At 63.9% G+C, this 55,853-nt stretch carries 52 protein-coding genes (2 of these 52 running past the window's edge); 35 read left to right on the top strand and 17 right to left on the bottom strand.

Features of this window, described 5'->3' with window-relative positions; translation table 11 throughout:
- Together AAHM40_RS12460 and AAHM40_RS12455 are read right to left on the bottom strand one after the other, a co-directional pair.
- Window positions 1–824, bottom strand: partial view of a PhzF family phenazine biosynthesis protein gene (locus AAHM40_RS12460; protein WP_342244914.1) — the 5' portion only. It extends 31 nt beyond the left edge of the window; only the first 824 of its 855 coding nucleotides appear in the window; its start codon is at window positions 822–824; the stop codon falls past the left edge of the window.
- A gap of 61 nt (window positions 825–885) precedes the next feature.
- Window positions 886–1,320, bottom strand: coding sequence for a DUF411 domain-containing protein (locus tag AAHM40_RS12455; RefSeq protein WP_342244913.1), 435 nt, complete (start codon window positions 1,318–1,320; stop codon window positions 886–888).
- Window positions 1,321–1,460: 140 nt separating this feature from the next.
- Between AAHM40_RS12455 and AAHM40_RS12450 the strand changes: the two genes are divergently transcribed.
- Window positions 1,461–1,847, top strand: a complete 387-nt coding sequence (locus tag AAHM40_RS12450) for a DUF4345 domain-containing protein (protein ID WP_137821031.1) — start codon at window positions 1,461–1,463, stop codon at window positions 1,845–1,847.
- A gap of 122 nt (window positions 1,848–1,969) precedes the next feature.
- On the opposite strand, the gene trmA is transcribed toward AAHM40_RS12450, so the two are convergent.
- The gene (gene trmA / locus AAHM40_RS12445) at window positions 1,970–3,064 is read right to left on the bottom strand and encodes a tRNA (uridine(54)-C5)-methyltransferase TrmA (protein ID WP_342244912.1); all 1,095 of its coding nucleotides are present in this window, start codon (window positions 3,062–3,064) and stop codon (window positions 1,970–1,972) included.
- Complete coding sequence (locus AAHM40_RS12440; protein WP_342244911.1) at window positions 3,064–4,356, bottom strand: NCS2 family permease; 1,293 nt, start codon at window positions 4,354–4,356, stop codon at window positions 3,064–3,066. The genes trmA and AAHM40_RS12440 overlap by 1 nt, the downstream gene beginning before the upstream one ends.
- A 195-nt stretch (window positions 4,357–4,551) precedes the next feature.
- Here AAHM40_RS12440 and AAHM40_RS12435 point away from each other — a divergent pair, with 195 nt between their 5' ends.
- Complete coding sequence (locus AAHM40_RS12435) at window positions 4,552–5,118, top strand: DJ-1 family glyoxalase III (protein WP_342244910.1); 567 nt, start codon at window positions 4,552–4,554, stop codon at window positions 5,116–5,118.
- Window positions 5,119–5,277: 159 nt separating this feature from the next.
- Here AAHM40_RS12435 and AAHM40_RS12430 read toward each other — a convergent pair whose 3' ends face one another.
- Window positions 5,278–6,486: an MFS transporter gene (locus tag AAHM40_RS12430; protein ID WP_342244909.1), complete on the bottom strand. Its 1,209-nt coding sequence runs from the start codon at window positions 6,484–6,486 to the stop codon at window positions 5,278–5,280.
- A gap of 290 nt (window positions 6,487–6,776) precedes the next feature.
- Between AAHM40_RS12430 and AAHM40_RS12425 the strand changes: the two genes are divergently transcribed.
- From AAHM40_RS12425 to AAHM40_RS12390, 8 genes are all read left to right on the top strand, one after another.
- Window positions 6,777–9,605 (top strand): xanthine dehydrogenase family protein molybdopterin-binding subunit, encoded by a 2,829-nt coding sequence (locus AAHM40_RS12425; RefSeq protein ID WP_342244908.1) that lies wholly within the window; start codon window positions 6,777–6,779, stop codon window positions 9,603–9,605.
- Window positions 9,598–10,137, top strand: coding sequence for a (2Fe-2S)-binding protein (locus tag AAHM40_RS12420; protein WP_342244907.1), 540 nt, complete (start codon window positions 9,598–9,600; stop codon window positions 10,135–10,137). Before AAHM40_RS12425 ends, AAHM40_RS12420 begins: the two co-directional genes overlap by 8 nt.
- 2 nt (window positions 10,138–10,139) lie before the next feature.
- Window positions 10,140–11,363 (top strand): cytochrome c, encoded by a 1,224-nt coding sequence (locus AAHM40_RS12415; protein ID WP_342244906.1) that lies wholly within the window; start codon window positions 10,140–10,142, stop codon window positions 11,361–11,363.
- Window positions 11,364–11,380: 17 nt separating this feature from the next.
- Window positions 11,381–12,352 (top strand): XdhC family protein, encoded by a 972-nt coding sequence (locus AAHM40_RS12410; RefSeq protein ID WP_342244905.1) that lies wholly within the window; start codon window positions 11,381–11,383, stop codon window positions 12,350–12,352.
- A 150-nt stretch (window positions 12,353–12,502) separates the two neighbouring features.
- Window positions 12,503–13,084 carry a nucleotidyltransferase family protein gene (locus AAHM40_RS12405; RefSeq protein WP_342244904.1) on the top strand — a complete coding sequence of 194 codons (582 nt, stop codon included), beginning with the start codon at window positions 12,503–12,505 and terminating at the stop codon, window positions 13,082–13,084.
- A 395-nt stretch (window positions 13,085–13,479) separates the two neighbouring features.
- The gene (locus AAHM40_RS12400; RefSeq protein WP_342244919.1) at window positions 13,480–14,916 is read left to right on the top strand and encodes a cytochrome ubiquinol oxidase subunit I; all 1,437 of its coding nucleotides are present in this window, start codon (window positions 13,480–13,482) and stop codon (window positions 14,914–14,916) included.
- Window positions 14,917–14,919: 3 nt separating this feature from the next.
- Entirely contained in the window at window positions 14,920–15,927 is a 1,008-nt protein-coding gene (gene cydB, locus AAHM40_RS12395) for a cytochrome d ubiquinol oxidase subunit II (RefSeq protein ID WP_342244903.1), read from the top strand.
- A gap of 9 nt (window positions 15,928–15,936) precedes the next feature.
- Window positions 15,937–16,077, top strand: coding sequence for a DUF2474 domain-containing protein (locus AAHM40_RS12390; protein WP_036997560.1), 141 nt, complete (start codon window positions 15,937–15,939; stop codon window positions 16,075–16,077).
- A 163-nt stretch (window positions 16,078–16,240) separates the two neighbouring features.
- On the opposite strand, the gene AAHM40_RS12385 is transcribed toward AAHM40_RS12390, so the two are convergent.
- Window positions 16,241–17,365 (bottom strand): class I SAM-dependent methyltransferase, encoded by a 1,125-nt coding sequence (locus tag AAHM40_RS12385; RefSeq protein WP_342244902.1) that lies wholly within the window; start codon window positions 17,363–17,365, stop codon window positions 16,241–16,243.
- Window positions 17,366–17,448: 83 nt separating this feature from the next.
- Between AAHM40_RS12385 and AAHM40_RS12380 the strand changes: the two genes are divergently transcribed.
- Entirely contained in the window at window positions 17,449–18,225 is a 777-nt protein-coding gene (locus tag AAHM40_RS12380; protein ID WP_342244901.1) for a ferredoxin--NADP reductase, read from the top strand.
- 136 nt (window positions 18,226–18,361) lie between these two features.
- Here the strand turns inward: AAHM40_RS12380 and AAHM40_RS12375 are convergent, their stop codons facing one another.
- Both AAHM40_RS12375 and ccoN read right to left on the bottom strand, forming a co-directional pair.
- Entirely contained in the window at window positions 18,362–18,607 is a 246-nt protein-coding gene (locus AAHM40_RS12375; protein WP_342244900.1) for a cbb3-type cytochrome c oxidase subunit 3, read from the bottom strand.
- The gene (gene ccoN / locus AAHM40_RS12370) at window positions 18,600–20,036 is read right to left on the bottom strand and encodes a cytochrome-c oxidase, cbb3-type subunit I (RefSeq protein ID WP_342244899.1); all 1,437 of its coding nucleotides are present in this window, start codon (window positions 20,034–20,036) and stop codon (window positions 18,600–18,602) included. Before ccoN ends, AAHM40_RS12375 begins: the two co-directional genes overlap by 8 nt.
- A gap of 281 nt (window positions 20,037–20,317) precedes the next feature.
- Here ccoN and AAHM40_RS12365 point away from each other — a divergent pair, with 281 nt between their 5' ends.
- The 3 genes from AAHM40_RS12365 (at window position 20,318) to AAHM40_RS12355 (ending at window position 24,290) form a co-directional block, all read left to right on the top strand.
- Window positions 20,318–21,988 carry a nitrite/sulfite reductase gene (locus AAHM40_RS12365; RefSeq protein WP_342244898.1) on the top strand — a complete coding sequence of 557 codons (1,671 nt, stop codon included), beginning with the start codon at window positions 20,318–20,320 and terminating at the stop codon, window positions 21,986–21,988.
- The gene (locus tag AAHM40_RS12360) at window positions 21,985–22,461 is read left to right on the top strand and encodes a DUF934 domain-containing protein (protein ID WP_342244897.1); all 477 of its coding nucleotides are present in this window, start codon (window positions 21,985–21,987) and stop codon (window positions 22,459–22,461) included. The genes AAHM40_RS12365 and AAHM40_RS12360 overlap by 4 nt, the downstream gene beginning before the upstream one ends.
- Window positions 22,462–22,736: 275 nt before the next feature.
- On the top strand, window positions 22,737–24,290 hold the full coding sequence (locus AAHM40_RS12355) for a TerC family protein (RefSeq protein ID WP_342244896.1): 1,554 nt from the start codon (window positions 22,737–22,739) through the stop codon (window positions 24,288–24,290).
- Window positions 24,291–24,405: 115 nt separating this feature from the next.
- Here AAHM40_RS12355 and mscL read toward each other — a convergent pair whose 3' ends face one another.
- Entirely contained in the window at window positions 24,406–24,822 is a 417-nt protein-coding gene (mscL, locus tag AAHM40_RS12350) for a large-conductance mechanosensitive channel protein MscL (RefSeq protein WP_342244895.1), read from the bottom strand.
- A gap of 210 nt (window positions 24,823–25,032) precedes the next feature.
- On the opposite strand from mscL, the gene AAHM40_RS12345 reads away from it, so the two are divergent.
- From AAHM40_RS12345 to radA, 3 genes are all read left to right on the top strand, one after another.
- Entirely contained in the window at window positions 25,033–25,278 is a 246-nt protein-coding gene (locus AAHM40_RS12345; RefSeq protein WP_342244894.1) for a YdcH family protein, read from the top strand.
- Between the two features lie 79 nt (window positions 25,279–25,357).
- Window positions 25,358–25,636 carry a hypothetical protein gene (locus AAHM40_RS12340; RefSeq protein ID WP_342244893.1) on the top strand — a complete coding sequence of 93 codons (279 nt, stop codon included), beginning with the start codon at window positions 25,358–25,360 and terminating at the stop codon, window positions 25,634–25,636.
- A gap of 43 nt (window positions 25,637–25,679) precedes the next feature.
- Window positions 25,680–27,044: a DNA repair protein RadA gene (gene radA, locus AAHM40_RS12335; protein WP_342244892.1), complete on the top strand. Its 1,365-nt coding sequence runs from the start codon at window positions 25,680–25,682 to the stop codon at window positions 27,042–27,044.
- A 179-nt stretch (window positions 27,045–27,223) separates the two neighbouring features.
- On the opposite strand, the gene AAHM40_RS12330 is transcribed toward radA, so the two are convergent.
- On the bottom strand, window positions 27,224–27,592 hold the full coding sequence (locus AAHM40_RS12330) for a PilZ domain-containing protein (protein ID WP_342244891.1): 369 nt from the start codon (window positions 27,590–27,592) through the stop codon (window positions 27,224–27,226).
- Between the two features lie 199 nt (window positions 27,593–27,791).
- Here AAHM40_RS12330 and AAHM40_RS12325 point away from each other — a divergent pair, with 199 nt between their 5' ends.
- The 3 genes from AAHM40_RS12325 (at window position 27,792) to AAHM40_RS12315 (ending at window position 30,736) form a co-directional block, all read left to right on the top strand.
- The gene (locus AAHM40_RS12325; RefSeq protein WP_028629649.1) at window positions 27,792–28,298 is read left to right on the top strand and encodes a DUF3015 domain-containing protein; all 507 of its coding nucleotides are present in this window, start codon (window positions 27,792–27,794) and stop codon (window positions 28,296–28,298) included.
- 154 nt (window positions 28,299–28,452) lie between these two features.
- On the top strand, window positions 28,453–30,519 hold the full coding sequence (locus tag AAHM40_RS12320) for a carbon starvation CstA family protein (RefSeq protein ID WP_342244890.1): 2,067 nt from the start codon (window positions 28,453–28,455) through the stop codon (window positions 30,517–30,519).
- A 13-nt stretch (window positions 30,520–30,532) separates the two neighbouring features.
- A complete protein-coding gene (locus AAHM40_RS12315; protein ID WP_342244889.1) occupies window positions 30,533–30,736 on the top strand; it encodes a YbdD/YjiX family protein in 204 nt (67 codons plus the stop codon).
- Between the two features lie 162 nt (window positions 30,737–30,898).
- On the opposite strand, the gene glyA is transcribed toward AAHM40_RS12315, so the two are convergent.
- Window positions 30,899–32,152, bottom strand: a complete 1,254-nt coding sequence (glyA, locus tag AAHM40_RS12310) for a serine hydroxymethyltransferase (protein WP_342244888.1) — start codon at window positions 32,150–32,152, stop codon at window positions 30,899–30,901.
- 124 nt (window positions 32,153–32,276) lie between these two features.
- Window positions 32,277–36,296, bottom strand: a complete 4,020-nt coding sequence (locus AAHM40_RS12305) for an EAL domain-containing protein (RefSeq protein ID WP_446731566.1) — start codon at window positions 36,294–36,296, stop codon at window positions 32,277–32,279.
- Window positions 36,297–36,756: 460 nt separating this feature from the next.
- On the opposite strand from AAHM40_RS12305, the gene ettA reads away from it, so the two are divergent.
- The 3 genes from ettA to gdhA all read left to right on the top strand — a co-directional run bounded on the left by ettA (window position 36,757) and on the right by gdhA (window position 40,597).
- Entirely contained in the window at window positions 36,757–38,424 is a 1,668-nt protein-coding gene (gene ettA / locus AAHM40_RS12300; RefSeq protein ID WP_280284801.1) for an energy-dependent translational throttle protein EttA, read from the top strand.
- Window positions 38,425–38,477: 53 nt separating this feature from the next.
- Window positions 38,478–39,008, top strand: a complete 531-nt coding sequence (locus AAHM40_RS12295) for a hypothetical protein (RefSeq protein WP_342244887.1) — start codon at window positions 38,478–38,480, stop codon at window positions 39,006–39,008.
- A 254-nt stretch (window positions 39,009–39,262) separates the two neighbouring features.
- A complete protein-coding gene (gene gdhA, locus AAHM40_RS12290; RefSeq protein WP_028629642.1) occupies window positions 39,263–40,597 on the top strand; it encodes an NADP-specific glutamate dehydrogenase in 1,335 nt (444 codons plus the stop codon).
- A gap of 102 nt (window positions 40,598–40,699) precedes the next feature.
- On the opposite strand, the gene AAHM40_RS12285 is transcribed toward gdhA, so the two are convergent.
- A complete protein-coding gene (locus AAHM40_RS12285) occupies window positions 40,700–41,920 on the bottom strand; it encodes an RtcB family protein (RefSeq protein WP_342244886.1) in 1,221 nt (406 codons plus the stop codon).
- Between the two features lie 183 nt (window positions 41,921–42,103).
- Window positions 42,104–43,957: an Lnb N-terminal periplasmic domain-containing protein gene (locus AAHM40_RS12280; RefSeq protein WP_342244885.1), complete on the bottom strand. Its 1,854-nt coding sequence runs from the start codon at window positions 43,955–43,957 to the stop codon at window positions 42,104–42,106.
- A 164-nt stretch (window positions 43,958–44,121) separates the two neighbouring features.
- On the opposite strand from AAHM40_RS12280, the gene AAHM40_RS12275 reads away from it, so the two are divergent.
- The 6 genes from AAHM40_RS12275 (at window position 44,122) to AAHM40_RS12250 (ending at window position 49,418) form a co-directional block, all read left to right on the top strand.
- The gene (locus tag AAHM40_RS12275; RefSeq protein WP_028629639.1) at window positions 44,122–44,445 is read left to right on the top strand and encodes a TraR/DksA family transcriptional regulator; all 324 of its coding nucleotides are present in this window, start codon (window positions 44,122–44,124) and stop codon (window positions 44,443–44,445) included.
- A gap of 88 nt (window positions 44,446–44,533) precedes the next feature.
- The gene (locus AAHM40_RS12270) at window positions 44,534–47,044 is read left to right on the top strand and encodes a Lon protease family protein (protein WP_342244884.1); all 2,511 of its coding nucleotides are present in this window, start codon (window positions 44,534–44,536) and stop codon (window positions 47,042–47,044) included.
- A 211-nt stretch (window positions 47,045–47,255) separates the two neighbouring features.
- Window positions 47,256–47,597: a PA4575 family protein gene (locus AAHM40_RS12265; protein WP_342244883.1), complete on the top strand. Its 342-nt coding sequence runs from the start codon at window positions 47,256–47,258 to the stop codon at window positions 47,595–47,597.
- A gap of 194 nt (window positions 47,598–47,791) precedes the next feature.
- Window positions 47,792–48,286 carry a TIGR00645 family protein gene (locus tag AAHM40_RS12260; protein ID WP_137821049.1) on the top strand — a complete coding sequence of 165 codons (495 nt, stop codon included), beginning with the start codon at window positions 47,792–47,794 and terminating at the stop codon, window positions 48,284–48,286.
- 123 nt (window positions 48,287–48,409) lie between these two features.
- Complete coding sequence (locus tag AAHM40_RS12255; protein WP_280284806.1) at window positions 48,410–48,715, top strand: DUF6482 family protein; 306 nt, start codon at window positions 48,410–48,412, stop codon at window positions 48,713–48,715.
- 85 nt (window positions 48,716–48,800) lie between these two features.
- Window positions 48,801–49,418: an FKBP-type peptidyl-prolyl cis-trans isomerase gene (locus AAHM40_RS12250; RefSeq protein WP_342244882.1), complete on the top strand. Its 618-nt coding sequence runs from the start codon at window positions 48,801–48,803 to the stop codon at window positions 49,416–49,418.
- Window positions 49,419–49,555: 137 nt separating this feature from the next.
- Here the strand turns inward: AAHM40_RS12250 and AAHM40_RS12245 are convergent, their stop codons facing one another.
- Together AAHM40_RS12245 and AAHM40_RS12240 are read right to left on the bottom strand one after the other, a co-directional pair.
- Entirely contained in the window at window positions 49,556–49,798 is a 243-nt protein-coding gene (locus AAHM40_RS12245; RefSeq protein ID WP_028629633.1) for a PA4570 family protein, read from the bottom strand.
- 128 nt (window positions 49,799–49,926) lie between these two features.
- Window positions 49,927–50,895 (bottom strand): polyprenyl synthetase family protein, encoded by a 969-nt coding sequence (locus AAHM40_RS12240; protein ID WP_028629632.1) that lies wholly within the window; start codon window positions 50,893–50,895, stop codon window positions 49,927–49,929.
- 244 nt (window positions 50,896–51,139) lie between these two features.
- Between AAHM40_RS12240 and rplU the strand changes: the two genes are divergently transcribed.
- The 5 genes from rplU to AAHM40_RS12215 all read left to right on the top strand — a co-directional run bounded on the left by rplU (window position 51,140) and on the right by AAHM40_RS12215 (window position 54,806).
- Window positions 51,140–51,451 (top strand): 50S ribosomal protein L21, encoded by a 312-nt coding sequence (gene rplU / locus AAHM40_RS12235; RefSeq protein WP_016490856.1) that lies wholly within the window; start codon window positions 51,140–51,142, stop codon window positions 51,449–51,451.
- A 24-nt stretch (window positions 51,452–51,475) separates the two neighbouring features.
- Window positions 51,476–51,733: a 50S ribosomal protein L27 gene (gene rpmA, locus AAHM40_RS12230; protein ID WP_342244881.1), complete on the top strand. Its 258-nt coding sequence runs from the start codon at window positions 51,476–51,478 to the stop codon at window positions 51,731–51,733.
- Between the two features lie 140 nt (window positions 51,734–51,873).
- Window positions 51,874–53,091, top strand: coding sequence for an Obg family GTPase CgtA (cgtA, locus tag AAHM40_RS12225; protein ID WP_028629630.1), 1,218 nt, complete (start codon window positions 51,874–51,876; stop codon window positions 53,089–53,091).
- Between the two features lie 120 nt (window positions 53,092–53,211).
- Window positions 53,212–54,330: a glutamate 5-kinase gene (proB, locus tag AAHM40_RS12220; RefSeq protein WP_028629629.1), complete on the top strand. Its 1,119-nt coding sequence runs from the start codon at window positions 53,212–53,214 to the stop codon at window positions 54,328–54,330.
- Between the two features lie 11 nt (window positions 54,331–54,341).
- Window positions 54,342–54,806, top strand: coding sequence for a CreA family protein (locus AAHM40_RS12215; RefSeq protein WP_342244880.1), 465 nt, complete (start codon window positions 54,342–54,344; stop codon window positions 54,804–54,806).
- A 115-nt stretch (window positions 54,807–54,921) separates the two neighbouring features.
- Here the strand turns inward: AAHM40_RS12215 and rpsT are convergent, their stop codons facing one another.
- Entirely contained in the window at window positions 54,922–55,197 is a 276-nt protein-coding gene (gene rpsT / locus AAHM40_RS12210) for a 30S ribosomal protein S20 (RefSeq protein WP_028629627.1), read from the bottom strand.
- Between the two features lie 214 nt (window positions 55,198–55,411).
- On the opposite strand from rpsT, the gene murJ reads away from it, so the two are divergent.
- Window positions 55,412–55,853, top strand: the beginning of a protein-coding gene (murJ, locus tag AAHM40_RS12205) for a murein biosynthesis integral membrane protein MurJ (protein ID WP_342244879.1). The gene runs 1,094 nt beyond the window's last position; 442 of the gene's 1,536 nt are visible here — the first part of the coding sequence; the start codon lies at window positions 55,412–55,414; its stop codon lies off the right edge, out of view.

Here is a 55,853-nt window from a genome sequence, read left to right as displayed (position 1 = left end):
CGGGCATGGGCCAGCAGTTGAACCTCACCGCCCACCAGCACATTTCCGTCTGTGGTAACGCATACATCAAGCCGGCTTGGGCGGCCGAGGAAGCGGCCCTGGGCCAGGGTGAACGGCTGGTTGGCGCGCTCCAACCCCTGCGCCACACGCCAGGCGGCCACCGGGCCTGCGGCGCTGCCGGTGGCAATGTCCTCGACCACGCCGAGCGGGTCCCAGGTGCGACCTTCGCGGGCGTCCACGTCCATCAGGAAGACGAAGGCGGCGCCTATACCGGCCAGGGCGTCTTCCAGCAATTCTCGCTGTTTCGCCGCAGCAAGGCCGGCAGCCGTCACTGGCAACAGCAGGTAGGGCAGGCCGGTGCTGACCACCTGGGCCGGGTAGCGGCCGTCACGCTCGCTGCCAAAGGCGGCGGCGAAGGCATCGGCGGCGGAATCGTCCAAAATCTGGCCGAACGCGGCGATGCCCTGGTCCATTTCTGCGTAAAAGCCCTTGCCCTGGCGGCGGGTGGCAATGCGCACCTGCTTCTCCGATAGCTGGAGCAGCCAGTTGGCGTCTGACTTGCCGCCATGCAGGTGATGCAGCAGGGCCGCGGCACCCAGGATCGGATGGCCGGCGAAGGGTAGTTCCTCTTCCACCGTGAACACGCGGGCGGAGAAGGCGTTCGGGGCCTCCAGCGGCGCCAGGAAGATCGACTCGAACTGCCGCAGCTCGCGGGTCAGTGCCTGCATGGCGGTGGGGGAGAGTCCGCTGCAGTCGGGGAAGACCGCCAGGCCGTTGCCGGCCAGGACCCGTTCAGCGAACACATCGACTTGCCAGTATTCCATTTCAGGCTCCAGGGAAAAGAAAACGGCCGCTTCAAGCGGCCGTCTGAGGGGATGCTCGGGTTCAGCGGGCAGGATACTCGCTGAGCACGCTCAGCTTGCCACCCTGGGCAACGCCGATCACCTGGTAGGCGTCCTGCCGGTCGCCCATTTCCATGCCGGGGGAACCCACCGGCATGCCCGGTACGGCAGCGCCCAACAGGTCGGGGCGCTCGCGCAGCTTGAGCACATCGCTGACCGGCACATGGCCTTCGACGAACTTACCGTCTACCACGCCGGTGTGGCAGGAGCCGAGCTGGTAGGGCACGCCGACGCGCATTTTCACTGCCGCCATATCGCTTTCCTCGTGGTCGCGGACCTGGATGCCGTTGTCCCGCAGGTGGCTGATCCAGGCCTTGCAGCAGCCACAGTTCGGGTCACGGTAGACGTCCATGGTGATGGGCTCGGCAGCCTGGGCGATGCCGGCCAGCAGGGTGGTGAGCAGGAGGAGGGAACGCATGGGGACTCCTTGCGGCCAGACAGGCCGGGGACAAAGACATGCAGGATAGCGCTGCACCTTTCCAGGCCCAAGCAAAGCTCTGTATCAGACTGTTCCGGAGCGGCCTATGCTTTTTCCTGACCTTGTTGCGAGACCAGACGATGCTCTTCACCCGCATCCTGCTGGGCCTGCAGGCCCTCATTCTTGCTGGCTTCGGGCTGGCGTATTTCATCCGCCCGGAAGAAATGGCCAGCCTCAGCGGCATGCTGCTGATGGACCCTTCGGCGGTGACCGATGTGCGCGCTTATTACGGCTGTCTGCAGCTGGGCATCGCTGCCTTCCTGCTGCTGGCCCAACTGCGCCTGCAATTGGCGCGGGCAGCACTGGATCTGCTGGTGCTCATCTATGTCGCCCTCGCCTTGGGGCGGATCAGCGGCCTCTGGTTGGACGGCAGCCTGGGGCAGACCTTCAACCTCTACGCGCTGCTGTTCGAGGTCGTGTCGGCGGGGCTGGCCTTTGCCGCGCTACGCAAGCTGGATGGGGCCTAGGCTTCCCAGCTCCTCTTCCTGAATTCCGGGTGGATCACGCTTTATCGATCCACCCTTCGTGCCCACCCCGGATCTACGGTTCTGTAGTCAGGGGGGTAAGTTTCATCGAGCCACCACCGAACTCAGCGCCGCTCCAGCAGCACGCCCGATTCCATGTGGTGCGTGTAGGGGAACTGATCGAACAGGGCGCAGCGCACCACCTTGTGGGTGTCGCTGAGCTGCTGGATGTTCGCCGTCAGGGTCTCCGGATTGCAGGAGATATAGAGGATACGGTCGAAGCGGCGGGTCAGTTCGCAGGTGTCCGGGTCCATACCGGCGCGGGGCGGGTCCACGAAGACGCTGCCGAACTCATAGCTCTTGAGGTCGATACCCGCCAGGCGGCGGAACGGGCGCACTTCGTTCAGCGCTTCGGTCAGTTCCTCGGCGGACAGGCGCACCAGAGTCACGTTATCCACAGCGTTCTCGGCCAAGTTGGCGAGGGCGGCGTTCACCGAGGTCTTGCTGATCTCGGTGGCCAGCACTTTGCGCACGCGGGTAGCCAGCGGCAGGGTAAAGTTGCCATTGCCGCAATAGAGCTCCAGCAGGTCGTCCTGGCGATCGCCCAGCACGTCGAAGGCCCAGCCCAGCATCTTCTGGTTCACCTCGCCGTTGGGCTGGGTGAAGGCCCCCTCCGGCTGACGATAGCGGAACACCCGGCCAGAAACGGTCAGTGCTTCCTCGACATAGTCGCGGCCGATGACGATGCGCTTGCCCTTGGAACGACCTACCAGGCTCACACCCAGTTCGGCGGCCAGCGTCTCGGCTTCGGCCTGCCAGGCGTCGTCCAACGGGCGGTGGTAGCAGAGCGTGATCAGCGCATCGCCGGCCAGGGTGGTCAGGAACTCCACCTGGAACAGCTTGAAGGACAGCACCTTGCTCGCTTGCCAGCCGGCTTTCAGGCGCGGCATCAGTTCGTTGATGCGGCGGCTGGCGATGGGGAAGTCGTCGATCATTACCGGGGTGAACTTGTCGCCGGCTTCGAACATCGCGTAGTGGCGGTTTTCGCTGCCGGTCTCGCGCCACAGGCGGAATTCGGCGCGCAGGCGATAGTGCTCGCGGGGGGATTCGAAGACGTCTGGTTCCGGGGCATCGAAGGGCGCCAGCAGCGCCTTCAGGCGCTGCGTCTTCTCGGCAAGCTGGGCGGTGTAGGCCGCCGGGTCGAACTGGGGACGACTCATCAGTGGAAGAAACCCATCTTGATAACAAAGAGCACCGCGAGGATCACCAGCGCCGGGCTCAGCTCTTTATAGCGGCCGGCGAGGGTCTTGATCGCGGCCCAGGCGATGAAACCGAAGGCGATGCCATCGGCAATGGAATAGGTGAACGGCATGGCCAGGGTGGTGATCAGCACGGGGGCGGCAGTGGTCAGGTCGCTCCAGTCGATCTCGGCCAGGCCCGAGGCCATCAGCACGGCGACGAAGAACAGTGCCGGGGCGGTGGCGAAGGCCGGCACGCTACCCGCCAGCGGCGAGAGGAACAGCGCCAGCAGGAACAACACGGCCACGGTGAGCGCGGTCAGGCCCGTGCGGCCGCCAGCGCTGACGCCCGCAGCGGACTCGATGTAGCTGGTGGTGGTGGAGGTACCCAGCAGGGAACCGCCCATCGCAGCGGTGGAGTCGGCGATCAGGGCTCGGCCCATCTTCGGCATGTAGCCATCGGCGCGCATCAGGCCGGCCTTCTTCGCCACGGCGATGAGGGTACCGGAGTTGTCGAACAGGTCGACGAAGAGGAAGGCGAAGATCACGCTCACCAGGCCGATTTCCAGCGCCCCCTTGATGTCCAGCTGGAGGAAGGTGGGGGCCAGCGACGGCGGCATGGAGAAGATGCCCCCGAACTGGGAGACGCCCAGCGCGATGCCGGCGATGGTCACCAGGAGGATGCCGATCAGCACGGCGCCGGTCACCTTGCGGGCTTCCAGGGCGACGATCAGGAAAAAGCCGAGCACGGCCAGGATCGGCTCGGGCTTGGTCAGGTCACCGACGGTCAGCATGGTCACCGGGTGGGCGGCGACGATGCCGGCCTTCTGCAGGGCGATCAGCCCGAGGAACAGGCCGATGCCGGCGGCGATGGCCGAGCGCAGCTCCAGTGGGATGCTGTTGATGATCCACTCGCGGATCTTGAATACCGAGAGCACGAAGAACATGCAGGCGGAGAGGAACACGGCGCCCAGGGCTACCTGCCAGGTGTGACCCATTTGCAGGACTACGGTGTAGGTGAAGAAGGCGTTCAGGCCCATGCCGGGCGCCAGGGCGATGGGGTAGTTGGCGATCAGCGCCATGGTGGCCGAGCCGATAGCGGCTGCAAGGCAGGTGGCGACGAAGATCGCACCCTTGTCCATGCCGGTCTCGCCGAGGATGGCCGGGTTGACGAAGAGGATGTAGGCCATCGTCAGGAAGGTCGTCAGACCGGCCAGGACCTCGGTGCGCACATTGGTGTCGTGCGCCTTGAGTTGGAACAGCTTTTCCAGCATGTGTGGGCTCCCCGTGACGCACTGCGTCGTTGTCACTCAGCTGGCGAAAAGCAAAGCACAAATGCACGGCGCACGCGGGCGCCATGGACTTTTCTCTGCCAGTCTGAAAAAAGGCGCGCATCATACCAGCTCGCCCCGGAGCGGTGAATTTGTGACCGGACGGACAGCTTCGGTTTCCTGGAAAAGGAGAACACCATGCATACCCAACCTCATCTCCAGGCCCTGATCGCCGTTGCCGAAGGCGTTGAAGACCTGGAAACCGTGACCCTGATCGACGTGCTGCGGCGCGCCGACATCAAGACGGTGGTGGCCAGCATCGAAACCCGCCGGATGATCACCCTGGCCCGCGGCACTCGTTTGACAGCCGACACCATGCTGCTGGACGTGCTGGCCCAGGATTACGACCTGATCGTCCTGCCCGGCGGCATGCCCGGCGCCCAGCGCCTGGGCGAGCACGAGCCGCTGGCCGAGAAGGTCCGCCAGCAGGCCAAGGCCGGCCGTTTCTTCGCGGCCATCTGCGCCTCCCCGGCCATGGCCCTGCAGCCCTACGGCGTGCTGCGCCAGCGCCGCATGACCTGCTACCCGGCCTTCAGTGACCGGCTGTCCGGTTGCGCCTTCGTCGACCAGCCGGTGGTGGTCGACGGCAACTGCATCACCGCCCAGGGACCGGGCTCTGCCCTGGCCTTCGCGCTGACCCTGGTAGAGCAACTGTGTGGCAAGGCCAAGCGCAACGAGGTGGCGAAGGCGATGCTGGTGGAGTGATTGGGACGAATCGCCATCTGTAGGGGCGAATTCATTTGCTGTAGGGGCGATTTCAATCGCCAAGCAGCCCGAAGGGCTGCCCTGCGGACATTCCGGGGTCAGCTGCGCCGCCCTTGGCGAATGCATTCGACCCTACAAGAGCCCTCGCCCAGGCTCAGCTCAGTGCAGCTTGTCCCGCTTGGCCAGGCTCGGGAACAGCTTCATCCACAGGCCGGTCACGATCAGCGTACCGACACCCCCCATCACCACCGCGGGCACGGTGCCGAACCAGGCCGCGGTGACGCCGGACTCGAACTCACCCAACTGGTTGGACGCGCCGATGAACAGCCCGTTCACCGCGCTGACGCGGCCGCGCATCTCGTCCGGGGTGTGCAGCTGCACGAAGGCGCCGCGGATCACCATGCTGATCATGTCCGCTGCGCCGAGCACCGCCAGCACCGCCAGGGAGAACCAGAAGGAGGTGGACAGGCCGAAGGCGATGGTCGCCACGCCAAAGATCCCGACCGAGGTGAACATGATCCGGCCCACATTGCGCTCGATGGGGAAGCGTGCCAGCCAGAAGGACATCAGCAAGGCGCCGACGGCCGGGGCCGAGCGCAACAGGCCCAGGCCCCAGGGGCCGGTGAGCAGGATGTCCTTGGCGAACACCGGGAGCAGGGCGGTGGCGCCACCCAGCAATACGGCGAAGAGGTCCAGGGAGATCGCGCCTAGGATGTCTGGCCGGCTGCGGATGAAGCGGATGCCCGCCAGCAGGTTCTCCAGGTTGGCCGGCGCCTTGTTGGCTTGCTGCTGGCTGCTCGAAAGCCCCAGCATCAGGACGCAGGCGGCGATGTATAGAACCGCCGTCGGGCCGTAGACCCACAGGCTGCCGAAGGCATAGAGCAGGCCGCCGAGGGCCGGTGCGACGATGGTCGCCGCCTGCATCGCCGAGGCCGAGGCGGCCACCGCACGGGGGAACAGCTCCTTGGGCACCACGTTGGGCAACAGTGCCTGGGTAGCCGGCATCTCGAAGGCGCGCGCGGCGCCCAGGATGAAGGCCATGAGGAAGATCAGCTCGCGGCTGGCGTTGTCGGTGGCGCTGGCGAACACCAGCGCCCCAGCCACCAGGGCCTGCAATACCTGGCAGAGGGCGGCGACGCGGCGGCGGTCGAAGCGATCAGCCACGTGCCCGGTATGCAGCATGAACAGCACGCGCGGCAGGAACTCCACCAGGCCTACCAGGCCCAGGTCGAGCACGTTGCCGGTGAGTTCGTAGATGTGCCAGCCGATGGCGACTGTGATCATCTGGAAGCCGCTTGCCGTACAGACGCGAGCGAACCAGAAGGCCAGGAAGGGACGATGGTGGCGTAGGAGAAGGGGCTGAAACATATCCGAAAAAGCTTAGGCTGCTAACGGTAGCGCAGCCTAGCACGATGGCTGAAACATGCGGTTGCATTTGCCGAACAGAGCGTTCGATCAGCGCCTGCTTCTCGGAAATTTCTGACCAAAGAGACAGATTTTTCCTTTGTGTCTGTCAGTGATTTCGATAGAATTTGACTTTCAAGTCAGGTTCATCCCTCCGACTACGCTCATATCGACGACCCTTCTCCCCGGGGGGCCGACAACCGTGTTTTGCACAAAGAAAAGGGCCGGCCAACGCCGGTCGATGAGGAACGGGCATGTCCACTCCCGAGTTATCCCGCCGCGCCTTCCTGCAAGGCAGCGTCGTCGCCGGTATCGGCATCACTCTTGCTCCCTTGGGCAGCAAGGCCTTCGCCGCGCTGTTCGAAGAGCAGGTCACGCGCACACCCGAGCCCTGGTACACGGCGGGTGGCCAGGCCCGTGGCCGGATCGACGGCGTCAGCAAGGTCTGCGGCGGCAAGGTGTTCTCCCGTGATATCCGCGCCAAGGACATGCCGGGCTGGCCGCAGCAGCAGGGCCATGCGCTGCTGCTCAAGGCCACCCGTGCTGACGAGCTCTATCAAGGTTTCGATCTGTCGATGCTGGGCGAAGCGCTGAAACCGGATCGCGTGGTGACGGCCGCCGATCTGGCGCGCGACGGTATCGCCTTCCCCGAAGGCCACAGCCCCGATCCCTTCCTACCGGAAGGCCAGGTGCCGATGTTCATCGGCCACCCGGTCGCGCTGCTGATCTGGAAGGATTTCGACCGCTTCCGCCGGGCGAAGAACATCCTCAAGTTCAACGAGAAGGTGATCCGCTACGGCGCCAAGGCCCCGCTCTACCAGCGCGACCCCTATGGCAGCTTCCGTTTCGTCCGCGTTGGCGGCGCCACGCCCTTTGAGGCGGATACCTTCTCCAGCCTGAAGGACAGCATGCTGTTCCCGCTGATCCGCGAGCGCAAACCGACCTGGGGCGCTGGCAACCCGGCTGGCGATCTCACCGCCCAGGGCATCTACCACGCCGAGCAGATGCAATCGAAGCTGGCCAATCCGCCGGAAGGCTGGATGGTCTTTGACGAACGCTTCAAGACTCAGTCCATTGAGCCGGCTGCCTTGGAAGCGGACAACGGCAACGGCTGGTACGACCCGGCCACCGGCACCCTGCATTTCGTCGTGGCCACCCAGTGCCCCTTCGAGGTGGCCGAGCAGACCGCGCACATGCTGGCGCCGTCGCGCTTCAAGGTCGCGACGCTGAACATGCACCCCGGTTACACCGTGGGCTACGGCTCCAAGGACAACAACATCTTCGTGTTCTACGCCGCCCTGGCGGCAATTTACGGCGACGGCGTGCCGGTGCGTCTGGCCAATGACCGCTACGAGCAGTTCCAGAGCGGTATCAAGCGTCACCCCTTCGACATGCATTACCAACTGGCGGTGAAGAAGGACGACCTGTCGTTCCAGATCTTCCGCGCCCATATGGATGTCGACGGTGGCGGACGCATCAACTACAGCCCGTCGGTCGCGGCGGTGGGCGCCACCGCCGCGCAGTCCATCTACTACCTGCCGCAGAGCGACCTGGCTGCCACTGCCTATCACTCCCGTGGCGTCGAAGCTGGCTCCATGCGCGGCTACGGCACCCTGCAGACCATGGCCGCCACCGAAATGATGGTGGACGAAGTCGCCGAGCGCCTGGGCGTGGACCCCATCGAACTGCGTCGCAAGAACGTCTTCAAGTCCGGCATGAAGAACACTCAGGGTGCGATTCCGGCTGGTGCCCTGCGCCTTGAGGAAATCCTCGACAAGGCCGCGCAGCACGAGGTCTGGAAGAACCGCGACACCCGCAAGCGCGAGGAAGAGGCGAAGGACCCGGACAACTACTACGGCGTCGGCTTCGCCATCTGCCAGAAGGACTTCGGCACCGGCTCCGAGGCACCCATGGCGAGCCTGGAGTTCACCGCCGACGGCCGCGTGATGCTGCGCCAGATCGCCATCGATATGGGCACCGGCATGGCCACCTCCCAGGCTCTGCTGGTGGCCGACTACCTGGGTCGCCCGGCGCATGAAATCCGCACCGGCGTCACCGAGTGGGCCGAGCTGGACCTGACCACCAGCGGCAACCCCTACCTGATCAGCCAGACCGAGCAGGATGCCGCGCTGAAGAACCCGCGCTGGGTCGGCAAGCTGGCTTCGCCGTCGTCGGCGACCAACTCCGCTTACTACTCCGGCCATGGCACCCGCGAGGCCGCGCGCATCCTCTTCAATCACGGCCTGTGGCCGGCGGCGCTGGCCATCTGGGGGCGCGGGGAGTTCGGCGGCCTGGCCAACCCCTACGTGGTACGCCGCGAGGACGCCCATTGGGTGGAAGGCAAGCTGACCGCCAACGGTCTGCCGCCGATCCCCTTCGAGCTGCTGGCGCACAAGGCCCACGAGCTGGGCCTGGTCACGGGCGTCAGCGTCCACGGTTTCAACCGCTGGGCCTGGGCCGAGGGCGAGTTCGACATTGACGGCAAGCGCGACACCTTCCCGCTGGACGCCGTGGCCGTCAAGTACGGTGACGGTGCTACCAAGGAGAAGAAGGCGAAGATGACCAGCCACGGCTACCACCTGCTGGACCGTACCGCCATCAGCTATCCGCCGACCCAGCTGAACAACGCCATGGTCACCTACTACAGCCCGGTGGCGACGCTGGTGGAAGTGAAGGTGAACAAGGGCAGTGGTGAGGCGCGGGTGATCAACCACCATTCCTGGCTGGAGTGCGGCCGGGTGATCGTGCCCGAACTGGTGCTCGGCCAGCTCGAAGGCGGCATCGCCATGGGCATCGGCCACGCACTGCTGGAAGACATGCCGCTGTATGAGGGCGGCCCCGGCGAAGGCACCTGGAACTTCAACCGTTACCAGCTGCCCCGCGCCAAGGACTGCGCAGTGTGGAAACAGACCGCTGAAATTCTCCCGCCGCTGTCGCCCAGCGACCCGGCCAAGGGGATTGCCGAAGTGGTGATGATCCCCGTCGTCGGCGCCATCGTGAACGCCGTGGCCCACGCCACCGGCAAGCGCCTGCGCGACCTTCCCTTGACTCCGGCCCGCATCAAGGAGGCCCTCCATGGCTAAGCGCGCCCTCAGCATGACCCTCAACGGCCAGGCCGTCGGTCCCTTCACCGTGGACGACGACCTGATGATGATCGAGTTCCTCCACGAACACCTGAACCTCACCGGCTCGCGTCTGGGTTGCGGTCAGGGCATCTGCCACGCCTGCGTGGCGATCCTCGACAAACCGGATGGCACCAGCGAGGAGATCCGCACCTGCATCACCGGCGCGCACTTCTTCGACGGCAAGAAGGTGCGCACCATCGAAGGCCACGCCAAGCGGGATGCCAAGGGCGAAGTGACCGAACTGAATCCGATCCAGCAGAAGTTCATCGACCAGTTCGCCTTCCAGTGCAGCTACTGCACCCCCGGCTACGTCAACGCCGCCACTGTGCTGGTGGAAAAGCTCCAGCGCCAGCCGGTCAAGCGCAGCGAACTGGACGGGGAGATCGAACACGCCCTGGGCAACCACATCTGCCGCTGCACCGGTTATGTCCGCTACTACAAGGCTGCGCGCGAAGTGGTAGAAGGCCTCGGCCTGGTCAAGGAGGGTTGAGGATGCGCTCGTTTCTCCTCGCAGCCCTGCTGCTGCCCCTGGCCGCCCAAGCCGCTGAACAGCCGGTGGCCAAGGCGCTGATCGAGCGCGGCAAGTACCTTTCCCGAGCCGCCGACTGCGTGGCCTGCCACAGCATCGAAGGCGGTGCCGAGTACGCTGGCGGCCTGCCGCTGGTGTCACCGTTCGGCACCATCTACGGCACCAACATCACTCCGGACAAGGAGCATGGCATCGGTGACTACAGCGCCGAAGAGTTCTACAAGGCCGTGACCCAGGGCGAGCGCAAGGACGGTGGCAAGCTGTACCCGGCCATGCCCTACACCTCCTATCACCTGCTCAAGCGTGAAGACTCCGACGCCATCTACGCCTACCTGATGAGCCTGGAGCCCATCGCCAAGCCGAGCCCGAAGACCGACCTGGCCTTCCCCTTCAACGTGCGCTTCGGCATGACCTTCTGGAACATGCTCTACAAGAACCGCGTGCAGCTCGAACCGGCCGACGGCAAGGGCGAGGAGTGGCAGCGCGGCCAGTACCTGGTGGAAGTGCTCGGCCACTGCGGCGAGTGCCATACCCCGCGTAACGCGCTGGGTGCCCTGCAGCAGGACCTGCGCATGACCGGCGGCGTGATCCTCGGCTACGAGGCCCCGAGCCTGCTGGCCAAGGACCTGGCCGAGCGTGGCTGGACCACGGATGACCTGGCCACCTTCCTCAGGCACGGTATCAGCGACCAGGGCTCGGTGTTCAACGAGATGTACCCGGTGCTGCACCACAGCACCCAGTACCTGCCGCAGGACGACCATCGCGCTATGGCCACCTACCTGTTGGGCGAGGAGCCGCCGGCGCCGCGCAAGATCGCTGCCGTGGCCGAGGCTGAACTGGGCGAAAGCGCCGCTCGCGGGCGCCAGGACTACCTCAACGTCTGTGCCGGTTGCCACGGCGCGGCGGGAGAGGGCGTGCCACACGTGGCGGTTGCCATGAACGGCAACACGACCCTGCGCCTGGCGGATTCCCGCAACCTGCTGCGGGTGATCGACGACGGAATCCGCGAGCAGCAGTTCACCGGCTTCGAACGGATGCAGCCAATGCCCGGCTTCAGGGATAAACTCGACGACGGCCAGATGCGCGACCTGCTCAATTACCTGCGTCAGACCTGGGGCGGCCTTGAGGGTGAGGTGAGCCCGGAGCGGGTGACGGAGCTGCGCGGCGAGGTCCTGTCGTCTCACTGATTAGGGTATTTCCCACGATGCAACACCTCGATCTGCTGGTGGTGCGCAAGGCGCTGGAGTGGTCCGCTTCTGGCCAGCGCGTGTGGCTCTGCACCGTCCTCGCGACCTATGGCTCGGCGCCCCGCGCGCCGGGTTCCCTGCTGGCGGCCACCGCCGACGGGCACTGGATCGGTTCGCTGTCCGGTGGCTGCGTGGAAGATGACTTTCTCGAACGCCTGGTCGCCGGTGCCTTCGCCGAGCCGGTTCAACTGGTGCGCTATGGCGACGGCAGCGATACCCACTCGTCGATCCGTCTGCCTTGCGGCGGTATTCTCGACGTGCTGGTGGAAAACCTGCCTTCCGATTGCGATGTCCAGGCCCACCTGCGCGAGCTGGAAACGGCCTTGGCCGGCCAGCGCCGGCTGATCCGCGAAGTTTCCCTGCCTGAGGGCGCGCGGCGCCTGTTGCCGGACCGCGAGCATGGCCCGCGGGTGGAGCGCCTGGGCGACCTGCTGCACCTGCGCGTCGGTGCCGCCCAGCGCTTGCTGTTGGCGGGTTATTCCACTGTGGCCCAGGTATGCGCCGAGTTTGGCCAGAGCCTGGGCTTCGAGGTGGTGCTCTGCGACCCGCGTGAAGAGGCGCTGCAGGGCGTCGAGTTGCCCGGCGTGGAAATTCGCCGCGAGCTGCCTTCGGAATACATCCGCCAGGGCGGCTGCCACGCCGACACCGCCGTGGTCGCCCTGACCCACGATCCGAAGATCGACGACCTGGCGATGATCGAGGCGGTGCGCACCGAGGCGTTCTACATCGGTGTGATGGGCTCGATGGCCACCAGCGCCAAGCGCATGGAGCGCCTGCGCCGGGTCGGCGGCCTGAATGAGGCGGAGCTTGCGCGCATCATCGCCCCGATCGGCCTCAACCTTGGCAGCAAGACCCCGTCCGAAATCGCCCTGGCGGTGCTCGCGGACATCCTGCGGGTGCGCAATGGGATTGCGCGGGAAAGGGTTTGATCGGACGAGTCCAGTCGCACGAGTCCCTGTAGGGTCGAACTCATTCGCCAAGGGCAGCTATGCTGCCCCCTTCGGTCTTGCAGAGCAGACCTTCGGCCTGCTTGGCGATTGAAATCGGCCCTACAGTTTCATCGCCCCGGGAGTTGATGCATGCCCAATGTCCCCGCCCTGATCCTCGCCGCCGGCTTCGGCACCCGCTTCGGCAGCGACAAGCGCCGCGCCACCCTGGCTGACGGTCGCACCCTGCTGGCGGCGAGCCTGGAGCGCGCCCGGACGGTGTTCGACGAGGTGCATGTGGTGCTGCGCCCGGAGGACGACCCGGCGGCGCTGGGGTTGCCGGACGGCTGCAGCATCATCCTCTGCGAAGACGCCGGGCAGGGCATGGGCCATAGCCTCGCGGCTGGTGCGCGGGCCTTGGCGGGTGGGAAAGGGGAGGCCATTGCGGTGCTGCTGGGCGACATGCCCTGGATCGCCGAATCCACCCTGCGCGTGCTGATGGCCAAGGCGGCTGTCGGGCGCATTGTCTTCCCCGTGCATCACGACGAACGGGGTCATCCCGTGCTCTTCGGCCGGGATTTCTGGTCGGAGCTCCAGGCGCTCACGGGCGACGAAGGCGCACGGCGGGTGCTGCGCGCCCATGCTTCCGCCTGGGTGGCGGTGGGGGTGGACGATCCGGGTGTGCTGCGTGATGTGGACAGCCCCGAGGCCCTCTATCCCAGTTCCGCTTCCTGAAACGCTGTAGCCCGGATGCAATCCGGGAACGGTGGTGTTGGCATTCCCGGATTTCATCCGGGCGACGAGCTGTTGGGTTTCGCTGCCGCGCTAGCGGTAAGCCGCCCGCACCAACCTAAAAGGGCTCCATACCCCCGTATATTCCATGCGGCGGTCGGCCGCGCGGCAACCTGTCGCGCGGCAACGAACCACAGCTTCCAGAAAGCCTTGAACGGCTACTCTTTATGCATTGCTTGATCCGCGTCAAAACCTCTGGGGCGGGTTTGTGAAGGGCCAACATGGCCCGCGTCCAGTCCCAGCAGACCCCACAAGAACAATTCGGTCCGGCCTGGCTCCTCTATCCGGTGGAGTCGCGCGGGGCCTGTACCCGTATCAACCTGATTAGAGGATTCGCCATGTTCGGATTGGAGGCTCTCGATCTCGCCCGAATGCAGTTCGCCTTCACCGTGTCGTTCCACATCATCTTCCCGGCCATCACCATTGGCCTGGCGAGCTACCTCGCCGTCCTGGAAGGCCTGTGGCTGAAGACCCGGCAGGAGGTCTACCGCGACCTCTATCACTTCTGGTCGAAGATATTCGCAGTGAACTTCGGCATGGGCGTGGTCTCCGGCCTGGTCATGGCGTACCAGTTCGGCACCAACTGGAGTGCCTTCTCCGACTTCGCCGGTGCGGTCACCGGGCCGTTGCTGACCTACGAGGTGCTCACCGCCTTCTTCCTGGAGGCCGGCTTCCTCGGCGTCATGCTGTTCGGATGGAATCGCGTGGGTCCGAGCCTGCACTTCTTCTCCACGGTGATGGTGGCCATCGGCACCATCATTTCCACCTTCTGGATCCTCGCCTCCAATAGCTGGATGCAGACCCCGCAGGGCTTCGAGATCATCGACGGCCGCGTGGTACCGGTGGACTGGCTCGCGGTGATCTTCAACCCGTCCTTCCCCTACCGCCTGCTGCACATGGCCACTGCCGCCTTCCTCGCCACCGCCTTCTTCGTCGGCGCCTCGGCGGCCTGGCACCTGCTGCGCGGCCGCGACAACCCGGCGATTCGCAAGATGCTCTCAATGGCCATGTGGATGGCGCTGATCGTGGCCCCGGTACAGGCGTTCATCGGTGACCTGCACGGCCTCAATACCCTCAAGCACCAGCCGGCGAAGATCGCCGCGATGGAAGGCCACTGGGACAACAGCAGTGGTGAAGCCACCCCGCTGATCCTCTTCGGCTGGCCAGACATGGAGCGCGAGGAAACCCGCTTCAAGGTGGAGGTTCCCTACCTCGGCAGCCTGATCCTGACCCACAGCCTGGACAAGCAGGTGCCGGCGCTGAAGGACTTCCCGAAGGAAGACCGACCCAACTCCACCGTGGTGTTCTGGTCGTTCCGCATCATGGCGGGCCTGGGCATGCTGATGATCCTGGTCGGTGTCTGGAGCCTGTGGCTGCGCTGGCGCGGCGGGCTGTTCCAGTCCCGGCCGTTCCTCTACCTGTGCCTGTGGATGGGCCCGTCCGGGTTGATCGCGATCCTCGCCGGCTGGTTCACCACTGAGATGGGCCGCCAGCCTTGGGTGGTCTACGGGCTGATGCGCACGGCCGATGCGGTGTCCAACCACAGCGTGACGCAGATGAGCCTGACTCTGGTGAGTTTCGTGGTGGTGTACTTCGTGCTCTTCGGCGCGGGCTTGGGCTACATGATGCGCCTGGTGCGCAAGGGCCCGGTCACCCACGAAGGCAAGGAACAGGGTATTGGCGGCCCCGGCCAGCACCGCACCCCTGCGCGCCCGCTCTCGGCGACCGAAGAGGGTATGGACGATGACGACAACGCTACCGAGGTAAGGAGCTGAACCATGGGCGTCGACCTTTCACTGATCTGGGCGATCATCATCATCTTCGGCGTGATGATGTACGTGGTGATGGACGGTTTCGACCTCGGAATCGGCATCCTCTTCCCCTTCGTCAAGGATGACGGCGAGCGCGACGTGATGATGAACACCGTCGCGCCGGTCTGGGACGGCAACGAGACCTGGCTGATCCTCGGGGGCGCCGGCCTGTTCGGCGCTTTCCCGCTGGCCTACTCGGTGGTGCTGTCCGCGCTCTACCTGCCGCTGATCCTGATGCTGCTGGGGCTGATCTTCCGTGGCGTGGCCTTCGAGTTCCGCTTTAAGGCCCGGCCGGCCAAGCGTCACCTGTGGGACAAGGCCTTCATCGGTGGCTCCATCGCCGCCACCTTCTTCCAGGGTGTGGCGCTCGGCGCCTATATCGAAGGCATCCCGGTGGTGGACCGCACCTTCGCCGGCGGCTCGCTGGACTGGCTGGCACCCTTCCCGATGTTCTGTGGCCTCGGCCTGATCGCGGCCTACGCATTGCTGGGCTGCACCTGGCTGATCATGAAGACCGAAGGCCGCCTGCAGCAGCAGATGCACGACCTGGCGCGGCCGCTGGTGCTGGTGCTGCTGGGTATCACCGGCATTGTCAGTATCTGGACCCCGTTGGCCCACGAGGACATTGCTGCGCGCTGGTTCAGCCTGCCCAACCTGTTCTGGTTCATGCCGGTGCCGATCCTGGTGCTGGTGTGCACCTGGGCGTTGTTGCGCGCGGTGGCCAACAACGCCCACCACGCGCCCTTCGTGCTGACCCTGGTACTGATCTTCCTTGGCTATAGCGGCCTGGGTATCAGCCTCTGGCCGAACGTGATCCCACCGTCCATCTCCATCTGGGACGCCGCGGCTCCTCCGCAGAGCCAGGGCTTCATGCTGGTGGGGGCGCTGTTCATCATCCCCTTCATCCTGATGTACACCGCGTGGAGCTACTACGTGTTCCGCGGCAAGGTGACCCAGGAAGACGGTTACCACTAGGAGCGGCCTGTGGATAAGTCAGAGAAGAAACCGCTGTGGCAGCGCCTCGGCTGGCTGGTGGGCATCTGGGCCCTCAGCGTGCTGGCCCTCGGCGCCGTGGCCTACCTGCTGCGGATGTTCATGACGGCGGCGGGGTTGAGTACACACTGACTGGAGTCCGAGCAGCGTTCAACAGCCCTCACCCTAACCCTCTCCCAGAGGGAGAGGGGACTGTCCGTGCCTGGGGCTGGCCGGCGTGAGTCACCCCTCTCCCCTTGGGAGAGGGGCCGGGGCGGGCCGCGTTCGGATGAGGGTAGTCAGGCCCAGCGCAGAGTCATTTGCTCGCCTTGAGCACCACGAACTTCGGCGTTGCCGCCACCTGTTCCACGCCCCTGAACAAGCGCTTGAGCTTGGCGTGATAACCCAGGTGGCGGTTGCCCACGATCCATAGCTCGCCCCCCGCCACCAGTGCATTGCGCGCCTGCACGAACATGCGCCAGGCGAGGAAGTCGCCTACCACCTGCTGCTGGTGGAAGGGTGGATTGCACAGCACCAGGTCCAGCGAGTCCGCAGGCTGTTCGGCCAGGCCGTCGCCCGCGCGGATATCCACAGGGCGTTCGCCGAGTGCCGCTTGCCAGTTTTCCCGAGCCGATTGCACCGCCATGTAGGACTCATCCACCAAAGTCATCTGCGCCTGCGGGTTGGCCAGGGCGTAGGCGATGCCAAGCACGCCGTTGCCGCAACCCAGGTCCGCCGCACGGACGTCCGCCAGGCTGCGTGGCAGGTGCGGGAGGAAGGCGCGGGTGCCGATATCCAGGCCTTCGCGGCAGAACACGTTGGCATGGTTGATCAGGGTCAGGCGCGGCTGGTCCAGTTGGTAGCGGGTGGGGTAGGGCGACGTGACGGTCGGTTTCTGTTCGGGCGTGGCGATCAGCAGGCGAGCCTTTTTCACCGCCAATGACGGTTGCATCGGGCCGATGTACCGGGTCAGCAGGTCACCCGCAGCGTGAGGCAGGTGCTTGACCATGCCGGCGGCGACCACCGTGGCACCGGGAGCGAGCTGGCCGTGCAGACGGATCAGTTGCTCTTCCAGCAGCGCCAGGGTCTTGGGCACGCGGATCAGCACGCGGTCGAAGGGACCGATGGCCACTTCACTGGCGGGTACGAAGCGCACGGCGGGGGTATCGAGGCCATTGCGCGCCAGGTTGCGTTGCAGGGCGATATGGCCCAGATGCGAGTCGCCGCTGCTGGTGACCCGCGCGTGAGGGGCAAGGCTGGCGGCCAGGGCGCCGAAGCTGTCGTTCAGCACCAGAATGCGCGTCTCGGCGGTCAGCCCCTGCTCATGCAGGTGACTGAGCAAGTACTCGTCGGCGGCGTCGAAGGCCTGCAGCGGGTCGTCTTGCTGTTCGGGCTGACGAACGAGATCGAGCTGGGCAAAAGGCGTAGCGAATATAGGCATAAGAACCGGCGGTGTTTCTGAAGGCCGCTTTGCGAGACACTGGGGCGGCCTTCGAACGAATCGGAAAAGAGTGGGAGCGGAGTATGACCGCCAGCGAAGAGAAGTTCACCCGTCAGACCCTGCTGGATGTGCAGACCCTGACGCCCAACCTGTTCACCCTGCGCACCACCCGCGACGCGGGTTTCCGCTTCCGCGCCGGTCAGTTCGCCCGCCTGGGGGTGACCAAGGCCGATGGCAGCACCGTCTGGCGCGCCTATTCCATGGTGTCGGCGCCTCACGACGAGCATCTGGAGTTCTTCTCGATCGTCGTACCGGAGGGCGAGTTCACCAGCGAGCTGTCGCGGTTGAAGGAAGGCGACACCCTGATGGTGGACAAGACGGCCTTCGGCTTCCTCACCCTCGACCGCTTCGTCGATGGCCGGGACCTCTGGTTGCTGGCCACCGGCACGGGCCTTGCGCCCTTCCTGTCGATCCTCCAGGACCTGGAAGTCTGGCAGCGCTTCGAGCGCATCATCCTGGTCTACAGCGTGCGCCAGGCGGCCGAGCTGGCTTATCAGCCGCTGATCGACGACCTGAAGACCCGCGATTACCTGGAAGGCGTGGCCGACAAGCTGCTGTACATCCCCGTAGTGACCCGCGAGGACGTTTCCGGCGCGCTGCACGGGCGCATCACCACCCTGATCGAGAACGGTGAGTTGGAACGCGCCGCCGGCCTGGACCTGACCCCGGAACACTCGCGCGTGATGCTCTGCGGCAACCCGCAAATGATCGAGGACACCCGCGCCGTGCTGAAGGCGCGCGACATGAACCTCAGCCTGACCCGTCGGCCGGGGCAGGTGGCGGTGGAGAATTATTGGTAGGCGTGTGTGGTGGATGAATGGGTTGTAGGGGCGATTTCAATCGCCAAGGGCAGCGCAGCTGCCTCCGTTGTGGCCCGGTGTGGCAGACCTTTGGCCTGCTTGGCGATTGAAATCGCCCCTACAGGTGTTCTTCGCCTCAGGCATCCAGTTCAATCCGGCTCGCACAACTCCCATCACACCGCCCCGGACAGCTGCACCCCGTGCTGCTGCGACCGGTGGCACGCTCCATGCGCCGGGCCACGGGCTCGTCGTCGGCAAAGGGCAGCATGGTGGCTTCGTCCAGCTGGCGCTGGCTCCTGCCACCCAGGCAGGCCTGGGTGGCGAGGTAGAAGAAGGTCAGCGCGGCGAGGCTGAGCAGGGCATAGGTGCTGTTGCTATCCATGAGCCACCGCCTGCGCTACCGCTTCGGTGCTGCGGGCTTCTCTAACTCGAATCGTGCGCCAGGTGTTCCAGGCCATCAGCAGCATGCCGGTGACGAAGAAGATGCCGCCCACCATGCGCACCACGAAGCCGGGATGGCTGGCTTCCAGCGCTTCGACGAAGGAATAGGTGAGGGTGCCGTCCTCGTTCACCGCACGCCACATCAGGCCCTGGGTGATGCCGTTGACCCACATGGAGGCGATGTAGAGCACGGTGCCGATGGTGGCCAACCAGAAATGGGCGTTGATCAGGCCGATGCTGTGCATATGCGCGCGGCCGTACAACCGGGGGATCAGGTGGTAGAGCGAGCCGATGGTGATCATCGCCACCCAGCCCAGCGCCCCGGCGTGTACGTGGCCGATGGTCCAGTCGGTGTAGTGGGAGAGGGCGTTGACGGTCTTGATCGCCATCATCGGGCCTTCGAAGGTACTCATGCCATAGAAGGCCAGGGACACCACCAAAAAGCGCAGGATCGGGTCGTCGCGTAACTTATGCCAGGCCCCGGAGAGGGTCATCATGCCGTTGATCATGCCGCCCCAGCTGGGTGCCAGGAGAATGATCGACATCACCATGCCGAGGGACTGTGCCCAGTCGGGCAGGGCGGTGTAGTGCAGGTGGTGCGGACCGGCCCAGATGTACAGGGTGATCAGTGCCCAGAAGTGCACGATGGACAGACGGTAGGAGTACACCGGGCGCCCGGCCTGCTTGGGAATGAAGTAGTACATCATCCCGAGGAAACCGGTGGTGAGGAAGAAGCCCACGGCGTTGTGCCCGTACCACCATTGCACCATGGCGTCGGTGGCGCCGGAATAGACCGAGTACGACTTGAACCAGCTCACCGGAATGGCCATGTGGTTGACGATGTGCAGCATCGCGGTGACGAGGATGAAGGCGCCGAAGAACCAGTTGCCCACGTAGATGTGTTTGGTCTTGCGCTTCATCACCGTGCCGAAGAACACCACCGCGTAGGCGATCCAGACGATGCCCATCCACACCGCGCCGGTGAACTCCACCTCGGCGTATTCCTTGGTGGTGGTCAGGCCTTGGGGCAGGGTGACCAGCAGGATCACCACCAGCGCCTGCCAACCCCAGAAGGTGAAGGCGGCCAGCGCGCCGCCGAAAAGCCGCGCCTGGCAGGTGCGCTGCACCGTGTAGTAACCGGTGGCGAACAGCGCGCTGCCGCCGAAGGCGAAGATCACCAGGTTGGTGTGCAGCGGGCGCAGGCGGCCGAAGCTGGTCCAGGGCAGGTCTAGGTTCAGCGCCGGCCAGACGAGCTGGGCGGCAATGAACACACCCATGCCCATGCCGACGATGCCCCAGACGATGGTCATGAGGGCGAACTGGCGAACCACCTTGTAGTCGTAGGTCGGTTCCGGGATTGCGGTGTTCATGTGCGGGCCTTTCGGTTGGGAAGACTGAGCGGCCGCCACTCTAGAAAGCTCGCCGAAAAGGAAACAGACTCAGATCGCGGCACTTTTTGGTGCTCAGATAGGGGCGGTCCCATTTAGGCTTTCCGTAGAAGCGAACTTGCTCGCGAAGCGCAACAGTTCGCGAGCAAGCTCGCTCCTACAGTCCAATCTGATATGGTTTTTATCGAAGTATCTGGCGCTGTTTATCCTCAGCCTCGCTGGCGATAGTTAAGGCTCTGCCCGCCTTGCTGGAGCCCGCTTGCATGTACCACTACGACGACTACGACCGCGCCCTGGTGCAGGAGCGCGTGGCGCAATTCCGCGACCAGGTGGCGCGGCGCATCAGTGGCGAGCTGACCGAGGAAGAGTTCCTGCCCCTGCGCCTGCAGAACGGCCTTTACCTGCAGAAGCACGCCTACATGCTGCGGGTCGCCATTCCCTATGGGACGCTGTCGTCCAGCCAGATGCGCTGCCTCGCACGCATCGCCCGCGAGCACGATCGCGGCTACGGCCACTTCACCACCCGGCAGAACATCCAGTTCAACTGGATCGACCTCGCCGAAGTGCCGGACATCCTCCAGCAACTGGCCGAGGTGGACATGCACGCCATCCAGACGTCCGGCAACTGCGTGCGGAACATCACCACCGAGGCCTTCGCCGGGGTGGCTGCCGATGAGGTGCTCGACCCGCGTCCGCTGGCGGAAATCCTGCGTCAGTGGTCCACAATCAATCCGGAATTTCTGTTCCTGCCGCGCAAGTTCAAGATTGCCCTATGCGCCGCTGAGCAGGACCGCGCCGCCGTGCAGATGCACGACATCGGCCTCTACCTGTACCGCGACGACGCGGGCGAAATGCGCCTGCGGGTGCTGGTGGGCGGTGGCCTTGGCCGTACACCGATCCTCGGCCAGCAAATTCGCGACGGCCTGCACTGGCGCCATCTGCTGTCCTACGTCGAAGCCATCCTGCGCGTCTACAACCGGCACGGGCGGCGCGACAACAAGTACAAGGCGCGGATCAAGATCCTGGTCAAGGCACTGGGTATCGAGGCATTCGCCCGCGAGGTGGAAGCCGAATGGCAGCACCTGAAGGACGGCCCAGCCGAGCTGACCGAGGCCGAGTACCAGCGGGTTGCGGCTAGCTTCGACACACCGGCTTACGCCCGCCTCGACGATACCGATCTTGGCCACGGCAGCCATCTGGCACGGGACCCGGCGTTCGCCCGCTGGTGCGCGCGCAACCTCCAGCCGCACAAGGTGCCGGGCTATGCCGCGGTGGTGCTGTCCACCAAACCCGGCCCTGACGCGCCGCCCGGCGATGTGACGGCGGCCCAGATGGAGGCAGTCGCCGACTGGGCCGAGCGCTTCGGTTTCGGTGAAATCCGTATCGCCCACGAGCAGAACCTGGTGTTGCCGGATGTACGCAAGGCCGATCTTCACGCACTTTGGCAACTGGCCCGTGAGCAGGGCCTGGCGACAGCGAACGTTGGCTTGCTCACCGACATCATCGCCTGTCCGGGAGGTGACTACTGCTCCTTGGCCAACGCCAAGTCCATCCCCATTGCCCAGGCCATCCAGGCGCGCTTCGTCGACCCGGCGGCGCTGCAGGCGCTGGGTGACCTCAGCCTGAACATCTCCGGCTGCATGAACGCCTGTGGCCACCACCACATCGGCAATATCGGCATCCTCGGCGTGGATAAGGGCGGCAGCGAGTGGTACCAGATCACCCTCGGCGGCGCGCAGGGCATGGACAGCGAGCTGGGCAAGGTGATTGGCCCATCCTTCAGCGCTGATGAGGTGCCGGATGTGATCGAGCGGGTGGTGGAGACCTTCCGCGACTACCGCGAGCCGGAAGAGCGCTTCGTCGACACGGTGCGGCGCATCGGCCTGGAGCCCTTCAAGGTAAGGGTCTACGCCAAGGCGGAGGTGTCGGCATGAACAACCTGATCAAGCTTGTAGATGGCCAGGCACGCCTGGTCGACGATCCCTGGACGCTGGTGCGCGAGGTGCAGGAATCATTGCCCGCCGGGCCGCTGATCCTGCCGCTGCCCCTCTGGCAAGGGCGCGAGGGGCGCGATGGCTTGTTCTTGCAGCCTGACGACGAGGTGGAGCCGCTGGCCTCGCTGCTCGATGGGCTGTCGCTGATCGCCATCGACTTTCCCAGCTTCCGCGACGGCCGCGGCTACAGCCAGGCGTACCTGCTGCGCACCCGCCTGGGGTGGCGCGGCGAGCTGCGTGCGGTGGGTGATGTGCTGCGCGACCAGCTCAGCCATATGCGCCAGTGCGGCTTCGATGCCTTTGCCGTGCGTGAGGACAAATCCGCCGAAGATGCGCTCAAGGGACTGGCCGGAGTGAGTGTGCTCTATGGACGTTCGGTGATCGAGCCGAGGCCGCTGTTCCGTAGGCGCTGAGAAAGTTCGTACACGATTGGTAAAAATTCCCGGATTAAGCCTGGCTATTTTCTAATCTAGGATGTCCGATCCGTTTTCCCAACTCGGAAGCCAATGAACAGCGATTGTTGCAAGCCGCCCCCTGCGCCCCAGGGGGCGGCACCCCATCCCTCCGGCGCCACGGCGCGCCGATCCGAATCGCAGCGCCCCGCTGCATGTTCCCCGCACAGGTCGAAGCAACGCCAACCGGCGTGGCTCGCGCGTGCCCGTAACCTTCTCCCGAGAGCCTGACCCCTATGGAATGGATAGTTGACCCTACGGCCTGGTTGGGCCTCTTGACGCTGATCGTTCTCGAAATCGTCCTCGGCATCGACAACCTGGTGTTCATTGCCATCCTGGCCGACAAATTGCCGCCAGAGCAGCGCGACCGCGCGCGATTGATCGGCCTGTCTCTGGCCCTGGTGATGCGCCTGGGCCTGCTGGCCAGCATTTCCTGGCTGGTCACTCTCACCACGCCGTTGTTCGAGGTGTTCGACAAGAGCTTCTCCGGCCGTGACCTGATCATGCTGTTCGGTGGTGTGTTCCTGTTGTTCAAAGCCACCATGGAACTGCACGAGCGCCTGGAAGGCCGCGTCCATAGCCAGAGTGGCAGCCGTGCCTACGCGCTGTTCTGGCCGGTTGTCGCGCAAATCGTGTTGCTGGATGCCGTGTTCTCCCTGGACGCGGTGATCACCGCCGTGGGCATGGTCGAGCACCTGGAAGTGATGATGATCGCGGTGGTGGTGTCCATCGGCCTGATGATCATCGCCAGCAAGCCGCTGACCGCCTTCGTCAATGCCCACCCGACGGTGATCATGCTGTGCCTGGGCTTTTTGATGATGATCGGTTTCAGCCTGACCGCCGAAGGTCTGGGCTTCCACATTCCGAAAGGCTACCTGTATGCCGCCATCGGCTTCTCGCTGCTGATCGAGGCCGCCAACCAACTGGTGCGCTGGCGCCGCAAGCGCCAGCTGCACGGCGGCCGCGAGCTGCGCGAACGCACCGCCCACGCCGTGCTGCGCCTGCTCGGTGGGCGCGGCGTGGAGGCCGACGAAGTGGGTGACGACATCGCCGACCTGCTGGACGGCGGCGACGCCGGCAAAGTGCCCTTCGATCGCCGTGAGCGAATCATGATCAGTGGCGTTCTGGGGTTGGCTGAGCGTCCGATTCGTACCCTGATGACTAACCGCAGCGAGGTGGAACGCATTGACTTGCACGAGCCGCGCGAAAGCATTCGCGACGCCCTGCTGCGTTCGCCGCACTCGCGTTTGTTGGTGATCCGTGACGGTGATGTGGATGAGCCACTGGGCTACGTGCACAAGAAGGAGCTACTGCGCGAACTGCTCCAGGGCCAGCAGCCGGACTTCGAGCAGGTACTTAGAGTCCCGCCGAACCTGCCGGAAAGTGCCTCGGTGCTGAGTGCCCTCGAGGAAATGCGCAAGGCGTCGACCCACGTGGCCTTTGTGGTCAACGAGTTCGGTGGCTTCGAAGGCCTGCTGACCATGACCGACATCCTTGAGTCCATCGCTGGCGAACTGCCTGATGCCAGCGAGGTGGACGGCCTGGACATCGAGCCCTGCGAGGGCGGTTGGAATGTCAGCGGTGCGGTGAACCTGAGCCTGCTGGGTGAGCGCCTGGGCTTTTCCGCCAAGCCTGGCGAGGACTACCAGACCCTGGCCGGCCTGGCGATGAGCCTGCTGGACCGACTGCCGGTGACCGGCGACGCTCTGGAAGTGGAGGGTTGGCAACTGGAGGTGATCGAGGTGAAGGAGCGACGGGTGAACCGGTTGTTGCTCAAGCCCATCTCATAGAGGGCCAGGGCGTTGTAGGGGCCATTTCATTCGCCAAGCGGACCGCGGGTCCGCCCTGCAACCCTACAAATGACAACGGCGCCTGATGGCGCCGTTGTCATTCATGCGGTTTCCGTCACGACTGCTTGTCCTGCTGCGCTTTGAGCAGGTCGCGAATCTCGGTCAGCAGTTCCTGCTCCTTGGTTGGTGCCGGCGGGGCTTCCGGTGCGGCGGCTTCTTCGCGCTTGAGCCTGTTGATCGCTTTCACCCCCATGAAGATCGCAAAAGCCACGATCACGAAGTCCAGAATGGTCTGGATGAACTTGCCATAGCTCAGTACCACGGCCGGGATGTCGCCCTCGGCCGCCTTCAGGGTGACGGCCAGGTCGGAGAAGTCCACACCGCCGATCAACAGACCAATGGGCGGCATGATCACATCGCCCACGAAGGACGAGACGATCTTGCCGAAGGCGGCGCCGATGATGATCCCCACGGCCATGTCGACCACGTTGCCCTTGACGGCGAAGGATTTGAATTCACTGATCAGACTCATGTTTCACTCCCTGAGGTTCTGGTTTTAACGCTGAAGTGTAATTCAGCAAGTCGAGGCTGCCAGGGACGGCCACCTCCTTGTGCGGGCGCACATGCTAGGGCCCGGGGACCGGTCGTGCCAAGCTCGGGAGGAGATTCCGTCAGGTGGCGCTTTCCTGCGGCGGTGCCTGGTCTAGCCTGAGAGGGAGGCTGCAAGAGGAGGGTCGCTGCCATGCCACTAGAACATCATCCGCTCAACCGTGAATTCCCGGAGTTCAAGGACACCATGCGCTCGTTGCTGCAGAGCGACGCGCACTTTGCCCGGTTGGCGGGGGAGTACCAGGATCTGGATTCGCGTATCTACGAAGTCGAGGACGGTAACCAGGCCCTCGACGACAACGCACTGCACGGCCTTAAGGTCCAGCGCGTTGCGCTCAAGGACGAAATCGCCCGGATGCTCAAGAGCGCCAAGGGCTGACGCCCTGCCTTGATCGGGGTCAACAGGGCCGGGGAGGCGGCCGGATAGGCTGGGGCATCCACTATCCGGAGTCTCTTCCATGCCTGCCACTACTCAATTGCCCGGCGCGGATTTTTCGTCTGTGTCGTCCGTTTCGCCTGAACGTCAGGAAGCTGTCGAGCGCCTGGAACGCCTGCAACAGCAGTACGAGCTGCTGCAACGGCGCATCGCGCGCGTCGAAGAGGGCAGCGAGCCGCTCGATGGCTCCAGCCTGACAGCCCTGCACATGCGCCTGGATGGCCTGCGCGAGGATCTGGAACGCCAGCGTCGGCGAGCCAGCGGCCAGTGCTGCAACTGTGGGGGCGGCTGCCGAGGCTGATCCGCTATCATGCGGGCTTTCGTGTTTCTGACGGAGTCCGCTGATGGCCAAGGCCAAGCGCATGTACGGCTGCACCGAGTGCGGCGCCACCTTCCCCAAATGGGCCGGCCAGTGTGCCGACTGTGGGGCCTGGAACACCCTGGTGGAAACCGTGCTGGAGGGCACTGCTGCCAGCTCGAACGGGCGTACCGGCTGGACCGGCCAGCAGGCGCAGATCAAGACCCTGGCCGAGGTCAGCGTCGAGGAGATGCCGCGCTTCTCCACGGCCTCCACCGAGCTGGATCGCGTCCTTGGCGGCGGCCTGGTGGACGGTTCTGTGGTGTTGATCGGCGGCGATCCCGGCATCGGCAAGTCCACGATCCTCCTGCAGACTCTCTGCAACATCGCCGCGCGCTTCCCCGCGCTCTACGTCACGGGTGAAGAGTCCCAGCAGCAGGTTGCCATGCGCGCCCGTCGCCTGGGTTTGCCGGAAGACGAGCTCAAGGTGATGACCGAAACCTGCATCGAAAGCATCATCGCCACGGCGCGGCTAGAGAAGCCGAAGGTGATGGTGATCGACTCCATCCAGACCATCTTCACTGAACAATTGCAGTCGGCGCCCGGCGGCGTCTCCCAGGTCCGCGAGAGTGCGGCCCTGCTGGTGCGCTTCGCCAAACAGAGCGGCACGGCAATCTTCCTGGTCGGTCACGTGACCAAGGAAGGTGCCCTGGCCGGTCCCCGTGTACTGGAGCATATGGTGGACACGGTGCTGTATTTCGAGGGCGGGTCAGACGGCCGTCTGCGCCTGTTGCGGGCGGTGAAGAACCGCTTCGGCGCAGTCAACGAACTGGGCGTGTTCGGCATGACCGACAAGGGTCTGAAGGAAGTGTCCAATCCTTCGGCGATTTTCCTCACCCGGGCTCAGGAATCCGTGCCCGGCAGTGTGGTGATGGCCACGTGGGAAGGCTCCCGGCCCATGCTGGTGGAGGTCCAGGCCCTGGTGGACACCAGTCACCTGGCCAACCCCCGCCGCGTGACCCTGGGCCTGGACCAGAACCGCCTGGCCATGCTGCTCGCGGTGCTGCATCGCCATGGAGGCATTCCCACTTATGACCAGGACGTATTCCTCAACGTGGTGGGCGGTGTGAAGGTTCTGGAAACCGCGTCCGACCTGGCGCTGATCGCCGCGATCATCTCCAGCCTGCGCAATCGTCCGCTGGCCCATGACGTGCTGGTGTTCGGTGAGGTGGGCCTGTCCGGCGAGGTTCGTCCGGTACCAAGCGGCCAGGAGCGCTTGAAAGAAGCTGCCAAGCATGGCTTCAAGCGCGCCATCGTGCCCAGGGGCAATGCACCCAAGGAAGACCCGCCCGGCCTGAGCGTGGTGGCGGTGACGCGTCTGGAACAGGCACTGGATGCGTTGTTCGAGTAGCGGGAAGCTGGGATCGAGGTGAGAGGTTTTGGCAGGTCTTCGGTCTACTTCGCGAATGAATTGGCTATGTCTGCATTACGTGTTGCAGGCAGCTGCATTGCCCGTAGGAGCTGGCTTGCCAGCGAATGGCGGCGTTTCGCTGGCAAGCCAACTTCTACAAGAAGCGTCTGCCCGAAGGGCTATTCTTCGCCCAGCGCATGCAGCTCGCGCTCCAGCAGTTCCTCGCTGCCCAGGTTGAGCTCCACCAGGCGGCGCAGGTGACTGATGGAGTCCAGGTCGATATGGCAGCAGATGAAACCGAGCTGGTCGTCCTGGGCGCGGGTCAGCTCCACCTCCATCGCGACCTGGACATCGGCGCCCAGGTCAATGCACACATCGAACGGTTTCGCCGGGTCGCCACCCCAATCCGCCGGACGAATCACAAGCAGGCCCTTGAGGGAAATATCGTGCAGCTCCGCCGTCCAGCGCTTTTCGCCCTGGGATATTTTGGTGGCGGCGTCGAAGTTGATGCGCTGGAAGCGCCGACGTTCGCTGGCGGTTTCACTCATGTCCGTGCTCCTGCGAGATTTCAACCACTATAGCCAAGGCTGGTGGTGGGGGACTCCGAGTTTCAGGTCAACAGGTGGTGCCTGTCGCGCCGGACAGCGTTGGAACCCGGCAAGTCGTGTCGGGGCAGTTTGACAGTTCCCAGTCTGTCGCCAAAGCTGCTTAGGCGGTTTTTCTATAAATCCATGCGGAGCGCAAATAATGGATAAGCGACTGCTTAGCAAGGGGTTGATCGTGGGGCTGCTGGGCGCAGCCAGCTTGGCGGCGCAGGCCGATCAGGCCGGTGGCGGCGGCTGCGGTTGGGGCAACATGCTTTTCGAAGGGCAGCGCGGTCTGGTTCCGCACCTGCTGGCAACCACCACCAACGGTACTTCCGGCAACGCCACCTTCGGCCTCACATCGGGCACCAACGGTTGCGATTCCAGTGTTCGACTCGGTTACGGCGGTCGCTCGCTCCTGGCGATGAACGGCATGCTGGACAATATCGCTGAGGATATGGCCCAGGGCCAAGGCGAGGCGCTGGATGCCTATGCCACCCTGCTGGGCATCGAACAGGCCGACCGTGCTCACTTCGCACAGGTTACCCAGGCCAACTTCTCCACCATCTTCTCTTCGCCCGACGCGACCGGTGAGCAAGTACTGGCAGCTACCCTTGACGTGATGAGCCGCGATCAGCAGTTGGCTCGCTACGCGAAGCTGCCTAGCTAAATTCTGCAAGGCATAAGGAAGCCGGGCAATGCCCGGCTTTTTTCTAGCCCCCGGTCGTTGAAACGACCATTCCAGGGCCTGCACGGGTAACGGTTGCATCAAGGGGAACTAAGCTTGTGCGGCAGCCTGTCTGTTCACCCATTCGGAGCTCCCTATGAACAACAACAACAGCGTCCTGCGCCACCTGCCCTGGGCAGTGCTGGCTGTGGTCGGCGCCTGTGCCCTGGGTGTCGTCGCATTGCGCCGTGGCGAAGCGATCAACGCCCTGTGGATAGTGGTCGCCGCCGTTGCCCTCTACCTGGTTGCCTATCGCTACTACAGCCTGTTCATCGCAACCCGCGTGATGCAGCTGGACCCCGCTCGCGCCACCCCCGCGATCATCCACAACGACGGTCTCGACTACGTCCCGACCAATAAGCACGTGCTCTTCGGGCACCACTTCGCCGCCATCGCCGGCGCCGGTCCTCTGGTGGGGCCGGTACTCGCCGCACAGATGGGCTACCTGCCCGGCACGCTCTGGCTGATCGCCGGCGTGGTCCTGGCGGGTGCGGTGCAGGACTTCATGGTGCTGTTCATTTCCAGCCGCCGTGACGGCCGTTCCCTGGGCGAACTGGTGCGCGAGGAAATGGGCCAGGTGCCCGGCACCATCGCACTGTTCGGCGCCTTCCTGATCATGGTCATCATCCTTGCGGTGCTTTCGCTGATTGTGGTGAAGGCCCTGGCTGAAAGCCCCTGGGGCATGTTCACGGTGATGGCGACCATCCCCATCGCGATGTTGATGGGGATCTACATGCGCTATATCCGCCCCGGCCGCATCGGTGAAATCTCGGTGGTGGGCGTGGCGCTGCTGCTGGCCTCCATCTGGCTCGGTGGCCAGGTGTCCGCCGACCCGGTCTGGGGGCCGGCCTTCACCTTCACCGGCGTGCAGATCACCTGGATGCTGATCGGCTACGGCTTCGTCGCCGCCGTGCTGCCGGTGTGGCTGGTACTGGCACCGCGCGACTACCTGTCGACCTTCCTCAAGATCGGCACCATCGTGGCGCTGGCCATCGGCATCCTGATCACCATGCCAGACCTGAAGATGCCGGCCCTGACCCAGTTCGTCGACGGCACCGGTCCGGTATGGAAGGGCGCCCTGTTCCCCTTCCTGTTCATCACCATCGCCTGTGGTGCCGTGTCTGGCTTCCATGCGCTGATCTCCTCGGGCACCACGCCCAAGCTGCTGGCCAGCGAGTCTCATGCCCGCTACATCGGCTACGGCGGCATGCTGATGGAGTCGTTCGTCGCCATCATGGCCATGGTTGCTGCTTCGGTGATCGAGCCGGGCGTGTACTTCGCCATGAACAGCCCGCCGGCCGTGGTGGGGGCGGATGTCGCCAGTGTCGCTGCGACTGTCAGCAGCTGGGGCTTCGCCATCACGCCCGAGCAGTTGGAGGCCACCGCCAAGGACATTGGTGAGCACACTATCCTGGCGCGCGCCGGTGGTGCGCCGACTTTGGCCGTGGGTATTGCGCAGATCCTCCACCAGTTGCTGCCGGGTGAGAACACCATGGCCTTCTGGTACCACTTCGCGATTCTCTTCGAGGCGCTGTTCATCCTCACCGCCGTGGACGCCGGGACCCGTGCCGGTCGCTTCATGCTGCAGGACCTGCTGGGTGAGTTCGTTCCGGCCCTCAGCAACACCGAGTCCTGGACCGCCAACGTCATTGCCACCGCCGGTTGCGTGGCCCTTTGGGGCTGGTTGCTGTACCAGGGCGTGATCGACCCGTTGGGGGGCATCAACACCCTGTGGCCGCTGTTCGGTATCTCCAACCAGATGCTCGCTGGTATCGCCCTGATGTTGGGCTGTGTGGTGCTGATCAAGATGAAGCGTCAGCGTTATGTGTGGGTGACGCTGATTCCGGCCACCTGGCTGTTGATCTGCACTACAACGGCAGGTGTGATCAAGTTGGTGGACCCGAACCCGGCCGTCGGGTTCCTGGCCCTGGCCCAGAAGTACAGCGATGCCGCCGCCGCCGGCCAGATCCTGGCTCCGGCCAAGGACATGGGCCAGATGCAGCACGTGATCTTCAATGCCTACACGAATGCCGGGCTGACCGTGCTGTTTCTCTTCGTGGTGCTGAGCATCCTGTTCTACGCCATCAAGGTAGGGCGCGGCGCTTGGATGAAGCCGGAGCGCACGGACAAGGAATCGCCCTTCCAGTCGATTCCGGAAGCATGAGGAGGACCCGAGCATGTTCAATGACCTGAACCGCATGGGGAAGTACCTGGGCCAGGCCGCGCGTATGCTGGTCGGCATGCCCGACTACGACAACTACGTCGAGCACACGCGCAGCAAGCACCCGGACAAACCGGTGATGAGCTACGAGGAGTTCTTCCGCGAGCGACAGGAAGCCCGCTACGGCGGCGGCAAGGGGCGGCCGGTGCGATGCTGCTGAGCTGACAGGCTGCTAGTTGAAGCGCCACGCATTGTCGTGGCGCTTCATTTTGGGCGCGGCTGTTTCGCCGGCTACGCGATATCCAGGTTTGCCTGCCCAACCAATCCACCGCCCATGAAAAAGCCCGGCACGTGCCGGGCTCCTTCGTCGCGGGTCTGTCGCTTACTTGCCGTAAACCGGCAGCTTGGCGCAGATGGCCTTGACCTGTTCGCGAACGCGGTCGATCACGGACTCGTCGCCCATGTTTTCCAGGATGTCGCAGATCCAGGTGGCCAACTCGCGGCACTCGACTTCCTTGAAGCCACGAGTGGTCACGGCCGGGGTACCGATGCGCAGGCCGGAGGTAACGAAGGGCGAGCGCGGGTCGTTCGGTACGGAGTTCTTGTTCACGGTGATGAAGGCGCGACCCAGGGCGGCATCGGCGTCCTTACCGGTGATGTCCTGCTTGATCAGGCTGAGCAGGAACAGGTGGTTCTGGGTACCGCCGGACACCACGTCGAAGCCACGGTCGATGAACACTTGGGCCATGGCTTGGGCGTTCTTCACCACTTGCTGCTGGTACGCCTTGAACTCGGGCTGCAGGGCTTCCTTGAAGCACACGGCCTTGGCGGCGATGACGTGCTCCAGCGGGCCACCCTGGGCGCCCGGGAACACGGCGGAGTTCAGCTTCTTCTCGATCTCTTCGTTCTTGCGAGCGAGGATCAGGCCGCCGCGCGGGCCGCGCAGGGTCTTGTGGGTGGTGGTGGTGACCACGTCGGCGAACGGTACCGGGTTCGGGTACACGCCAGCGGCAACCAGGCCGGCCACGTGGGCCATGTCGACGAACAGGTAGGCGCCTACCTTGTCGGCGATGGCGCGGAAGCGCGGGAAGTCGAGGATCTGCGAGTAGGCGGAGAAGCCGGCGACGATCATCTTCGGCTTGTGTTCGACAGCCAGGCGCTCGACTTCGTCGTAGTCGATCAGGCCATTGGCGTCGATGCCGTACTGCACGGCGTTGTAGAGCTTGCCGGAGGAGGAGACGCTGGCGCCGTGGGTCAGGTGCCCACCGTGGGCCAGGCTCATGCCGAGGATGGTGTCACCGGCCGACAGCAGGGCCAGGTACACGGCCGAGTTGGCCTGGGAGCCGGCGTGGGGCTGGACGTTGGCGTAGTCGGCGCCGAACAGCTCTTTGGCGCGATCGATGGCCAGTTGCTCGACGACGTCGACGTACTCGCAACCACCGTAGTAGCGCTTGCCCGGGTAGCCTTCGGCGTACTTGTTGGTCAGCACCGAGCCCTGGGCTTCCATCACCGCCGGGCTGGTGTAGTTCTCGGAGGCGATCAGCTCGATGTGCTCTTCCTGGCGCTGGGCTTCTTGCTCCATGGCGGCAAACAGGTCGGCATCGTAGCGGGCGAGGGTCAAATCACGGCTGAACATGGCGGTCCTCTTAGGGATCGGTGCAGGGGAAAGGCGCGCATTCTAACCGATCGGTCGCTGGCTGGCATATGAAGGTCGGTCATGTGACAGACAAGTGGCCTTCATCTGGCCTGTGGCGCGCGATTCAGCTGAGGATGAAGTTGGCGCTGGTGCCGAACAGGCGCTCGAACTGGGCGGCCGGCACGGGGTGACCGAACAGATAGCCTTGAACTTCGTCGCAGCCGTGTTCGCGGAGGAAGTTGAGCTGGGCATGGGTTTCCACGCCTTCGGCGATGACCGCCAGGTTCAGGCTGTGCGCCATGGCGATGATCGCGCGGGCAATCTGCGCGTCGCGCTCGCCGTCGGGCAGGCCGTCAACGAAGCTGCGGTCGATCTTCAGTACGTCGATAGGGAACTGCTTGAGGTAGTTGAGCGAGGAGTAACCCGTGCCGAAGTCGTCTACCGCGATGCACAGGCCTAGGCGCTTGAGGTTTTCCAGGATGGCCATGGCCTGTCCCACGTCGCGCATCAGGATGCTCTCGGTCAGTTCCAGCTCCAGACAAGCCGGCGGCAGGCCACTGTCTTCGATGATGGCGGCGATGCGTTCGGCCAGTTGGCCATCGGCGAACTGGCGGGCGGAAATGTTCACCGAGATCTTCGGTAGGCGCATCTTGGTGCGGTGCCAGGCCTTGAGCTGGCGGCAGGCCTCGTTCAGTACCCATTCGCCCACCTGCACCACCAGGCCGAGTTCTTCCAGTACCGGGACAAACTCCCCCGGCGGCACCAGGCCGCGCGTGGGATGGCGCCAGCGCAGCAGGGCCTCTACGCCGGTCAGGCGCTTGCCGTCGCCGGAGAACTGCGGTTGGTAGTACAGCAGGAACTCGCCCTGTTCCAGCGCGTGGCGCAGGTCGCTTTCCAGTTCCAGGCGCTCCAGGGCGCGGGCGTTCATGTCCGCCTGGTAGAACTGGAAGTTGTTCTTGCCGCGTTCCTTGGCGTGATACATGGCGGTGTCGGCGTTCTTCATCAGCTGGCTCAGCTCGCGGCCATCCTGGGGCGAAAGGGCAATGCCAATACTGGCGGTGACGAAGAACTCGCGACCTTCGAGGACGAAAGGACGGGCCAGGCTGTCGAGGATCTGCTCGGCGACGTGGATGGCCCGGTTCAGTGCGCCTTCGCGGGTGGCGCGGGGTTGCAGCAGCAGGGTGAACTCGTCGCCACCCATGCGCGCCACGGTGTCGTCTTCGTGGACGCACGCCGACAGGCGCACGGCCACGTCCTTGAGCATGCGGTCGCCTGCGGCATGGCCGAGGGAGTCGTTGATCGGTTTGAAACGGTCCAGGTCGAGGAACATCAGCACCACCCATTCCTGGTGCCGTTCGGCGTACTGCAGGGCGGTATGGAGACGGTCCTGGAACAGGGTGCGGTTGGGCAGGTGGGTCAGACCGTCGTAGTAGGCGAGGCGATGGATGCGCTGTTCGCTGGCCTTGCGCTCGCTGATGTCGCTGAAGAAGCAGACGTAGCTGACCAGGTCGCCGTCTTCATCATGCACGGCGGTGATGCCGACCCAGGCCGGGTAGTTGTCGCCCGTGTGTCGCTTGAGCCAGATCTCGCCTTCCCAGCTGCCGCGCAGGTTGAGTTGGCCAATGATGTAGTTGAGCTGCTCGGCCTGCTGGCGGTCGGCGGTGAGCATCGCGGGCAACTGGTCCAGCACTTCGCGGGCGGAGTAACCGGTGATTCGGCTGAAGGCTTCGTTGACCTGGACGATGTAGCCGGCCGGATCGGTCACGAGGATGGCCGAGGTGGAATGCTCGAACACCGTGGCGGCCATGCGCATCTCTTTCTCGGCGCGGCGCTGCTGGCTGATGTCGCGGCCGACGCCGAGCATGCCCTCGAAGCGCCCGTACTCGTCCCACATCAGCATGGTGCGCAGTTCCACCGGGATCTTCTGCCCGTCGGCGCGCATGCAGTCGAAGAGGAACAGCCGCGCGGGCATTTGGCTGCGCAGCTCGCTCAGGCGCTGCGGATTGCCCAGGGCGTTGCGGATCTGTTCCAGCTGCTCGGCCAGATTCATCATCTGTCGCGGGTCGGCGGCCAGGCCGTTGAAGCCGTTGGCCAGGGTCCAGTCAACGCTGTAGCCGAGTACCGGCATCACCGAGGGGCTGACGTAGTTGAGCCGCAGTTCGCTATCGGTGGTGAAGATCACGTCGCTGATGCTTTCGGCCAGCATGCGGTAGCGGCGTCCGCTCTCGCGCATGGATTCGGTGGCCTCGATCTGTTCGGTGATGTCCTTGGCCACGCCGATCAGGCGGCTGACCCGACCTTTCTCGTCACGGGCCAGGGCCTGCTCACGCACGTCGAACCAGTGCCAGCTGCCATCCTTGTGGCGCCAGCGCAACTGGCATTGCAGCAGCATGCCATCGCCTACCACCTGTTGCAGGCTGCGCACGCGCCAGTACTGCTCGGTATCGTCCGGATGCAGCAGCTCCTCCCAGAAGCGTTCGCCCATCTTGCGGACATCGTCACGGCCATAGCCCAACTGCTGGGCGAGACGGTTGTTGGTGAGCATCACCCGCTTGCTGATGATGTCGTGGACGTAAAGGGTGTCCGGCACCGCCAGCACCACGTCGGACCAGAAACGCTCGCGCTCGATCAGCGATAGCTCCACCTGCTTGCGGCTGGTGATGTCGTTGATGCTGAGGGTGACGGCTTCCAGGTCCTGGATCATGTTCGGCAGGTGCAGCACCAGCCAGATGTGCCGCATCTGGCCCTGGGCAGTAACGATCTGGCTCTCCATCTCCAGGTGCTTGTTGCCGCCCAGCAGGGCCGCCATCAGTTGGAAGCGGATGCCACCTTCGTGCAGGGGATGGGAGCCGATCAGTTGTTGCCAGGCCTGCTCGCTGCTGCTGACTTCCAGCAGGTGCATGGCGACCTGGTTGATTTCGGTGATGCGCAGCAGGCGCAGCAACTCTGCGTGGCGCGGCGGATTGTCCTTGATCCACGTGGCCAGGCTGGTGCGGTCACGCATGCCGTTCTGGATGAGGTACTTGCGCAGGTCGGCAAGGTCGAGCACGCAGAGGGCGATACCGCCACCCTCGAAGATGTCCTGGTAGCGCCGCCGGGTTTCCTGCAGGACACCCAGGGCGCGTTGCTCTTCGGTGACGTCGCGCAACACCCAGACATAGCCAAGCAGTTGAGCGCCGTCGTTGAGGTCGTTGCGGGTGACGGCCAGCAGGCGCTGTTCGCCGCTTCGCTGGAACTGCACCAGGTCCGAGCCCAGATCGTGGTCCAGGCCGGGGGCGTTGAGCAGCAGCGGGTCCAGGCCCGGCAGCAGCGCCAGCAGGTGATGCTCCTGGGCGGCGTCTGCGCTGATGCCGAACAGGGCTTCGGCCTGCGGGTTGAGGTAGCTCAGGCGGCCATCCACCTGGGTCACCAGTACGCGCTCCTCGATCACGCCGAGGGCGCTCGCGGCCTGGCGAAGGGAGCGTCGCGAGGCGTCGTTGAGTTCACGCAGGCCACGTTGCTCGCGCTGCAGGTAGTAGAGGGCGATCAATGCCAGGCTGGCGCTGATGAGGAACAGCAGCAGCTTGCTGAGCAGTTCTGGCAGCAGGCTGGCGCGTACCTGGCGCTCGTCGTGCAAGGCGCGGAGCTGCCAGTCGCTGCGGCCGAGTGGCGAGACGAGAATCGTCTGTACTTCCTGCTCGGCGGTTACCGGCATCACGATGGAGGTGGCGCGTCGCGGTTTGCCGCTCTGCGCCAGGACCCGCTGGAGGACGCGATCCTCCAGCAGCCAACGATAGTCGCGGTCCTCATGCTTGAGCAGCCAGGTACGGATGGCATCGGCGTCGAGACGCAGCGCCCAGTAGCCGCTGGGCTCGGGCAGGGGCGATTGGCGCAGGATCAGATAAACCTCGCCACGGCCCTGGGGACTGAAGGCATAGTGGTAGATCTCGCCTTCGCCTCGCTGGACCAGGCTGGTCAGGAACAGGGCGTCGTCGTTGCCGGCCTGGGTATCAGCCAGCACACCGCCGTTGGGGTTGAGCCACGCCAGGCTGTTGATCGACGGCAGGATGGGGCGCAGCAGGTCCAGTTCGACCAGTTCCTGGTCTTCGTTCCGGGGATTTGGGGGCTGCTGGCGAAGCAGGGCGAGAACGGCGTCCGCTTTCATCTGCATGACCAGTTCAAGGTGACTGGCCAGCTCGCGGGTCAGGGTGTAATTGCGGTCCCGCGCACCGTCCTGCAACTGTCGGTATTCCTGGTGCAACTGCCAGAGCAGCAGGGCCAGCATCAGCAGCACAAGGCCCATCAGCAGGCCCTTGACCGAACCGCGCGCGGGGACGCTGGCCGGAGGGAGTCCTGGCTCGTGCTGGGCTGGCGGGCGTGGGGTGGCTGGCACGGATGGCGTTCCTGCTACTGCTCGATTGGCAGGTGACGGGGTATCCCGGACCTTGGGGCCCGCGGGCCGGCTAGCATGCCTTGAAGGCCTTCAAAGTGCCAGTACGAACGACGAGCGTCGTTTGCCCTCCCCGGTGCATTCCGGTAGCTTTGCCGCACGCGCGCGGGAGCGCCTGTTCCCAAATTGTCGCTCCCCGCCTTATCCACTATTTGTCACAGCACCAAGGTCAGCCATGGCTCAATACGTCTACACCATGCACCGGGTCGGCAAGGTCGTGCCCCCGAAGCGTGAGATTCTCAAAGACATTTCCCTGTCCTTCTTCCCGGGCGCCAAGATCGGCGTGCTCGGCCTGAACGGCGCAGGTAAGTCGACCCTCCTGCGCATCATGGCCGGGGTGGATACCGAGATCGATGGTGAAGCCCGCCCGATGCCTGGCATCAAGGTCGGCTATCTGCCCCAGGAACCCAAGCTGGACCCGACCAAGAGCGTGCGTGACATCGTCGAAGAGGCCGTGGGCGAGATCAAGCAGGCCCAGGCCCGCCTGGACGAGGTCTACGCCGCCTATGCCGAGCCGGACGCCGATTTCGACGCCCTGGCCGCCGAGCAGGCCAAGCTGGAAGCCATTCTCCAGGCTTCCGACGGCCACAACCTGGAGCGCCAGTTGGAAGTCGCCGCAGACGCCCTGCGCCTGCCAGCCTGGGACGCGAAGATCGAACACCTCTCCGGCGGTGAGAAGCGCCGCGTGGCCCTGTGCCGCCTGCTGCTGTCGGCCCCCGACATGCTGCTGCTGGACGAACCGACCAACCACCTGGACGCCGACTCCGTGGCCTGGCTGGAGCACTTCCTCCACGACTTCCCCGGCACCGTGGTAGCCATTACCCACGACCGTTATTTCCTCGACAACGTCGCGGGCTGGATCCTCGAGCTGGACCGTGGCCACGGCATCCCCTTCGAGGGCAACTACTCAGGCTGGCTGGAATCCAAGGCCAACCGCCTGGCCCAGGAAGCCAAGCAGGAAGCCTCCCACGCTAAGGCCATGAAGGCCGAACTGGAGTGGGTGCGCCAGGGCGCCAAGGCACGCCAGTCCAAGTCCAAGGCCCGTTTGCAACGCTTCGAGGAAATGCAATCGCAGGAATTCCAGAAGCGCAGCGAAACCAACGAGATCTACATCCCGGCTGGTCCGCGCCTGGGCGACAAAGTCATCGAACTGCACAACGTCTCCAAGGGCTATGGCGATCGCGTACTGATCGAGAACCTGTCCCTGAGCATTCCGAAAGGCGCCATCGTTGGCGTGATCGGCGGCAACGGTGCAGGCAAGTCCACCCTGTTCCGCATGCTGACCGGCAAGGAGCAGCCGGATTCCGGCACCATCGAGATCGGTGAAACCGTTCAGATCGCCAGCGTCGACCAGAGCCGCGACAGCCTGGAAGGCACCAAAACCGTGTGGGAGCAAGTGTCCGACGGTTTCGAGCAGATCAAGATCGGCAGCTACGAAGTCCCGTCGCGCAGCTACGTCGGCCGCTTCAACTTCAAGGGCGCCGACCAGCAGAAGTTCGTCAAGGACCTCTCCGGTGGTGAGCGTGGCCGCCTGCACCTGGCCCTGACCCTGAAGCAGGGCGGCAACGTGCTGCTGCTCGACGAACCGTCCAACGACCTCGACGTGGAAACCCTGCGTGCGCTGGAAGAAGCGCTGCTGGACTTCCCCGGCGCCGCCATCGTGATTTCCCACGATCGCTGGTTCCTGGACCGTATCGCCACCCACATCCTCTCCTACGAGGACGACGGTAAGGTGAGCTTCTTCGAGGGCAACTACACCGAGTTCGAAGCGGACCGCAAGAAGCGCCTGGGCGACGCGGCATCCCAGCCGCACCGGGTGCGCTACAAGAAGCTGGCGCAGTAAGCGCCAACGCGACAACGGAGCCGCAAGGCTCCGTTTTCGTTTCTGGAGGTTCGATGAAAGGATTCAACCACTATCTGTTCTGGCTCTCGACCCTGGCGCTGTTCGGAGTCTGCGGCCTGTACTTCTCCTTCTATCCCTCTCCGGCCTGGCAGCTGGGCGCCGTGCCCTGTTCCCTGGTGCTGGGGGGCGGGCTCTACGCCTGGCTCGCGAGGCGCGAGCGCTTCAGCACCCTGTTCGGCTTGGAAACCGATGCCGCCCGCTGGTCATTGCACCTGATGCTGGGGTCGCTACTGGTGCTGGTGGTCTGGGGCGCTTTGCAGGTACCGGCAGCCGCGCTCTATACCCAGTGGCTGGGGCGGGACGCCGAGTTCGCCGCGCGGGTGCTGGACAAGGACGATGGCGGCCTGGGCTGCCAGTTCCGCGTTGAGCTGGTGCTGGACGATACGGCCGTTGGCGTCGGCGTTTGCGTGCCGGAGGATGTCTGGTACTCCCTGCCGGATCGCGGAGCGGTGGTGATGCGTGGCAAGCGCAGCGGGCTGGGCATCAATCCCCGTCAGGTGTTGCGGCAGTCTGCGGGGCGCTGATTCTCCCGGCTGTCTTGTGATTCGGCATGGTGCGCCGATCGCACGTCGCTGGTGCGAATTTTCGTTGGCGTAACCGGACGCTGTAACCCTCTGATAGCGGTAATTCTCAGGAGTTTCCGCTTTTCAGGTTGCGGATTTATAGGTATTGCACCAAAAAGATTCATATATGCGTCATTTTGCCCTATCGAGGTGCTGGTCAGATTGATAGAGTCTCGCGCCATAAATTGTTCATAAAAGAAAAATTGGTGAGAGTCATGACGCAATCTGTCGACGCCTTCCTGCTGCGCCTGAAGCAGCGCGACCCCGACCAGCCTGAGTTCCATCAGGCTGTGGAGGAGGTGCTGCGCAGCCTGTGGCCATTCCTTGAAGCAAATCCGCAGTACCTGGAGGCCGGCATCATCGAACGGATCGTCGAGCCGGAGCGTGCGGTGCTGTTCCGGGTGCCCTGGGTCGACGATCAGGGCCGGGTCCGGGTCAACCGCGGATTCCGTGTGCAGATGAGCAGTGCCATCGGCCCCTACAAGGGCGGCCTGCGCTTCCATCCGTCGGTGAACCTCGGCGTCCTGAAGTTTCTCGCCTTCGAACAGGTATTCAAGAATTCCCTGACTTCGCTGCCCATGGGCGGTGGCAAGGGTGGCTCGGACTTCGACCCCAAGGGCAAGAGCGACGCCGAAGTCATGCGCTTCTGCCAGTCCTTCATGAGCGAGCTGTACCGCCACATCGGTGCCGATCTCGACGTGCCGGCCGGCGATATTGGCGTTGGCGCCCGTGAGATCGGCTTCCTGTTCGGCCAGTACAAGCGTCTCTCCAACGAATTCACTTCGGTGTTCACCGGCAAGGGGCTGGCCTACGGCGGTAGCCTGATTCGCCCGGAGGCCACCGGTTACGGCTGTGTCTACTTCGCTCAGGAAATGCTCAAGGGCATCGGTCGCGACGTCGATGGTCAGCGTGTGGCCATTTCCGGCTCCGGCAATGTGGCCCAGTACGCAGCGCAGAAGGTGATGGAGCTAGGCGGCAAGGTGATTTCCCTCTCCGACTCGGAAGGCACCCTGTTTGCCGAGGCCGGCCTGACCCAGGAACAGTGGTCGGCGCTGATGGAGCTGAAGAATGTTCGCCGTGGTCGACTCAGCGAGCTGAGCGGCACAGGCTTGCGTTTCCTGCCGGGCCAGCGTCCCTGGGCACTGCCCTGCGACATCGCGCTGCCCTGCGCGACCCAGAACGAGCTGGATGCCGAAGACGCCCGGGCGCTGTTGGCCAATGGCTGCGTCTGCGTTGCCGAGGGCGCCAACATGCCGTCCACCCTGCAGGCTGTGGATATCTTCACCGAGGCGGGGATTCTCTTCGCGCCTGGCAAGGCTTCCAACGCTGGCGGCGTGGCCACCAGCGGCCTGGAGATGAGCCAGAACGCCATGCGTCTGCACTGGACCGCCGGCGAAGTGGACCAGCGCCTGCACGGCATCATGCAGAACATCCACCACGCCTGCGTGAGCTACGGTGAGGAAAACGGGCGGGTGAACTACGTCAAGGGCGCCAACATTGCCGGCTTCGTGAAAGTGGCCGACGCCATGCTGGCGCAGGGCGTGGTGTAACTACCGCGCTCTGCCGGGCGCAGCGAAGTCCTTTGTTGGGCTTCGCTGCGCTCTGCCACAACCTGCACGTGCAATCGCGAGAGGCCTTGCGCCCGCGCCGCGTCAGCCCTTGACGCAGACCACCTGGCGCAGGGTATGCACCACTTCCACCAGGTCGCGCTGAGCCGCCATCACGGCATCGATGTCCTTGTAGGCCATGGGGATCTCGTCGATCACATCCTTGTCCTTGCGGCACTCCACGTGGGCGGTGGCGCGGACCTGGTCTTCCACGGTGAACAGCTTCTTCGCCCGCCCTCGGCTCATCGTGCGACCGGCACCGTGGCTGCAGGAGCAGAAGGCGTCCTCGTTACCCAGTCCGCGGACGATGAAGCTCTTGGCGCCCATGGAGCCGGGGATGATACCCAGCTCGCCTTTCTGCGCCGACACCGCGCCCTTGCGCGTCACCAGCACTTCACGGCCGAAGTGCTGTTCCTTCTGCACGTAGTTGTGGTGGCAGTTCACCGCTTCCAGGCTGGCCTCGAAGGGTTTGCCGATGGCCTTGCGCGCGGCAGCAATCACCGCTTGCATCATCAAGGCGCGGTTCTGCCGAGCGAAGTCCTGGGCCCAGCCCACCGCTTCCACGTAGTCGTCGAAGTGCTTGCTGCCTTCTTCGAAGTACGCGAGGTCGCGATCCGGCAGGTTGGCCAGGTGCTGGCGCATATCGGCCTGCGCCAGCTCGATGAACAGGGTGCCAATGGCATTGCCCACCCCGCGCGAGCCGCTGTGCAACATGAACCAGACCCGGTCGGCCTCGTCCAGGCAGACCTCAATGAAGTGGTTGCCGGTCCCCAGGGTGCCAAGGTGATGGCGGTTGTTGGTCTTTTCCAGTCGCGGGTATTTGGCGGTGATCGCCTTGAAACGCCTGGAGAGCGAGCGCCAGGCCTGGTCGGTGGTATCCGGTACGTCGTCCCAGGCGCCCTGGTCGCGTTTGCCGAAAGTCTTGCCGTGGGGGACCGCACGTTCGATGGCGCTGCGCAGGCCGCGGAGGTTGTCCGGCAGGTCGGCGGCGCGCAGGGAGGTAAGGGCGGCAATCATCCCGCAGCCGATGTCCACGCCGACGGCGGCAGGAATGATGGCGCCTACGGTGGGGATCACGCTGCCGATGGTCGACCCCTTGCCCAGGTGCACGTCAGGCATCACCGCGAGGTGTTTGAAGATGAAAGGCATCTTCGCGGTATTGATCAGTTGCTGGCGGGCTTCCTCTTCCACCGGAACGCCTTGGGTCCAGAGCTTGATCGGCTTGCCGTTGGATACTTCCAGCAATTGGGGGCCGTTGGTGTTCATCTGCGTCGCCTGACGAGGGGGTGGATAACCATTCTGGGCCCGTTGTGATGGGGCGCGCGCGCATCTTACCGGCGGAGCTCGGGCAGGGGGATGGGTTTAGTACCTCAACCCATCCTGCAGGTCAGGCCAGACCTGCTACGCAGGATGGCGTAGAGCGAAGCGAAACCCATCAATCAGCGCCAATCAGTAGTGATACCACTTCAGCTCCAGCATCACCTCGTTGACCGGCGCGGCGAGCTGGCTGAACTCCCGTTGTGCAGACAGGCGCAGCCCGAGGTTGCGGGAAATGTCCCACTGCTGATTGAGGGACAGGTGGCGGCGGACTTCGCCATTGTGGAAGTAGTCGCCGGAGGCTTCCAGGCTGAGGCTGCCCAGTGGGTTGTGCCAGAGCAGGCCGGTATTGAAGCCTGCGGCGGTGGCGATGAAGGGTGCAAAGTCTTCGTTGTGCTCGATGCGTGCGGTGGCCAGGGCGAAACCCAATGCATCTTCGGCAAGCTGCCAAGTGCCACCGACGCCGCCGTTGAGGTGGCTGACCAGACGCTCGTCGCCGTCTTCTCCCAGCACGCGTTCCAGCCCCCCGGCCACCTGCCAAGACCAGGGTTTGAGCAGCTCGCCGCGCGGCGTCAGGGAGCGGATGGTCGCCAGGTCCAGGCGTTGCAACTGCCAGTGGTTGTCCTCGTACTGGCGCAGCTTGAGCTGGAGGATTTCGATCTGCGCGCCCAGCGGGAAGCCGGAGAGGTTGTCGTTGAGGTCGTGGTAGGCCATGCGCAGACCGTACTCGGCGAAGGCGCGGTCTTCACGTGTGCCGGCCCCTAGCTGCCAGGTTCGCGACTCGTGACCTTCCTCGGGCAGGCTGGGGCGCTCGATGTCCAGTTCCGGTGGTGGGTTGCGGTTGATGCCTTGCAGCAATGTGTAGCTGCGCGTGGCGTTCTCGCGGGTGCGCGCCTCACCGGTGGAGTGGTAGCGCACCAGACGGAAAGCCGCGTCCTGGATCAGCGCGCGCCGCGGGGCGGGGAGGGCGAGGAAGGCCGGGTCGTCCAGCAGCTTCTCATCGTCGGCCAGACGCAGCACCCACTGCTGTTCGGCGTCATCCAGGGGCGCGGCGCGGGCCAGCAGTTCCTTCTCCCGCGAGGGTCGGTAGTCGATGGACTCCACCAGGCCGGCCTGCTTCACCGCGCGTACGGTGTCGGTAGGGATGGCGGTGATCGGGAAATGGTCGGTGAGTTCGATACCGGGGCGGGCGATTTCCAGCAGTTCCAGCAGGCGATAAGAGCAGTTCTCATCGAAGAAGTAGTAATCGAAGCGGATCTGCTTCAACTCCCAGACATGCTCAACCATGCGCCCTGTTTCCTCAGCAGTGAGGTTCAGGCGGTATTCCCAGAGATCACGGTTCTCCAGGCGGCTGTATTCCTTGAGCTTGTCGCGGTAGGGCACCAGGGCGAACAGTCCGGGGTAGCCACCCATCAGGCCTTTCCAGGCGTAGAGGATGCTGTTGTCGGCCCCCTCGATGAAGGCACCGAAGTTCAGCGCATAGCTGAGCATTACGGTGTTGTTTTCGTGGATGTCCGGCTGGTCGATGCGCAGCAGGGTGTGACCGAACATGGACGAAGGGCTGTTCAGGTACGCGGCGGGAAACACCAGGACCGTGCTGTGTGGATTGACGTCGGCGTACCACGCCCTGAACTCGCTGCAGGCCGGCTGCGGCAGGTCTGTGAGCTGGAGTTGCTCGCGCAGCCAGCGGGTGCGCGCCGGGTAGGTGCATTGCGGATGCTTGTCGCCAAGATCGGCCGGGGCGTAGAGCGCGTACAGGGTGGCGCGCAGTTCGTCGGCCGGATTGTTCGGCCCACTCTCGGCGAGGAAGAAATCGGCGTCATCCACATAGCTGCGCCAGCCGCCCAGTTTGCCGGTCTCGTAATGACCCAGGGCGATCCAGTAAGGATCGTCCGCCAATGTCTGGAGGCGTTCGGCGGGGACTTCGGGAGCAGCGTGGGCGGTGATCCAGGTGCACAAGGCGAGGTACGGGAAAATCCGTTTCAAGGGCGCAGCTCTTCTTGGTGAGAGGTTCTTCGGCCGGAGCTTTGGGTAAGGCCGGGGCGGGTGTCAAGCAAGGCGATGGCCGGCATTTGCGCAAGTTTGCCGGAGTGGGATGCAGGCTGCGTTACAGCGTCCACACTTAGGGGGTGAACTGGGGAGATTCCAACATGACCGCTACTGACCCTATGGCCACACTCGATGCCCTGATTGCGGAGTACACCGCTCGCGCCAACGCCATTCGCGAGGACCTGGCTCGCAGCCACTCGCCGGATTTCGCCGAGCAGGCGATCCAGCGGGAGAACGACGAAGTGCTCGAGGCCATCCTTGCCGAGACTCAGGCGGCCCTGCGCCGTGTGGGTATGGCCAAGCTGCGTCTGGCCGACGGCAGCTACGGTTATTGCCAGCGTTGCGGCGAGCTCATAGAGCCGGCGCGCCTGGCTGTGCTGCCGGCGGCCGAGTACTGCCTGGGCTGCGCTGACCTGGCCCATTGATCAGCTCTGGCGCAATGCCTTGCCAGTGATGTCAGGGCGGCGCCAGAATGCGGCCATTGCTTTCTTGCCGAGCCATTAAGGACACTCGATGCCTGACTCCTTCGCTGCCAGCCTGCGACTGACGCCCGATGCGCTCACTCGTCCCTTCGAGCCAGACCAGTTCAGCTTCAAGACCACCGACGACCTGGAGCCCTTCCGGGGCGTGCTCGGCCAGGAACGTGCGGTAGAGGCCCTTCAGTTCGGTGTGGCCATGCCTCGCCCTGGGTACAACGTCTATGTCATGGGCGAGCCGGGCACTGGCCGCTTTTCCTTCGTCCAGCGTTATCTCAAGGCCGAGGGCAAGCGCCTGGACACTCCGGCGGACTGGGTTTATGTCAACCACTTCGACGAGCCGCGCGAACCCCGTGCCTTGCAGTTGCCAGCAGGCGAGGCGCAGGACTTCATCTGCGACATCGAACAGCTTGTGGATAACCTCCTGTCCACCTTCCCGGCGGTGTTCGAGACGCCCACCTTCCAGCAGAAGAAGAGCGCCATCGACCGCGCCTTCAACCAGCGTTATGACCGCGCCCTGGACGTGATCGAGCGCCTGGCCCTGGAGAAGGACGTCGCCCTCTATCGCGATAGCGCGAACATCGCCTTCACCCCGATGAAGGACGGCAAGGCCCTGGACGAGGCGGACTTCGCCCAGTTGGAAGAGGCCGAGCGCGAGCGTTTTCACGACGACATCGCCATCCTTGAAGAGCGCCTGAACGAGGAGCTGTCCAGCCTGCCGCAGTGGAAGCGCGAGTCCAGCAACCAGTTGCGCCAGCTGAACGAGGAAACCATTACCCAGGCTCTGCAGCCGCTGCTTTCTCCCCTGTCGGAAAAGTATGCGGAGAACGCCGGTGTGGTGGCTTACCTGCAGGCCATGCAGGTCAACCTGCTGAAGACGGTGGTCGACCAACTGCTGGACGAAAAGCCGGATGCCCAGCGTCGAGAGCTGCTGGAAGAGCAGTACTGTCCCAGTCTGGTGGTGGGGCACCATGCCAACGGCGGTGCTCCCGTGGTGTTCGAGTCCCATCCCACTTACGACAACCTGTTCGGCCGTATCGAATACGGCACCGACCAGGGGGCCCTCTACACCAGCTACCGCCAACTGCGTCCGGGTGCGATACACCGCGCCAACGGCGGCTTCCTGGTGCTGGAGGCTGAGAAGCTGCTGGGCGAACCCTTCGTCTGGGATGCGTTGAAGCGTGCGCTGCATTCGCGTCAGCTGAAGATGGAATCCCCTCTCGCGGAGCTGGGCCGCCTGGCCACCGTAACCCTCACGCCGCAGGTGATTCCGCTTCAGGTGAAGGTAGTTATCATCGGCTCGCGCCAGCTCTACTACACGCTGCAGGACCTGGACCCGGACTTCCAGGAGATGTTCCGTGTGCTGGTGGACTTCGATGAAGAGATCGCCCTGTCCGACGACAGCCTGGAACAGTTCGCCCAGTTGCTGAAAACCCGCACTTCGGAAGAGGGTATGGCGCCGCTCAGCGCGGCTGCCGTCGCCCGTCTGGCAACCTACAGCGCTCGTCTGGCTGAGCATCAGGGACGCTTGTCAGCGCGTATCGGCGACCTGTTCCAACTGGTCAGCGAGGCTGACTTCATCCGCCAACTGGCCGGCGCACCGGTGACCGGTGCCGACCATATCGATCGCGCGCTCAAGGCCAAGGCCACCCGCACCGGTCGGGTTTCCGCGCGCATCCTCGATGACATGCTGGCAGGCGTCATCCTGATCGATACCGCCGGTGCGGCCGTAGGCAAGTGCAATGGCCTGACGGTGCTGGAAGTGGGCGATTCGGCCTTCGGTGTACCGGCGCGGATTTCCGCCACCGTCTACCCGGGCAGTTCGGGAATTGTCGACATCGAACGTGAGGTCAATCTCGGCCAGCCGATCCACTCCAAGGGTGTGATGATCCTCACGGGCTACCTCGGCAGTCGTTATGCCCAGGAGTTTCCGCTGGAGATTTCCGCGAGCATCGCCCTGGAGCAGTCCTACGGCTACGTGGACGGCGACAGCGCTTCCCTGGGTGAAGCCTGCACGCTGATCTCCGCGTTGTCGCGCACGCCGCTCAAGCAGTGCTTCGCCATCACCGGCTCGATCAACCAGTTCGGTGAAGTACAGGCGGTGGGTGGGGTCAACGAGAAGATTGAAGGTTTCTTCCGTCTCTGCGAGGCCCGTGGCCTGACGGGCGAGCAGGGAGTGATCATCCCCCACGCCAACGTCACCACCCTGATGCTCGACGAGCGCGTACTGGACGCGGTGCGCAAGGGCCGCTTCCACGTCTATGCGGTTCGCCAGGCCGACGAGGCCCTCAGCCTGCTGGTAGGCGAACCGGCCGGTGTGCCGGACGACAAGGGCCAGTTCCCGGAGGGCAGCGTCAACGCCCGCGTGGTGGCGCGCCTGCGGGAAATCGCCGAGATGGGCCTGGAAGAAGAAGAGAAGGCCGGGCCGGCCCAAGAAGTGGTGGAGGCCGTTGCCAAAGCTGCTTCGCCGCCCAAGCCGGCGCGCAAGGGGCCGAAGCAGGGGCCCGGCAAGGCGCCGGGTCCGGACAAGACCCAGGGCCCGGCCTGACCCCGCGCCGACTGGCTGCACCGGATCGGGTTCCCGGTGTGGCTGGTCGGTCATTGAGCGGTAGGGACGAATGCTTGCGTAGCCTGCGTCCCGCTACTTTTCCCTCACGCTGTTCACAGGGTTATCCACAGCTCGCGTGGATAAGCATCGTGCTTTCGCAGGTCCCAACTCGGGTGTAGGCTGAAAACAGGCCTCTGCGAGGAAAGCCGCTATGACGCGCAACCTCTGCCTTACCCGCCAGTGCCTGGGACTGGTGACCCGGATCGAATGCGTGATCCGTCCGTTGGCGGGAGAGAATGGACTCTGGACACTGCTCTGTGCGGCAGGAATGTCGGGGGAACAGCCCTCGGCGATCAAAGCCCAGGGCCCATTCCACGGGCCTTTCGTGGCAGAGTCGGTACTGTCCGCGATAGCGGATTGCCTGGCTGAGCAGGGCTACACCGAAGCCCATGACCCGCCAATCTGGCGCCTGCACCTGCAGGGTGAGCTACGCCGAATCAACGGCACACGCTGCCGGAACCTCGGTGACTACCAGTTCCGCCCCGAAACCTGACGGCTTCCTGGTTGGACAGCTTTTGAGCAACTGCCGCTGGCCGGCGGGTGATGGGGCGTCTACTGGACACTCCAGTGCTCATGCACAGACTTATCCACAGTGTTTGGGGATATGCCTGTAGCGTTGCCATTATTTTTCTGTAGGAAGCACGCCGTTATACTCGCGGCCGGTTTATTTGCTGACTACGAGAAGCCATGGAACGCTTACTAGAAAATTCGATGTACGCCGCGCGCTGGTTGCTGGCTCCCATTTACTTTGGCCTTTCCCTGGCGTTGCTGGCGCTGACCCTGAAATTCTTCCAGGAGGTGTGGCACATCCTGCCGCATGTGTTCGAGAAGACCGAGGCGGACCTGATCCTGGTGCTGCTTTCGCTGATCGACATGTCCCTGGTGGGCGGTCTACTCGTGATGGTAATGATCTCAGGCTACGAGAACTTCGTCTCGCAACTGGATATCGATGATGGCAAGGAGAAGCTGAGCTGGCTCGGCAAGATGGACTCAGGCTCGCTGAAGATGAAGGTGGCCGCGTCCATCGTGGCGATCTCGTCCATCCACCTGCTGCGTATCTTCATGGACGCGCAGAACATCGATAACGACAAGATCATGTGGTACGTAGTCCTGCACATGACCTTCGTTATCTCTGCTTTCGCCATGGGCTACCTGGACAAGATGACCAAGCACGACCACTGAGTCGCACTTCAAGGCCGTCCATGCCGCCCGGCCGCTGAAAAGCGGACGGGCGGTTGCGTTTCTGCCGTCGGAATTTGGCCCTGTGCATTAGATTTGAGGTGTACAGCGCGCGAGGGCGAAGCCATGAAATTGCACGACCTCACCAGCCATGCCCGTGCCGGGCACGTCGAAGAAATCAACCTTATATCCCTGGAAGGCGGCATCTATCTGCTTGAAGCCAGGATCGATGGTCGTTCCCATCACCTGGATGATGGTCGCGGCCATGCCACTCACCTGCGGTCAGTGGAGCATGCCCGAGAAGTGCTCCATGAGTTTCCGGATCTTCCTTTCCACCTGGTGCACAACGTCGTGCATGACGAGATGTGTGGCATGGCGGCGGACAGCCAGGACACCGTGCGCGTTCCCATTTCAACCCGCAGTTCCCACTGAGCGTGGGTAGCGGAGCGGACCCGAGCCGGGGAAAGGAAGCTGTGCTAGTCTGGCCGGCCTTTTTTTCCCTGAGCGGAGTTCCGCCATGTCCCAACTTGATCTTTCCACCGACGAAACCCGCGTCAGCTACGGCATTGGCCGTCAGCTCGGCGATCAGATCCGTGACAATCCCCCGCCTGGTGTGAGCCTGGACGCAGTGCTCGCTGGTCTCAGCGACGCCTTCCAGGGCCTGGAAAGCCGCGTTGATGGCGCTGCCCTGTCGGCCAGCTTCCGTGTGATCCGCGAGCGCATGCAGGCCGAAGTCGAGGCCAAGGCCGAAGCTGCTGCCGGTGCCGGTCGCGAATACCTGGTTGAAAACGCCAAGCGTGACGGCGTGACCGTCCTGCCGTCCGGCCTGCAGTACGAAGTGCTGGTGGCGGGCGAGGGCGCCAAGCCGTCGGCCGAAGACACCGTGCGTACCCACTACCACGGCACCCTGATCGATGGCACCGTGTTCGACAGCTCCTACGATCGCGGCCAGCCAGCCGAATTCCCGGTGGGCGGCGTGATCGCAGGCTGGGTCGAAGCGCTGCAACTGATGAACGCCGGCAGCAAATGGCGCCTGCACGTTCCGAGCGAACTGGCCTACGGCGGTCAGGCTGTCGGCAGCATTCCGCCGCATAGCGTGCTGGTGTTCGACGTGGAACTCCTGGAAATCCTCTGATCCAGGTTGACCCCTGGTCGAGCCTTCCCTGGCCCGACCAGGAACCGGCGAGGGCGCCTTTGCCCTCGCTGCATGGCGCCCGGGCGCCTGTCCTGCGCATGACGCATCCTGGCGTCATCCAGATTCCCGTTCTCCGCTCAGTGCACTTCGCCGTGGGGGCGCAATGCCCTGGCGTAGCAGAACAGGAAAAGGTTACGCACCAGCTCCTTGAGCACCAAGGGCTCGCTGGAGTTCAGGCCGGCCAGGTCGAGGTCGCCCTGGTCGCGCAGCTCGTCGAGGGCCTCCTCTTCCAATACGGCGCAGACTTCACCGGTTTCCCGATGCAGTATCCGCAGGTAGGGGTGGGGGCGATCCAGCCAGGCATCGATCAAGTAGGTCATGGCTCATCTCCGTGAAAAGCGTTGAGATGAGAATAATTCCTATTAGCAAAATAGCAAGCGCTAATCGATACCTTTCGTCTAGACAGAAAAAAGCCCGTCGCTTGGACGGGCTTTCGGCTGTTCGGGACTCAGTGAGTTCGCGCGACGGCGAACTCGGTAAGCTCGACCAGGGCATCGCGGTAGGCATTGGACGGCAGCGTATCCAGGCAGGCGATGGCGCGGGCGGCATAGTCGCGCGCCAGGCGAGCGGTGTAGTCCAGGGCGCCAGCAGCTTCTACGGCGGCACGGATGCCTTCCAGGTCCTGGCTGCCGCCTTGCTGAATGGCCTTGCGCACCACGCTGGCCTGTTCCGGGGTACCGTCGCGCATGGTGGCGATCAGCGGCAGGGTGGGCTTGCCTTCGGCCAGATCGTCGCCGACATTCTTGCCTAGGGTAGCGGCATCGCCACGGTAATCGAGCAGATCGTCCACCAGTTGGAAAGCGATACCCAGCGCGTCACCGAACTGGCGCAGGGCTTCCGCCTGCTCGGCGCTGGCGCCGGCCAGCACAGCGGCGCTGTGGGTGGAGGCTTCGAAGAGCATTGCGGTCTTGCCGCGGATGACTTCCATATAGGTTTCTTCGGTGGTGCTGGCGTCGCGGATCTTGGACAGCTGCAGCACTTCGCCTTCGGCGATGACCCGGGTGGCCTGGGAGATGATGCGCATCACCGGCATGGAGCCGAGCTCCACCATCATTTCGAATGAGCGGGCATAGAGGAAGTCACCCACCAGAACGCTGGGTGCGTTGCCCCACAAGGCGTTGGCGGTCGAGCGACCGCGGCGCAGCCCGGAGGCATCCACCACGTCATCGTGGAGCAGGGTAGAGGTGTGCAGGAACTCGATGGTCGCCGCCAGCAGGCGTAGTTGATCGCCGCCGAACCCAAGGGCGTTGCCGCCCAGCAGCACCAGGAGCGGGCGCAGGCGCTTGCCGCCGGCAGAGACGATATAGTCGCCGATCTTTTCCACCAGAGGAACGCGGGAGGTCAGCTGCCGACGGATGATATCGTCGACTGCGGTGAAATCGTCCGCCACCACGCGGTAGAAAGCCTGGGGTTGCATCGGCCAGAGGTGCTCCAGTTGGGTTGCGCGGCATGCTAGGGACCGAGCCGGGGCCTGTCAAGGCGAGTGCTGGCGGTGCTTGCGCGGCAATCGCGGCTTGCGTACAATCGCGGCCCCTGAACTTCCTTGGGCATTTTCCTGCCTTACGCAATTGCATGGGCGTCAGTTCCGGCGCCATGCAGCCATGCCGACCGATACCTATTTTTATAAAGCGTCGGGTGAGCAGGTTTAACGGAGAAAATCCATGTACGCAGTTATCGTTACCGGCGGCAAGCAATACAAAGTCGCTGAAGGTGAATTCCTGAAGATCGAGAAGCTGGAAGTCGCCACTGGCGAATCCGTGACTTTCGATCGCGTCCTGCTGATCGGCAATGGCGAAGACGTGAAAATCGGTGCTCCGGTCGTTGATGGCGCCAAAGTAGTCGCTGAAGTGGTCTCTCAAGGCCGTCACGACAAAGTGCGTATCATCAAGTTCCGCCGTCGTAAGCACCACATGAAGCGCCAGGGCCACCGCCAGTGGTTCACTGAAATCAAGATCACCGGCATCCAGGCCTAATTTCCTTTTTGGAGGATTTGACTCATGGCACACAAAAAAGCTGGCGGTTCTACCCGCAACGGCCGCGACTCAGAAAGTAAACGCCTTGGCGTGAAGATGTATGGCGGCCAGGTCATCAAGGCCGGCAACATCATCGTGCGTCAGCGCGGCACCCAATTCCATCCCGGCGTCGGGGTTGGCCTGGGCAAGGACCACACCCTGTTCGCGAAGGTGGACGGCGTGGTCAAGTTCGAGGTTAAAGGTGCTTTCGGTCGCAGGTACGTAAGCATCGTCGCGGCCTGATCGCGACCTCGCTGGAAAAGCCCCGTCTTGCGACGGGGCTTTTTTGTTTCTGCTTTGTGGAAACTCTGCATTGAGCGGGGTTCCCTGTATCCTATGTGCTTTGTTTCACTCAACCCGTCCCCGTGACGGGAGGCGTCCTGATGAAATTCGTCGATGAAGTATCGATCTTTGTAAAAGCGGGCGACGGCGGCAATGGCCTGATGAGTTTCCGTCGCGAAAAATTCATTGAAAAGGGCGGCCCCAACGGTGGTGACGGGGGCGATGGCGGCTCCGTGTACATGGAGGCCGATCCGAACCTCAATACCCTGGTGGACTACCGCTATACCCGTCGTTTCGACGCTCAGCGTGGCGAGAACGGCGGCAGCAAGGACTGCACCGGGCGCAAGGGTGAGGATCTGATCCTGCCGGTGCCGGTCGGCACCACTGTGATCGACGCTGCCACCCAGGAAATCATCGGCGACCTGACCAGGGCGGGTCAGCGCCTGTTGGTGGCGCAGGGTGGCTGGCACGGCCTGGGCAACACTCGTTTCAAGTCCAGCACCAACCGTGCGCCGCGTCAGACCACCAAGGGCAAGCCCGGTGAGTCTCGTGATCTCAAGCTGGAGCTGAAGGTGCTGGCTGACGTCGGTCTGCTGGGCCTGCCGAATGCCGGCAAGAGCACGTTCATTCGTGCGGTGTCCGCTGCCAAGCCGAAAGTGGCTGACTACCCCTTCACCACGCTGGTGCCGAATCTGGGTGTGGTCAGCGTCGGTCGTTTCAAGTCCTTCGTAGTGGCCGATATTCCGGGCCTGATCGAGGGTGCTGCTGAGGGTGCTGGCCTCGGCATTCGTTTCCTCAAGCACTTGGCGCGTACCCGTCTGCTGCTGCATATCGTCGATATGGCGCCGCTGGATGAAAGTGATCCGGCCGAAGCCGCCGCGACCATTATCGAGGAGTTGGGGCGCTTCAGTCCGGCCCTGACCGAGCGTGATCGCTGGTTGGTGCTGAACAAGGCTGACCAGTTGCTCGATGAGGAGCGTGATTCGCGCATGAAGGCGGTGCTCGAGCATCTGGGCTGGTCCGGTCCGGTGTTCGTGATCTCTGCTCTGGAGCGCGAAGGTACAGAGGCGCTCTCCCAGGAGATCATGCGCTACCTCGACGAGCGCACGCTGCGCATGGAAGAAGAGCCGGAGTACGCCGAGCAGCTTGCCGAGCTGGATCAGCGCATCGAGGATGAGGCTCGCGCCCGTCTGCAGGCCATGGACGACCAGCGCGCCCTCCGCCGTGCTGGTCTGAAGAGTGCTGGTGCTGATGATGACGACGATTTCGATGACGACGAGGATGACGGCGACGGGCCGGAAATCTTCTACGTGCCCTGATCTCGGCGCCATCTGGCGCTGTGGAGTGTTCGCATGGCTGCGCGCCTTGTCTGGCGACATATGGCGCTGCAACGCGGCTCGCGCCGAAACGTCAACAAGCCCTAACTAAGGTTGGACGATATGCGGGACAAGGTGACTGGCGCGCAGCGCTGGGTGGTGAAGATCGGTAGTGCCTTGCTGACGGCTGATGGTCGTGGGCTGGATCGCTCGGCCATGGCGGTTTGGGTCGAGCAAATGGTGGCCCTGCGTAATGCGGGTGTGGAGCTGGTGCTGGTGTCCTCTGGCGCTGTGGCGGCCGGTATGAGTCGCCTGGGCTGGCAGAGTCGTCCAAGCGCCGTGCATGAGCTTCAGGCCGCTGCCTCGGTAGGGCAGATGGGGCTGGTTCAGGCCTGGGAATCCAGCTTTGCCGAGCATGGTCGCCACACGGCGCAAATCCTGCTGACCCATGACGACCTGTCTGATCGCAAGCGTTACCTGAACGCTCGCAGCACTCTGCGTACTCTGGTGGAGCTGGGTGCAATCCCGGTGATCAACGAGAACGACACGGTGGTCACCGACGAAATTCGCTTCGGCGATAACGACACCTTGGCGGCTCTTGTGGCCAACCTGGTGGAAGCTGATCTGCTGGTGATCCTTACCGATCGCGACGGCATGTTCGATGCCGACCCGCGCCACAATCCTGATGCGCAACTGATTTTCGAGGCTCGTGCCGATGACCCGGCGCTGGATGCTGTGGCGGGTGGCACGGGCGGTGCGTTGGGGCGGGGCGGCATGCAGACCAAGCTGCGTGCAGCGCGGCTGGCGGCTCGTTCCGGCGCCCATACGGTGATCGTCGGTGGGCGAATCGAGCGGGTGCTGGATCGCCTCAAGGCGGGAGAGCGCCTGGGAACTCTGTTGGCGCCTGAGCGCGGCATGCTGGCCGCGCGAAAGCAGTGGCTGGCTGGCCATCTACAGACTCGCGGCACTCTGGTTCTTGACGCAGGTGCGGTCAAGGCGCTGCGTGAGGATCGCAAGAGTTTGCTGCCTGTCGGCGTCAAGGCCGTTCAGGGTAGCTTCCGTCGTGGCGAGATGGTGGTCTGTGTTGGGCCTGATGGCGCCGAAATCGCTCGGGGTCTGGCTAACTACAGTGCTCTTGAGGCGCAGAAGATCATCGGCCAATCGTCCGACCTCATCGAAAAGCTGCTGGGGTATGTTGACGAGCCGGAGCTGGTGCACCGGGATAATCTGGTTTTAGTCTGAGGTGGGGAAGGATGCGACTGATCAAGGGGATGGCGGCGGCTCTGCTGGCAGTGCCGCTGTTGGTTGCGGCTGAAGAGATCGGCTCGGTATCCACGGTGTTCAAGTGGATGGGTCCGAACGACAAAATCGTAGTCGAGGCCTTCGATGATCCTCGGGTGGAAGGAGTGACCTGCTATCTCTCGCGTGCCAAGACTGGCGGTGTAAAAGGTGGCCTGGGATTGGCTGAGGATCGTGCCGAGGCGTCGATTGCCTGTCGCCAGGTGGGACCTATTCGCTTCAGTGGTGAGCTCAAGGATGGCGAGGAGGTATTCAAGGAGCGTACCTCGCTGGTGTTCAAGACCATGCAGGTCGTGCGCTTCTTCGATCGCAAGCGCAATACCCTGGTTTATCTGGTCTACAGCGACCGGGTGATCGAGGGTAGCCCGCAGAACGCGGTCACCGCGATTCCGATCCTGCCCTGGCCGAACCGGCCTTGAGTTGATGTAAGAGCCCGGAAGATTCCGGGCTTTTTCAAGGGCGGAGAGTATGCAATCAAAATACGCGGGCATAAAAAAACCGGCCAGAAGGCCGGTTTTTTACAAGAACTCAAGCTTAGGCAGCAGCTTGACCGAGCGCCTTGATGTGGGCGTTCAGGCGGCTCTTGTGACGAGCAGCTTTGTTCTTGTGGATGATGCCTTTGTCGGCCATGCGGTCAATCACCGGTACAGCGGCGGTGTAGGCGGCTTGGGCCTTGGGCAGGTCCTTGGCGTCGAGCGCCTTGACCACGTTCTTGATGTAGGTACGAACCATGGAGCGCAGGCTGGCGTTATGGCTACGACGCTTCTCAGCCTGTTTGGCGCGTTTTTTGGCAGAAGGTGTGTTGGCCACCGTCAAGCTCCTCGAAACTGGGGAATTGAATCAAATTAAGGCCGCGAATCATGCCCACGTGACTTGGCCTTGTCAAGGGCGATCACGTGACTCAGGCGACGAGCGTAAGCTTTTCTCGCAGGATGATTTTATCCGGCCCGGACTCTACACTCGGCAGCCTGATCGCCCTCCGGCAGCACCGGGCGGGCGGTGCCATTCCTGTCCGGACCCCTGAATGAACCTGCTCAAGTCGCTGGCGGCCGTCAGCTCGATCACCATGCTTTCCCGCGTACTGGGCTTCGTTCGCGACACCATCGTCGCGCGCTACTTTGGTGCCGGAATGGCTACCGACGCCTTCTTCGTGGCTTTCAAGCTGCCCAACCTGCTGCGCCGTATCTTTGCCGAGGGCGCATTCTCCCAAGCCTTCGTTCCCATCCTGGCCGAGTACAAGACCCAGCAGGGGGAAGAGGCGACCCGCACCTTCATTGCCTACATCTCAGGCCTGCTGAGCCTGGTGCTGGCGCTGGTGACCCTCGTGGGCATCCTGGCGGCGCCCTGGGTGATCTGGGCGACTGCGCCGGGTTTTGCCGACACGCCAGAAAAGTTCGCCCTGACCACCGACCTGTTGCGGGTGACCTTTCCCTACATCTTTCTGATCTCGCTGTCGTCCCTGGCGG

Origin of the sequence: Pseudomonas sp. OTU5201 (genome assembly GCF_038440135.1) — a bacterium.
In the GTDB taxonomy this organism is placed as follows: domain Bacteria; phylum Pseudomonadota; class Gammaproteobacteria; order Pseudomonadales; family Pseudomonadaceae; genus Metapseudomonas; species Metapseudomonas resinovorans.
The sequence above is the reverse complement of the archived record's forward strand: the minus strand, read 5'-3'. Positions and strand labels throughout refer to the sequence as shown.

Bases quoted from the DNA above. Each gene is read 5' to 3' on its own strand.
- AAHM40_RS12315 (WP_342244889.1), top strand. From the start codon at position 30,533: ATGTTCAATGACCTGAACCGCATGGGGAAGTACCTGGGCCAGGCCGCG.
- rplU (WP_016490856.1), top strand. From the start codon at position 51,140: ATGTACGCAGTTATCGTTACCGGCGGCAAGCAATACAAAGTCGCTGAA.
- AAHM40_RS12285 (WP_342244886.1), bottom strand. From the start codon at position 41,920: ATGAACACCAACGGCCCCCAATTGCTGGAAGTATCCAACGGCAAGCCG.
- AAHM40_RS12410 (WP_342244905.1), top strand. From the start codon at position 11,381: ATGCAACACCTCGATCTGCTGGTGGTGCGCAAGGCGCTGGAGTGGTCC.
- proB (WP_028629629.1), top strand. From the start codon at position 53,212: ATGCGGGACAAGGTGACTGGCGCGCAGCGCTGGGTGGTGAAGATCGGT.
- AAHM40_RS12440 (WP_342244911.1), bottom strand. From the start codon at position 4,356: ATGCTGGAAAAGCTGTTCCAACTCAAGGCGCACGACACCAATGTGCGC.
- AAHM40_RS12260 (WP_137821049.1), top strand. From the start codon at position 47,792: ATGGAACGCTTACTAGAAAATTCGATGTACGCCGCGCGCTGGTTGCTG.
- AAHM40_RS12355 (WP_342244896.1), top strand. From the start codon at position 22,737: ATGGAATGGATAGTTGACCCTACGGCCTGGTTGGGCCTCTTGACGCTG.
- AAHM40_RS12430 (WP_342244909.1), bottom strand. From the start codon at position 6,486: ATGTTTCAGCCCCTTCTCCTACGCCACCATCGTCCCTTCCTGGCCTTC.
- AAHM40_RS12270 (WP_342244884.1), top strand. From the start codon at position 44,534: ATGCCTGACTCCTTCGCTGCCAGCCTGCGACTGACGCCCGATGCGCTC.
- AAHM40_RS12365 (WP_342244898.1), top strand. From the start codon at position 20,318: ATGTACCACTACGACGACTACGACCGCGCCCTGGTGCAGGAGCGCGTG.
- ccoN (WP_342244899.1), bottom strand. From the start codon at position 20,036: ATGAACACCGCAATCCCGGAACCGACCTACGACTACAAGGTGGTTCGC.
- rpmA (WP_342244881.1), top strand. From the start codon at position 51,476: ATGGCACACAAAAAAGCTGGCGGTTCTACCCGCAACGGCCGCGACTCA.
- AAHM40_RS12435 (WP_342244910.1), top strand. From the start codon at position 4,552: ATGCATACCCAACCTCATCTCCAGGCCCTGATCGCCGTTGCCGAAGGC.
- glyA (WP_342244888.1), bottom strand. From the start codon at position 32,152: ATGTTCAGCCGTGATTTGACCCTCGCCCGCTACGATGCCGACCTGTTT.
- AAHM40_RS12305 (WP_446731566.1), bottom strand. From the start codon at position 36,296: ATGAAAGCGGACGCCGTTCTCGCCCTGCTTCGCCAGCAGCCCCCAAAT.
- AAHM40_RS12250 (WP_342244882.1), top strand. From the start codon at position 48,801: ATGTCCCAACTTGATCTTTCCACCGACGAAACCCGCGTCAGCTACGGC.
- AAHM40_RS12360 (WP_342244897.1), top strand. From the start codon at position 21,985: ATGAACAACCTGATCAAGCTTGTAGATGGCCAGGCACGCCTGGTCGAC.
- AAHM40_RS12340 (WP_342244893.1), top strand. From the start codon at position 25,358: ATGCCTGCCACTACTCAATTGCCCGGCGCGGATTTTTCGTCTGTGTCG.
- AAHM40_RS12265 (WP_342244883.1), top strand. From the start codon at position 47,256: ATGACGCGCAACCTCTGCCTTACCCGCCAGTGCCTGGGACTGGTGACC.
- AAHM40_RS12385 (WP_342244902.1), bottom strand. From the start codon at position 17,365: ATGCCTATATTCGCTACGCCTTTTGCCCAGCTCGATCTCGTTCGTCAG.
- ettA (WP_280284801.1), top strand. From the start codon at position 36,757: ATGGCTCAATACGTCTACACCATGCACCGGGTCGGCAAGGTCGTGCCC.
- AAHM40_RS12255 (WP_280284806.1), top strand. From the start codon at position 48,410: ATGAAATTGCACGACCTCACCAGCCATGCCCGTGCCGGGCACGTCGAA.
- AAHM40_RS12295 (WP_342244887.1), top strand. From the start codon at position 38,478: ATGAAAGGATTCAACCACTATCTGTTCTGGCTCTCGACCCTGGCGCTG.
- cgtA (WP_028629630.1), top strand. From the start codon at position 51,874: ATGAAATTCGTCGATGAAGTATCGATCTTTGTAAAAGCGGGCGACGGC.
- AAHM40_RS12425 (WP_342244908.1), top strand. From the start codon at position 6,777: ATGTCCACTCCCGAGTTATCCCGCCGCGCCTTCCTGCAAGGCAGCGTC.
- AAHM40_RS12375 (WP_342244900.1), bottom strand. From the start codon at position 18,607: ATGGATAGCAACAGCACCTATGCCCTGCTCAGCCTCGCCGCGCTGACC.
- AAHM40_RS12450 (WP_137821031.1), top strand. From the start codon at position 1,461: ATGCTCTTCACCCGCATCCTGCTGGGCCTGCAGGCCCTCATTCTTGCT.
- AAHM40_RS12215 (WP_342244880.1), top strand. From the start codon at position 54,342: ATGCGACTGATCAAGGGGATGGCGGCGGCTCTGCTGGCAGTGCCGCTG.
- AAHM40_RS12400 (WP_342244919.1), top strand. From the start codon at position 13,480: ATGTTCGGATTGGAGGCTCTCGATCTCGCCCGAATGCAGTTCGCCTTC.
- AAHM40_RS12420 (WP_342244907.1), top strand. From the start codon at position 9,598: ATGGCTAAGCGCGCCCTCAGCATGACCCTCAACGGCCAGGCCGTCGGT.
- mscL (WP_342244895.1), bottom strand. From the start codon at position 24,822: ATGAGTCTGATCAGTGAATTCAAATCCTTCGCCGTCAAGGGCAACGTG.
- AAHM40_RS12330 (WP_342244891.1), bottom strand. From the start codon at position 27,592: ATGAGTGAAACCGCCAGCGAACGTCGGCGCTTCCAGCGCATCAACTTC.
- AAHM40_RS12275 (WP_028629639.1), top strand. From the start codon at position 44,122: ATGACCGCTACTGACCCTATGGCCACACTCGATGCCCTGATTGCGGAG.
- gdhA (WP_028629642.1), top strand. From the start codon at position 39,263: ATGACGCAATCTGTCGACGCCTTCCTGCTGCGCCTGAAGCAGCGCGAC.
- AAHM40_RS12380 (WP_342244901.1), top strand. From the start codon at position 17,449: ATGACCGCCAGCGAAGAGAAGTTCACCCGTCAGACCCTGCTGGATGTG.
- cydB (WP_342244903.1), top strand. From the start codon at position 14,920: ATGGGCGTCGACCTTTCACTGATCTGGGCGATCATCATCATCTTCGGC.
- radA (WP_342244892.1), top strand. From the start codon at position 25,680: ATGGCCAAGGCCAAGCGCATGTACGGCTGCACCGAGTGCGGCGCCACC.
- AAHM40_RS12325 (WP_028629649.1), top strand. From the start codon at position 27,792: ATGGATAAGCGACTGCTTAGCAAGGGGTTGATCGTGGGGCTGCTGGGC.
- trmA (WP_342244912.1), bottom strand. From the start codon at position 3,064: ATGAGTCGTCCCCAGTTCGACCCGGCGGCCTACACCGCCCAGCTTGCC.
- AAHM40_RS12240 (WP_028629632.1), bottom strand. From the start codon at position 50,895: ATGCAACCCCAGGCTTTCTACCGCGTGGTGGCGGACGATTTCACCGCA.
- AAHM40_RS12320 (WP_342244890.1), top strand. From the start codon at position 28,453: ATGAACAACAACAACAGCGTCCTGCGCCACCTGCCCTGGGCAGTGCTG.
- AAHM40_RS12345 (WP_342244894.1), top strand. From the start codon at position 25,033: ATGCCACTAGAACATCATCCGCTCAACCGTGAATTCCCGGAGTTCAAG.
- AAHM40_RS12415 (WP_342244906.1), top strand. From the start codon at position 10,140: ATGCGCTCGTTTCTCCTCGCAGCCCTGCTGCTGCCCCTGGCCGCCCAA.
- AAHM40_RS12405 (WP_342244904.1), top strand. From the start codon at position 12,503: ATGCCCAATGTCCCCGCCCTGATCCTCGCCGCCGGCTTCGGCACCCGC.
- AAHM40_RS12455 (WP_342244913.1), bottom strand. From the start codon at position 1,320: ATGCGTTCCCTCCTCCTGCTCACCACCCTGCTGGCCGGCATCGCCCAG.
- AAHM40_RS12245 (WP_028629633.1), bottom strand. From the start codon at position 49,798: ATGACCTACTTGATCGATGCCTGGCTGGATCGCCCCCACCCCTACCTG.